42 protein-coding genes and 1 tRNA gene (1 of these 43 running past the window's edge) are annotated in these 46,501 nt (G+C 59.3%); 11 read left to right on the top strand and 32 right to left on the bottom strand.

Annotation, left to right across the window (positions count from 1 at the left end; genetic code table 11):
* Positions 1-419: 419 nt before the first annotated feature.
* The 25 genes from tyrS to uvrA form a co-directional block, all read right to left on the bottom strand.
* Positions 420-1,679: a tyrosine--tRNA ligase gene (gene tyrS / locus HMPREF2912_RS05130; RefSeq protein ID WP_070523122.1), complete on the bottom strand. Its 1,260-nt coding sequence runs from the start codon at positions 1,677-1,679 to the stop codon at positions 420-422.
* Positions 1,680-1,754: 75 nt separating this feature from the next.
* Positions 1,755-1,943 carry a Trm112 family protein gene (locus tag HMPREF2912_RS05125; protein ID WP_070523125.1) on the bottom strand — a complete coding sequence of 63 codons (189 nt, stop codon included), beginning with the start codon at positions 1,941-1,943 and terminating at the stop codon, positions 1,755-1,757.
* A gap of 11 nt (positions 1,944-1,954) precedes the next feature.
* Positions 1,955-2,554, bottom strand: a complete 600-nt coding sequence (locus HMPREF2912_RS05120) for a hypothetical protein (RefSeq protein WP_070683474.1) — start codon at positions 2,552-2,554, stop codon at positions 1,955-1,957.
* A 35-nt stretch (positions 2,555-2,589) separates the two neighbouring features.
* Positions 2,590-4,158: a vWA domain-containing protein gene (locus HMPREF2912_RS05115; RefSeq protein ID WP_070523133.1), complete on the bottom strand. Its 1,569-nt coding sequence runs from the start codon at positions 4,156-4,158 to the stop codon at positions 2,590-2,592.
* Positions 4,159-5,313: a hypothetical protein gene (locus HMPREF2912_RS05110; RefSeq protein WP_070523136.1), complete on the bottom strand. Its 1,155-nt coding sequence runs from the start codon at positions 5,311-5,313 to the stop codon at positions 4,159-4,161. It lies immediately after the preceding gene.
* Positions 5,314-5,486: 173 nt separating this feature from the next.
* Positions 5,487-6,524, bottom strand: a complete 1,038-nt coding sequence (locus HMPREF2912_RS05105; RefSeq protein WP_070683472.1) for an ornithine cyclodeaminase — start codon at positions 6,522-6,524, stop codon at positions 5,487-5,489.
* A gap of 26 nt (positions 6,525-6,550) precedes the next feature.
* Positions 6,551-8,068 (bottom strand): amino acid permease, encoded by a 1,518-nt coding sequence (locus HMPREF2912_RS05100; protein WP_070683470.1) that lies wholly within the window; start codon positions 8,066-8,068, stop codon positions 6,551-6,553.
* Positions 8,069-8,281: 213 nt separating this feature from the next.
* Positions 8,282-9,706 carry an argininosuccinate lyase gene (gene argH / locus HMPREF2912_RS05095; RefSeq protein WP_010190047.1) on the bottom strand — a complete coding sequence of 475 codons (1,425 nt, stop codon included), beginning with the start codon at positions 9,704-9,706 and terminating at the stop codon, positions 8,282-8,284.
* Positions 9,707-9,738: 32 nt separating this feature from the next.
* Positions 9,739-10,953 (bottom strand): argininosuccinate synthase, encoded by a 1,215-nt coding sequence (locus HMPREF2912_RS05090; RefSeq protein ID WP_010190050.1) that lies wholly within the window; start codon positions 10,951-10,953, stop codon positions 9,739-9,741.
* 75 nt (positions 10,954-11,028) lie between these two features.
* Complete coding sequence (locus HMPREF2912_RS05085; protein ID WP_010190051.1) at positions 11,029-11,514, bottom strand: arginine repressor; 486 nt, start codon at positions 11,512-11,514, stop codon at positions 11,029-11,031.
* Positions 11,515-11,518: 4 nt separating this feature from the next.
* Positions 11,519-12,436, bottom strand: coding sequence for an ornithine carbamoyltransferase (argF, locus tag HMPREF2912_RS05080; protein ID WP_070523151.1), 918 nt, complete (start codon positions 12,434-12,436; stop codon positions 11,519-11,521).
* Positions 12,433-13,611 (bottom strand): acetylornithine transaminase, encoded by a 1,179-nt coding sequence (locus HMPREF2912_RS05075; RefSeq protein WP_070523154.1) that lies wholly within the window; start codon positions 13,609-13,611, stop codon positions 12,433-12,435. The genes argF and HMPREF2912_RS05075 overlap by 4 nt, the downstream gene beginning before the upstream one ends.
* Positions 13,608-14,543 carry an acetylglutamate kinase gene (gene argB, locus HMPREF2912_RS05070; RefSeq protein ID WP_070523157.1) on the bottom strand — a complete coding sequence of 312 codons (936 nt, stop codon included), beginning with the start codon at positions 14,541-14,543 and terminating at the stop codon, positions 13,608-13,610. Before argB ends, HMPREF2912_RS05075 begins: the two co-directional genes overlap by 4 nt.
* Before the next feature lie 18 nt (positions 14,544-14,561).
* The gene (gene argJ / locus HMPREF2912_RS05065; protein ID WP_070523160.1) at positions 14,562-15,719 is read right to left on the bottom strand and encodes a bifunctional glutamate N-acetyltransferase/amino-acid acetyltransferase ArgJ; all 1,158 of its coding nucleotides are present in this window, start codon (positions 15,717-15,719) and stop codon (positions 14,562-14,564) included.
* 84 nt (positions 15,720-15,803) lie between these two features.
* Positions 15,804-16,847 carry an N-acetyl-gamma-glutamyl-phosphate reductase gene (argC, locus tag HMPREF2912_RS05060; RefSeq protein WP_070523164.1) on the bottom strand — a complete coding sequence of 348 codons (1,044 nt, stop codon included), beginning with the start codon at positions 16,845-16,847 and terminating at the stop codon, positions 15,804-15,806.
* Between the two features lie 196 nt (positions 16,848-17,043).
* The gene (locus HMPREF2912_RS05055) at positions 17,044-17,496 is read right to left on the bottom strand and encodes a hypothetical protein (RefSeq protein ID WP_070523167.1); all 453 of its coding nucleotides are present in this window, start codon (positions 17,494-17,496) and stop codon (positions 17,044-17,046) included.
* A gap of 174 nt (positions 17,497-17,670) precedes the next feature.
* The gene (gene pheT / locus HMPREF2912_RS05050) at positions 17,671-20,187 is read right to left on the bottom strand and encodes a phenylalanine--tRNA ligase subunit beta (protein ID WP_070523170.1); all 2,517 of its coding nucleotides are present in this window, start codon (positions 20,185-20,187) and stop codon (positions 17,671-17,673) included.
* Between the two features lie 29 nt (positions 20,188-20,216).
* Complete coding sequence (pheS, locus tag HMPREF2912_RS05045; RefSeq protein ID WP_070523173.1) at positions 20,217-21,263, bottom strand: phenylalanine--tRNA ligase subunit alpha; 1,047 nt, start codon at positions 21,261-21,263, stop codon at positions 20,217-20,219.
* A 97-nt stretch (positions 21,264-21,360) separates the two neighbouring features.
* Positions 21,361-22,161, bottom strand: coding sequence for a TrmH family RNA methyltransferase (locus HMPREF2912_RS05040; RefSeq protein ID WP_070563113.1), 801 nt, complete (start codon positions 22,159-22,161; stop codon positions 21,361-21,363).
* Between the two features lie 104 nt (positions 22,162-22,265).
* Positions 22,266-22,742 carry a TM2 domain-containing protein gene (locus HMPREF2912_RS05035; RefSeq protein ID WP_070683468.1) on the bottom strand — a complete coding sequence of 159 codons (477 nt, stop codon included), beginning with the start codon at positions 22,740-22,742 and terminating at the stop codon, positions 22,266-22,268.
* Positions 22,743-22,947: 205 nt separating this feature from the next.
* Complete coding sequence (gene rplT / locus HMPREF2912_RS05030) at positions 22,948-23,331, bottom strand: 50S ribosomal protein L20 (protein WP_005323264.1); 384 nt, start codon at positions 23,329-23,331, stop codon at positions 22,948-22,950.
* 56 nt (positions 23,332-23,387) lie between these two features.
* Positions 23,388-23,582 (bottom strand): 50S ribosomal protein L35, encoded by a 195-nt coding sequence (rpmI, locus tag HMPREF2912_RS05025; protein ID WP_010190075.1) that lies wholly within the window; start codon positions 23,580-23,582, stop codon positions 23,388-23,390.
* A 36-nt stretch (positions 23,583-23,618) separates the two neighbouring features.
* Positions 23,619-24,188: a translation initiation factor IF-3 gene (gene infC, locus HMPREF2912_RS05020; protein WP_083299163.1), complete on the bottom strand. Its 570-nt coding sequence runs from the start codon at positions 24,186-24,188 to the stop codon at positions 23,619-23,621.
* 206 nt (positions 24,189-24,394) lie between these two features.
* Entirely contained in the window at positions 24,395-25,360 is a 966-nt protein-coding gene (locus HMPREF2912_RS05015; protein ID WP_246816459.1) for a serine hydrolase, read from the bottom strand.
* On the bottom strand, positions 25,360-28,197 hold the full coding sequence (gene uvrA / locus HMPREF2912_RS05010; RefSeq protein WP_070683464.1) for an excinuclease ABC subunit UvrA: 2,838 nt from the start codon (positions 28,195-28,197) through the stop codon (positions 25,360-25,362). Before uvrA ends, HMPREF2912_RS05015 begins: the two co-directional genes overlap by 1 nt.
* A gap of 76 nt (positions 28,198-28,273) precedes the next feature.
* Here uvrA and HMPREF2912_RS05005 point away from each other — a divergent pair, with 76 nt between their 5' ends.
* From HMPREF2912_RS05005 to HMPREF2912_RS04990, 4 genes are all read left to right on the top strand, one after another.
* Entirely contained in the window at positions 28,274-28,876 is a 603-nt protein-coding gene (locus HMPREF2912_RS05005; protein ID WP_070683462.1) for an MBL fold metallo-hydrolase, read from the top strand.
* A gap of 95 nt (positions 28,877-28,971) precedes the next feature.
* Positions 28,972-29,895 (top strand): DoxX family protein, encoded by a 924-nt coding sequence (locus tag HMPREF2912_RS05000; protein ID WP_070523195.1) that lies wholly within the window; start codon positions 28,972-28,974, stop codon positions 29,893-29,895.
* A gap of 141 nt (positions 29,896-30,036) precedes the next feature.
* Positions 30,037-32,277, top strand: a complete 2,241-nt coding sequence (locus HMPREF2912_RS04995) for a HelD family protein (RefSeq protein WP_070523198.1) — start codon at positions 30,037-30,039, stop codon at positions 32,275-32,277.
* A 10-nt stretch (positions 32,278-32,287) separates the two neighbouring features.
* Positions 32,288-33,304 (top strand): App1 family protein, encoded by a 1,017-nt coding sequence (locus HMPREF2912_RS04990; RefSeq protein ID WP_070596734.1) that lies wholly within the window; start codon positions 32,288-32,290, stop codon positions 33,302-33,304.
* 85 nt (positions 33,305-33,389) lie between these two features.
* Here the strand turns inward: HMPREF2912_RS04990 and HMPREF2912_RS04985 are convergent, their stop codons facing one another.
* The 4 genes from HMPREF2912_RS04985 to HMPREF2912_RS04970 form a co-directional block, all read right to left on the bottom strand.
* On the bottom strand, positions 33,390-33,830 hold the full coding sequence (locus tag HMPREF2912_RS04985) for a universal stress protein (protein WP_010190091.1): 441 nt from the start codon (positions 33,828-33,830) through the stop codon (positions 33,390-33,392).
* A 143-nt stretch (positions 33,831-33,973) separates the two neighbouring features.
* Entirely contained in the window at positions 33,974-34,420 is a 447-nt protein-coding gene (locus tag HMPREF2912_RS04980; protein WP_070523204.1) for a universal stress protein, read from the bottom strand.
* A 114-nt stretch (positions 34,421-34,534) separates the two neighbouring features.
* A complete protein-coding gene (gene uvrB, locus HMPREF2912_RS04975) occupies positions 34,535-36,628 on the bottom strand; it encodes an excinuclease ABC subunit UvrB (protein ID WP_070683460.1) in 2,094 nt (697 codons plus the stop codon).
* 88 nt (positions 36,629-36,716) lie between these two features.
* Entirely contained in the window at positions 36,717-37,079 is a 363-nt protein-coding gene (locus HMPREF2912_RS04970) for a DUF4259 domain-containing protein (RefSeq protein ID WP_198530966.1), read from the bottom strand.
* A gap of 104 nt (positions 37,080-37,183) precedes the next feature.
* Here HMPREF2912_RS04970 and HMPREF2912_RS04965 point away from each other — a divergent pair, with 104 nt between their 5' ends.
* Complete coding sequence (locus HMPREF2912_RS04965; protein ID WP_070523213.1) at positions 37,184-38,560, top strand: DUF4185 domain-containing protein; 1,377 nt, start codon at positions 37,184-37,186, stop codon at positions 38,558-38,560.
* Positions 38,561-38,599: 39 nt separating this feature from the next.
* Here the strand turns inward: HMPREF2912_RS04965 and coaE are convergent, their stop codons facing one another.
* A complete protein-coding gene (gene coaE / locus HMPREF2912_RS04960) occupies positions 38,600-39,202 on the bottom strand; it encodes a dephospho-CoA kinase (RefSeq protein ID WP_070523216.1) in 603 nt (200 codons plus the stop codon).
* A gap of 115 nt (positions 39,203-39,317) precedes the next feature.
* Entirely contained in the window at positions 39,318-40,778 is a 1,461-nt protein-coding gene (gene rpsA, locus HMPREF2912_RS04955; RefSeq protein WP_010190105.1) for a 30S ribosomal protein S1, read from the bottom strand.
* Between the two features lie 241 nt (positions 40,779-41,019).
* Here rpsA and HMPREF2912_RS04950 point away from each other — a divergent pair, with 241 nt between their 5' ends.
* The gene (locus tag HMPREF2912_RS04950; RefSeq protein ID WP_070523219.1) at positions 41,020-41,760 is read left to right on the top strand and encodes a class I SAM-dependent methyltransferase; all 741 of its coding nucleotides are present in this window, start codon (positions 41,020-41,022) and stop codon (positions 41,758-41,760) included.
* Positions 41,761-41,821: 61 nt separating this feature from the next.
* Positions 41,822-42,292 (top strand): RDD family protein, encoded by a 471-nt coding sequence (locus HMPREF2912_RS04945; RefSeq protein ID WP_070523222.1) that lies wholly within the window; start codon positions 41,822-41,824, stop codon positions 42,290-42,292.
* Between the two features lie 4 nt (positions 42,293-42,296).
* Here HMPREF2912_RS04945 and polA read toward each other — a convergent pair whose 3' ends face one another.
* Positions 42,297-44,948 carry a DNA polymerase I gene (polA, locus tag HMPREF2912_RS04940; protein WP_070523225.1) on the bottom strand — a complete coding sequence of 884 codons (2,652 nt, stop codon included), beginning with the start codon at positions 44,946-44,948 and terminating at the stop codon, positions 42,297-42,299.
* 91 nt (positions 44,949-45,039) lie between these two features.
* Between polA and HMPREF2912_RS04935 the strand changes: the two genes are divergently transcribed.
* The 4 genes from HMPREF2912_RS04935 to HMPREF2912_RS04920 all read left to right on the top strand — a co-directional run.
* Positions 45,040-45,113 (top strand) — tRNA-Leu (locus tag HMPREF2912_RS04935).
* 67 nt (positions 45,114-45,180) lie between these two features.
* On the top strand, positions 45,181-45,456 hold the full coding sequence (locus tag HMPREF2912_RS04930) for a hypothetical protein (protein ID WP_070529889.1): 276 nt from the start codon (positions 45,181-45,183) through the stop codon (positions 45,454-45,456).
* Positions 45,457-45,592: 136 nt separating this feature from the next.
* Positions 45,593-46,408, top strand: a complete 816-nt coding sequence (locus tag HMPREF2912_RS04925; RefSeq protein WP_070563069.1) for a DUF368 domain-containing protein — start codon at positions 45,593-45,595, stop codon at positions 46,406-46,408.
* A 3-nt stretch (positions 46,409-46,411) separates the two neighbouring features.
* Positions 46,412-46,501, top strand: the 5' end (the start) of a protein-coding gene (locus HMPREF2912_RS04920; protein WP_070683458.1) for an ABC transporter substrate-binding protein. It continues 792 nt past the right edge of the window; 90 of the gene's 882 nt are visible here — the first part of the coding sequence; it begins with the start codon at positions 46,412-46,414; its stop codon lies off the right edge, out of view.

Here is a 46,501-nt window from a genome sequence, read left to right as displayed (position 1 = left end):
CTAAAGGAAAAGCGCCATCCGGCATACACCAACCACAACACACATACAATGCATCACGGCCAGCATGAATAAAATCAACCAACACAAAAGTACATTGGCACACTATTGAGTTCTCAAACATCGTTCGCACACTCAGCGCAATGAATCTTTATCATTCACCGTCTTGAGCGGCTGGAGTTCACACTCTAGTAAACAAGTTTAAACCTTGTCAACTGGGAGTTAATCTCCGTGTCACCAGCGTCTCGCGGCGACTCGGATAAATATACGCACACCCCCAACAAACAACAAATCCCCAGGTATTCATGCTTTTTCGAGCAGTTCTTATCCCGGTTGTGAATCGCAGGTCTAGAAAAACGACGAATCCCGCCGCACAAGGCGGCGGGATAGGCATGGTCTGCTCCGACTAAGAAGACCGGTTGTTAGCTGAGCTTGGCACCGGCGAAGTTCTTCTTTCCTCGTCGCAGAACAAGCCACGAACCGTGAAGCAGATCCGTAGCGTCCGGCTCCCACTCATCAGACTCAATGCGCTTGTTGTTGACGTACGCGCCACCTTCCTTGATGGTGCGTCGGGCAGCGCCCTTCGAATCGGCCAAGCCAGCGGCAACCAACAAATCAACAATGGTTCGCGGCTCCCCTGCGGAAATCTCTGCCACAGTGGTCTCAGACAAGGCACCAGCCAGGGTATTTTCGTCCAAATCAGTGAGCTCAGCTTTGCCGAACAGTGCCTGCGCTGCTAGCTCCACAGCCTTCGTAGCCTCTTCACCGTGCACCAATGTGGTCATCTCCTGGGCCAACCTGCGCTGCGCTTCACGACGGAATGGTTCGTCCGCGACCTTCTGTTCGTAGGAAGCAATCTCTTCCTGATCAAGGAAGGTGAACCAACGCAGGTAGTCGATGACCACAGAGTCGCCAGCGTTTAGGAAGTACTGGTACCACGCGTACGGGGACGTCTTCTCCGGATCCAACCACAGCTTTCCGCCACCGGTGGATTTACCGAACTTCTGCCCCTGGGCGTCCGTAACCAACGGAACGGTAAGGCCGTGAACCTTCGCACCGTTGACACGTCGGTTGAGATCCACGCCGGATACGATGTTGCCCCACTGGTCGCCACCGCCGATCTGCAGGACACAATTCAGCTCGTTATGCAGGTGCACGTAGTCGTTGGACTGAAGCAGCATGTAGGAGAACTCAGTGTACGAGATTCCGTCGGACTCCAAGCGACGCTTGACCGTGTCACGGTCCAGCATCGTATTCAAAGAAAAGTTCTTTCCCACGTCGCGCAGGAAGTCAATGACAGACATCTGAGAAGTCCAGTCCGCGTTGTTGACCATGGTCGCCGCGTTCTCACCCTCGAAGTCAATGAACTGGCGCAGCTGCTTCTTGATAGCCACCATATTCTCATTGATGGTCTCCTGCGAAAGCATGGAGCGCTCCCCCACATCCCGCGGGTCGCCGATTTGCCCCGTAGCGCCACCAGCGAGGGCGATTGGGTGATGCCCGGCCTTTTGAAAACGGCGCAGCATAATCATCGGCACCAAGTGGCCCGCGTGCAAGGAGTCACCCGTGGGGTCGAAACCGCAATATAGAGTGATGGGTTCCTCGCAAGCCGCGCGGAGGGCGTCGAGATCTGTGGACTGGTTAATGAGGCCGCGCCACTGCAGCTCATCAATGATGTTCATGGAGGCTCCTTTTACTTCGATTCCGGCTGGACGGGATAAGTGTTCGCAAAGACCACTAAATTCGCGGGATGCGTCTTAGGCATCGTCGTCAGTTGGCGGCCACGGTGTTGCGTGATCGGCCAGCATGACGGGAATACCGTTTTCAATGGGATAGGCCACCCCTAGCCGGTCATTGACCAGTACCTGTTCTTCTTCCAGGTAGTTCAGCGGGCCTTTGTCCTGCGGACACACCAAAATGTCGAGCAGCTTCGGATCAAGACTCATACCCGCCAACCCTACACCTCCTTGGAATCTGCAGAAGGAGTGGTCCCACCAAATTGCAGCTTCAGCGCCATGGAGTGATCCTGCAGGCCACGGACCGAGTTCTGGGCAATGGCGTCACGAATCTCCGTCATCTCTCGATTGAGTATCCCCAGCGCCTCAGTTACCTCTTTGACCGCTGCGGGCTCGTTGAGTTCCGTTACTTCTAAATAGGACTTCACCAAACTGCTCGAGTGCTCCTCAATCATGTCGCGGACAAGGGACTGCTGACTTGGGGCATCATCGAGCCTGTCCCAGTTGTTGAGCACCCACGTTGCCGAGGCGTCGAACTCCGTCCACGCGCGATCTACGGGCGCCGGAGTGTCTCGGTGGTGCAGGCTGTAGCGAGTGCTCTTCAGGCTTGTGGTCAGCCGGTCCGCCTCAGACACCGGAGGGGCCGGAAGCTCCTTGCCCTGCCTCTCCGGCGGGATGAGAAATCCGGCTGCCGCGCCGCAGCTGGCCGCCACGATTGGCCAAAGGAATCCCAGGCCGCCGCCAGTGAGGAAGTGCAAGGCAGCGACGAGCACCGTCACTACAACTGCGGCAATTACCTTGCGAGGGGTTACGTCGTCCATGGATGCCTGCCTTCCTTGACAATGGAGAGGGTGATTTACTGATAAGCGCGAATTTCTTCGAAGGCCCCGGCCAGATCACCGTCGATGGCGTTGAAGGTTTTGCCGCCGGTGAGTTGGGCTAGCTCCTCCATCTCTTGAACATTGGCTTCACCGTACAAGATGACGAACACCGGGATATCCTTCTTGTCCGGTGGGAGCTGTTCATACGCCTCCTTAAACTGAGCAAAGGTTCGGCCGCGAGTGACCTCACCGTCGGTCATGAGCACCACGGTGCCAATATCGCCGTCGCCAGTGCTCAGCTCATCAAAGGCTTTAAGCACTGAGTCGAACGTGGCGGTTTCTCCGTCGGCCTGCAAATCCTCTACTCGATCCGCCAGTTCTTTGACCGAGCCCATGTTTTCGGTATCCATCACCGCGCGGGTCACTGGCTGAGGTTCGGACGAGTACGGCATGAGCTTGATTTGCTCGCGGTTACGGAAGGCAACCTGGCCTTGTTCTGCGGTATTGCCGTCCGCAGAGCCGTCGATAAGCGGGCGCAAGCTGCTCTTGAGAAGCTCGATACGCTCACCTTCCATAGAACCCGAGGTATCCAGCACAAGAGACGTGTTGCCGGGTTTGCGCAGCTCGTGGGCGAATGCGGCCTCCAGCGCCTGTGCAGTCTTCTCGTTAGCGGGATAAGGAAGCTCGAACATGGTGCCCGGCAGATCGGAATTGTCCACACGCAGGTGGTAGCTCTTCAGCAGCTGGGAAGAATCACGCAACCAATCAGCCAACGCCTGCACCTTAGCTTCTGCGTCATCGTCTGGGGAGCTATGAAGGGCCGTGAGTGGATAATCCGCGGAAATGACACCATCGGAAGGAATGACCACTTGTAGGTCTGCGCCTTCGTCCTGGAGCTGATAGAGCACGGATTCGTAGTTAATAATCGCGTCCGCTTGCTCCGGATGCTCGCGGAAGCGATCCGCCAACCACCCCGAGGAGCCAGAGGTGAGCGTCTGATTACCAAACAGGTCTTGGACCTTGTCCGAAGCCTTGTAGATATCCTCCTCCGTTAGCGCTCGGCCAGTGTCCGCGAAAGCGGTGGTGGCCGCAGACAAGGCGGAGAAACCCGAGTTCGACGTTGATGGGTCGGTCATCCCAAAGGTGATACCTGAATCTGAAATCTCCTGCCAGGTCGGCTGCGTGGTGTCCCATCCGTGCTTGCGTGCGATATCCTTATGCACGCCCAACGCCACAGGTGAGCGCGCGACGCTGAATTCCTTTCCCAACTTGCTATCGGCACCAATGATGCGGGCGTAGCGGTTGGTGGCGAACCACGTGGCGTCATAGTGACGGTCAAAGGTTCCTTGTTGCAGCGAACGGGAGTTCTCCAACGTGCCTGACTCCGTGGTCATGGTGATATCAAAGCCGAGCTCCTCGGAGGCCTGTTCCAGGACCGGCTCCAGCGGTGCAAGCTCCGTTGCGGCGACAATCTTCAGGTCACCGTCTTGCTCTTGCTCGCTTGAGGTTGAGTCGTCGAGCCAACTGTTTCCACTGACAGCGGAACAAGCAGCAAGAGTCATCATGCACGACACGGCGACGAATGCCTTCAGGGATCGCAACATTCACATCATCCTTTCCGGGAGTTCGTTTCCCGTGATTAATCCCAGCTCTTGCTGAATGGCTTCAAAGTCTTGCCAAGACGTGGGAGGTTGTTGAGTTGGCAGAGGGAGAGGGCTGTACTCCACGTCGGCGACCAGCTTGTCGAAGATGCTGGTCGGCTCCGTGCGGTATCCCTGCATCGCGGCAACACCTTGAATTGAACGGTCACTCACGGCGGCGGCGAAAGCCTCACCTTCCTCCGTTTGCGGGACGACGGTGGAGGTCAGCATTGCACCTGGGACGAGAGCTAAGGGAGTGTAGTCCTTGAGCTTCGTACTGCCCTCAGAATCTGATTGCTTTATAAGTTCGGCTACGTACTCGGCTTCGGTGGCCAACACCATGGGCATCTCGCCCTTCCCAAGACGCAGGTAGGTATCAAAAATTCCCTGCGTGCTAGCCTCTCCGTGTCCTTGACCGACGAGTAGTCGCTGCATGGCATCATCACCGCCTGCTCCTCCCCCGACGGAACGAATCAGGGCGGCATACTGCAGAGCTGCATTGGATTCGCGGAGGCTGGGAACCGCAACATCGACAACGCGAGGAGATCCAAAAGACGGGCTAATATCGCGCCAGCGTGTGCCTTCCTTTGACATCTCGTTCAATTTTGCAAGATCGAGGGACTTGTTACCGCCGTTGTCAACCACCAAGCCTTGAGATTCCATATCACCCACCAAATCCGTATAGACCAGTGCGATGAGTGGCGTAGAGAATGCAACCACCGAGCCGGGGTCGGCCCCAGTGATGGTCGTGAATTTATCTTTCGTCTCAGCAACACGTGCCGCGCCATCCACGACGGGCATGACGAAGTCATAGTCAGGGTCGGGCCTGCTAGCAATCTCTACCAAGTCCTGGGGCGAGAAAACGTCATACGCCACCGAGATGCCAACCTCTGCAAATACTTGTTGCTGCTCCGCGGCTTTAAAAAACTCCTCATCTTCCGGACTGATGGCACCCTTCACGTGGAGGAGGTCGCGATGCGAGGAGGGCGAACTGGGAAAGCTAAAGCTGGGCATCGAAATCCAGCCACGCCCCACGACCACGGAGACGATAGCGACAACCAGGAAGGCGAGGGCTACGATAACTGACTTCTTTCGTCCACCCGGCTGTGCGCTACTCATGACCTAAATCATAAAAGGCACTCCGCCATGGTGCTCGACTTACCGATCGCGCACCCCCGATGCAGTCCCCCGCTGCTGCTATCCGAAAGCGGTTGCCTTAATAAGAACTGCAGAGATCAATGCGGCCACAGCGGGACAGAGAAAAGGGCGGCGACTCTGTCCCGACCATTGGGCTAAAGAAGCGAAGGCACGTTCGCGACCAATGAGAAGAGATCCTTAGGATCCTCCGGGTTGGCAATGATATCGATCTCTGACTCCAAGTCAGTGCCTCTTACAGAATCACGAAGGTAGCGAAGGGCAGAAAAGTCATTGATGGCGAATCCGACATCGTCGAAAAGCGTGATCTGGTCATCGCTTTCGCGGCCCGTCGCCTGCCCAGTAAGTACCTGGTAGAACTCGACCACTGGAAAGTCTGCCGGCTTCTGTTGAATCTCGCCCTCGATGCGCGTCTGTTCTGGGAACTCAACAAAGACCTTGGACTTGTCCAAGATTGAGCTCTCTAGCTCGGTCTTGCCCGGGCAGTCACCGCCGACCGCATTGAGGTGCACGCCAGGTGTGACGTGATGCTCGGCCAGGATTTGGTTCTGGGCTTTATCGGCCGTGCAGGTGGTGATGATGTCGGCGCCCTGTACGGCTTCATCAACACTTGAGCAAGCTGTGATGTTGAATCCCAATGGCTCCAAGTTTCGCTGGAACTTTTCTACTGCCTTCGGGTCAATGTCATAAATAGCGATGTCATCGATCCCCATTACACCGCGGAATGCAAGGGCCTGGAACTCTGACTGCGAGCCAGCCCCCACCATGGCCATACGCTTGGAGTCTTTTCTGGCTAGGTGCTTTGCCACCATGGCGGAGGTGGCCGCCGTGCGCAGTGCCGTAAGCAAAGTCATTTCGGCCTCGAACGTGGGGTAACCGTTGTCGACGTCAGCAAGCACGCCAAAAGCAGTTACCGTCTGAAAGCCACGTGCGGGGTTCGAAGGATGACCATTGACGTACTTGAAGGAGTACTCCTTGCCATTGGAGGTAGGCATGAGTTCGATGACGCCGAACGGGGTGTGAGAAGCCACGCGTGCGATTTTGTCGGATCGCTCCCATTCGCGGTAGTCCGCCTCAAGGTAGTCCACCATTCCGATAATGATGTTTTCTACTCCCTCACGCTGTATCCAGCGCGCCATATTCTCTGCATCTACGAACTTGACAGCATGGTTCATTGCAATCTCCGATCTTGATTCTTGTATTAGTTCTTCGGGTGAAGGTCCGTCTGCGGCGCGGCTGGGAAGCGTGAGGTGGGAAGGTGCTTGGCCTTCCTCTCCGCCGCGATGGTGTAGATACGCTCACGCCAGGCAAACCACATGGCAGCGAACACCGGAATGAGAAGCAGCGTAGAGGCCAGAGCGAAGGTTCCGATTGGGTAGTCAAAAGCCATAAGGATAATGACCACCGCGATGAAGGCAAGCACAGACCAATCACCTGCTTGGCCGAAGGGCGAGCGATAATTTGGACGGGTATAGCGCCCCTTCTTTGCCAGGTGCACAAATTTGATGTGCGACATGGCCACGGCGGCCCACGACGCCAACGTGCCCAGCGCGGCCAGATTCAACACGATCTCGAAAGCCATCTCGGGCACCACATAGTTAAGAAACACACCAGCGAGACCGACGAAGGCGGCCATCACGATGCCTCCATAAGGAACGCCAGATTTGGACATGCGGGCACCGAATTTGGGCCCGGAGCCAGCAGTAGACATGTTGTACATGATGCGGCCCGTCGAATACAGACCGGCATTCAATGAGGAAATCGCAGCGGTGATTACCACCAGCTGGAAGATAGGCGCAGCATAACCTGCGCCAAGTGACTCAAAAAAGGTCACGAATGGCGATACTTCTGTGACGTAGGTGGTGCAGGGCAAAACCAGGGTCAGCAGCAGCACGCTGCCGAAATAAAAGACCACGATACGGAATAGAACACTATTCACCGCACGCGGAATATGCTTTTCGACGTCCTTTGTCTCACCCGACGTGGTACCTACCAACTCGATGCCTGCATAGGCAAAGACAACGCCCTGGATGACAATTACTGCAGGCAACAGGCCATTAGGAAGCCAACCACCGGCATCAGTAATAAGGCTGAACCCGGTTGGATCACCGTTGGGGTGGCCTAGTATGACCACACCGATCGCCACGACCATGAAGATGATCAGCGCAATGATCTTGATCATGGAGAACCAATACTCCAGTTCGCCAAAGATCTTCACCGAGAGCATGTTGAACAAAAGGATGCTACATACGACGCCGAGGGCGAGCAGCCACTGCGGAACCGCGTCCAACCACGAGGTATATTGCCCAAACCATTTGATGTAGATAGCCACCGCGGTACCATCCGCCACCAAGGTGGCTGCCCAATTTCCCCAGTAAAGCCAGCCCGTCACGAAGGCAGTCTTTTCACCGTAGAACTCACGCGCATAAGAGACGAAGGAACCCGAACTCGGGCGATACACGATGAGTTCGCCGAGCGAGCGCAGAATGATGTAGCCGAAGAATCCACACACCAAGTACAAGACGGCGAGGAACGGTCCCGCCGTTTGTAGGCGCCCGCCGGTGCCGAGCAGCAACCCGGTGCCGATGGCAGAGCCAATGGCAATCATCTGCAGCTGACGGTTGCTCATCCCCTTCTGGAGACCGTGGTCTTCCGAAGCATAGACCGCTTTCTCTTTCTCATGAGACTCCGTGTTGGGCGGCCGAAGTGTTTCAGTCATAAGGAAAATAGTCCTTTCCGAATCCGGAACGCGATGGAGCTTCGCATTCCCTAAGGAAACGTTATAGGAACCTTATGAGACACACCTCACGTGTACCCCCGTTTTGTGGTGCACGACAACTATGTGCAGTGGAAAAGAGCGCTCTGCGTCACCCCCACATAAGAAAAGAACCGCATGGTCATAAGGACCATGCGGTTTAAGAAGCTGGCGGGTTTAGCGCAGCGGAATCTGCGCCCATTCGCGCGCGCCACGAGCACGCTCGCGAACCTTTTCGCGCTGTTCCACCACGCGGATACCGGCGGTGCCGCCCTTAGTGGAGCGCGACGCCACTGCCCCATCAATGGTCAGCACCTCGCGAACCTCTGGGAGCAGGCGCTTGTCGACGCCCGCCAATTCCTCATCAGTGAGATCCACCAGGTCAACGCCGCGGGACTCTGCAATCTGCACGCACGCACCGGAGGCCTCATGAGCCTCGCGGAAAGGAACGCCTTGGCGCACCATCCACTCAGCCAGATCAGTGGCCAAAGTGAAACCGCGCGGTGCGAGCTCGCGCATGCGATCTTCGTGGAAGGTCAGGGTTTCGACCAATCCGGTCATCGCCGGCAGCAAGAGGTTCAACTGCGCCACCGAGTCGACGATGGGCTCCTTATCCTCCTGCAGATCACGGTTGTAGGCCAAGGGCTGCGCCTTAAGCGTTGCCAGCAGCCCGGTAAGGTTGCCGATGAGCCGGCCGGTCTTGCCGCGGGTCAACTCCGGTACGTCCGGGTTCTTCTTCTGCGGCATGATCGACGAGCCCGTGGACCAGGCATCATCCAAGGTGACGTAGCCATACTCTGGAGTACACCAGTAGATGATCTCCTCGGATAGGCGCGACATGTCCACGGCAATCTGGGTAAGGACGAAGGCCGTTTCGGAAGCAAAGTCCCGTGCTGCCGTGCCATCCAGAGAGTTCTCTGCGGAGGAGTCGAAACCGAGCTCCTCGGCGATAGCCTCCGGGTCCAAGTGCAGCGAGGAACCAGCGAGTGCACCCGAGCCATAAGGAGACACGGCTAAGCGCTTGTCCAGATCCTGGAGGCGCTCAATATCACGCAGCAACGGCTGGGCGTGTGCGAGCAGCTCGTGCGCTAGCAGAACTGGCTGCGCTGCTTGGGAGTGGGTCTTGCCCGGCATGATGGCATCCGGGTGAGCCTCGGCCTGATCAGCCAGGGCTTCCACTAAGTCGGTGACTTGGAGCGCGATATCGCGGATGGCGTCACGAATCCACATCCGGAACAGGGTGGCTACCTGGTCGTTGCGGGAACGTCCAGCGCGCAGGCGTCCACCAACCTCGGGGCCAACAATGTCGATGAGCCCGCGCTCCATCGCGCCGTGGACGTCCTCGTCTGTCGGCAGCGGGGTGAATTCACCAGAAGCAACCTTCTCCCCTAATTCGCTCAGGCCGTTGAGCATGGTGTCCAGGTCGGCGTCGGACAGCAGTCCAGCCTTGTGCAGGACCTTAGCGTGGGCCTTGGAGGCCAGCACATCATAGGGGGCGAGGACCCAGTCGAAGTGGGTGGATACGGACAGGGCAAACATCGCCTCGGAAGGGCCGCCCGAAAAGCGGCCTCCCCACAACGCGCCCTCGTTAGTCTTGTGCATCGTTTCCTTATCTTGACCTTGGCTGTGCTGGTTTACTTGCCTGTGGGGAAACCGCCGTCGCGGTCACGCTGGTTGGAGATCTGCGTCGACAGACCGTGCAGCTGGACAAAGCCCTTGGCCGCAGTCTGATCGAAGGTATCACCGGTGTCATAGGTGGCCAGGTCGAAGGAGTACAACGACTGGCCAGAGCGACGGCCATTGACGGTGGCGGTGCCGGCATGCAGAACCATGCGAATATCGCCGGTGACGTTCTCTTGGGTGGACTCGGTGAAAGCATCCAGGGAGCGCTTCAGCGGCGAGAACCAGAGACCATCGTAGACCTCCTCGGACCAGCGGGCGTCCGTGAGGCGCTTGTAGCGGGCCAGCTCACGCTCCACGGTGACATCTTCCAGCGCCTCGTGGGCCTTGATGAGCACCATGGCGCCAGGAGCTTCGTAGACCTCGCGGGACTTGATGCCCACCAGGCGGTCCTCCACCATGTCGAGACGGCCAATGCCCTGTGCACCAGCGCGGCGGTTGAGCTCCTCGATGGCCTGAAGGACGGTCACCGGCTTGCCGTCGATCGCAGTAGGAACACCCTTATCAAAGGTGATGGTCACCTCGTCCGGGGCATTGCCCAAGTCCGGCTGCTCGGTATAAGCGTAGAGGTCCTTTGTCGGCGGGTTCCACAGATCTTCCAGGAAGCCGGTCTCGACCGCACGGCCCCACACGTTCTGGTCAATCGAAAACGGGGACGCAGCGGACTGCTCGATCGGAAGGTTGATTTCCTCAGCGAAGGCAATGGCCTTATCGCGGGTCCAGGCGTAGTCACGCGCCGGCGCAATGATTTCCAGTGCCGGATCCAATGCGCGGAAGGAGACCTCGAAACGCACCTGATCGTTACCCTTGCCCGTGCAGCCGTGCGAAACATGGGTACCACCGTGGGCCTGAGCGGCCTCTACAAGGTGCTTGACGATGAGCGGGCGCGAGATAGCAGACACCAGCGGGTACTGCTTCATGTACATGCCGTTCGCCTTGATGGTGGGCAAGCAGTACTCTTCTGCGAACTCATCTTTTGCGTCGACAACGATGGACTCGACAGCACCGCAGTCGAGAGCACGCTGGCGCACAGATTCCATATCCTCGCCGCCCTGACCAAGGTCAAGGGACACAGCGATAACCTCGCCGCCGGTCATCTTGGCCAAGTAGGGAATGGCGACGGAAGTATCCAGACCGCCAGAGTAGGCAAGCACAACGCGTGCAGTCATAGTAGTTTGCTCCTTTAAGACAGACAGGTGCTAAAAATTGAACTGATTTATATTATACAGACTTACGTATAAATGTTAAATGCCGCGGCTGGTGAGCTTTTCTGCAAGCTCACGGCCTCCTAGTCCTTCACGCGCTAGGACAAAGATGGTGTCATCGCCTGCAATACAACCCACCACATCTGGCAGGCCCACACGATCAATGAAGGATGCTAGGTACTGGGCAGCGCCCGCGGGCGTGCGGAGCATCGCGATATTGCCGGAGAAATCGTGGGAGACCACGAGTTCATCGAGCATGCGGCGCAGCTTCTCGCGCGGACCGTTGAGCTGGTCTTCGAATTGCTCCAACTCGCCGCCCACCACGTAGAAGGACCGGCCACCATCGCGTTTTACTTTCTTGGCGCCCAGCTCATCGAGGTCACGCGACAAGGTGGCTTGCGTGATGTCGATTCCCTCATCGAGCAAGAGCTCGGAGAGCTGGACTTGGCTCGTGACCCGTGTGCGGTCAAGAATCTCCAAGATCTTTGCTTGGCGGGCATTGCGCGTCGTTGGGGTTGTCGTCATTCGCTTAGTTCTCCTCCTGAGCTGCAAGAAGCCACACGAGCAGCGCCTTCTGTGCATGGAGACGGTTCTCCGCCTCGTCAAAGACACGGGACTGTGGTCCGTCAATCACCTCAGCAGTCACTTCGTTGCCGCGGTAGGCCGGTAAGCAGTGCAGGAAGATCGCTTCTTCCTTGGCACGGGACATAACCTCTGGGGTGACCTGGTAAGGCAGGAACGGGGTGCGACGGTCCTTGCCGTCATCTTCCTGCCCCATGGAAACCCACGTGTCGGTGATAACAACGTCGGCGCCGTCGACGGCCTCGAGAGAATCAGTCACGGTCACCGTGCCGCGCTTCCGGGCACGTTCCACAAACTCCGGCTGCGGCTGGAAACCTTCCGGCGCAATGATCGTCATCTCCATGCCCGCGGTGGCAAAGCCCAACATATAGGAGTTGGCCATGTTGTTGTTGCCATCACCCAGGTAGACGGCCTTGCGGCCAGCCAGGTCACCGAAATTCTCGCGGCAGGTCACCAAATCCGCCAGGATCTGGCACGGGTGCAGGTCATCGGACAGAGCGTTGACGATGGGTACCGTCGCGGTTTCAGCCATCTCTAGCAGGTTTTGGTGCGCGTAGGTGCGCCAGACAATTGCCTCGACAAACCGGGAGAGAACAGCAGCGGTGTCCTGGTACGTCTCGCCTTTGCCCATCTGCGTGGACTTTGTCTCCGTGACGATGGCGTGCCCGCCCAGGTGAGCAATTCCCGCCTCGAAGGAGAATCGCGTGCGCGTCGACGTCTTGTCAAAAAGAACCGCGACCGACTTCGGGCCCTCCAGCGGACGCTCGGAGAAGGGGTCCCTCTTCAGCTTCAAGGCAAGGTCCAAGACCTCTGCCTGTTCCTCCGCTGTGAGGTCGTCATCTGCCAAGAAATGGCGCACGCTCATCCTATTTCCTCCAGTACCTTATGCAGGCGATCGATTGCTTGCGTGAGTTCTTCATCGGTGATCACTAGCGGCGGGGTCAAGCGCATGACCTCGCTGCTTGGGGCGTTGAGGATGAGACCGTGGTCCAAGCCTGCAGCCACAACGTCCTTAGCCACCGATTTATTTAATACAACTCCTAGCATAAGCCCTCGGCCACGCACAGACTGCACAGCCGGAGATTTAGCTAGCTCGGCGCGTAGCCACTCCCCCTTACGGGCGACGTCGGCGAGGAAGGGGGCGTCGACAAGCTCCAGCACCGTCGCTGCCGCCGCACAGGAAACGGGATTGCCGCCGAAGGTCGTGCCGTGGGAACCCGGGGTGAAGAGATCCTTTGCCTGACCACGGGCAATGGTGGCGCCGATCGGCATACCCGCGCCCAAGCCCTTAGCCATGGTGATGACGTCAGGAAGAACGCCCTCATGCTGGAAAGCGAAGAAATCACCGGTGCGCCCCACACCAGTTTGCACCTCATCGACAATCATGAGGATCCCGTGCTTGGTACAGAGCTCCCGCACGGCGCGCAGGAATCCATCGGGCGCGGGTATCACACCAGTCTCCCCCTGAATGGGCTCCAAGATGATGGCGGCGGTATCCTCCGGGTTCTGTTCCACCAAGGTGGTCAAGTAGTCAATGTCGCCGTAGGTATAGAACTCCACTCCGCCTGGGAAAGGTTCGAAGGCCTTGCGCTTGGCAGGTTGCCCGGTCATAGCGAGAGAGCCCATCGTCCTGCCATGGAAACCGTAGTGCGCGGCGAGGATGCGGCGGCGGCCGGTCAAGCGCGCCAGCTTAAAGGCAGCCTCATTGGCTTCCGCTCCGGAGTTGGAGAAGAAGACACGGGCGTCGCTATCCCCCACCTTCTCCAGGAGTTTGCCCGCAGCCTCGACGACGGGTTTGCTGGCAAAGAGGTTGGAGACATGCCCAACGGTCGCCACCTGAGCGCTGACCGCCTCGACGATGGCCGGGTGGGCATAGCCCAGCGAGTTCACAGCAATGCCGGCGAGCATATCGATGTATTCTTTACCGTCTTCATCGGTCACCGTGGCGCCCTTGCCGGACACGATGGCCACGGGTGGGGTGCCGTAGGTGTTGCTTAACACCTCTCCCCACCGTTGCGTCAGTGTGGTCTGCGCGGTCATTTCTTATCGTCCTTCCTAAAGATCGTGCCTTCTGGGTAGTCCTCACGGTTGTAATCATTGGGCAGCACCATCGTGCCGATGCCGCCCGTAGTGAGCAGCTCTAGTAGCACGGCGTGGGCGATACGCCCGTCGATGACGTGGGCGGCGCTCACATCTCCCTCGACAGCCATAAGGCAGGACTCCATCTTCGGAATCATGCCCGAATCCAGGCCTGGGAGCAGGGCTTTGAGTTTGTCGACCTCAATTTTCGACACCAGTGAATCGCGATTGGGCCAGTCGGTGTACAGGCCCTCCACATTGGTGAGGATGACAAGGCGCTCAGCACCCAGTGCTCGTGCCAATGCACCGGCTGCGATATCCGCGTTGATGTTGTAGACCTCGCCGTCATTTCCGGGAGCGATAGTCGAGACCACTGGAATGCGTCCAGCCTCGATGATGTCCATGACGGCGGAGGGATCGACGCTGACGATGTCTCCCACCATGCCGATATCGGTGGGCTCGCCGTCGACGTCGACAAACCGCTTGCGGGCTTTAAACAGACCCGCGTCCTCACCGGAGGTTCCCACGGCGTAGGGACCGTGGGAGTTGATGAGATTCACCAGACCGCGACCCACCTGGCCGAAAAGAACCATGCGAACCACATCCATGATTTCCGGGGTGGTCACGCGGAAACCGCCCTTGAATTCTCCTTCAATGCCCAGCTTGCCCAGCATCTCATTGATCTGCGGGCCCCCGCCGTGCACCACCACGGGCTTAGCGCCCACGGTGCGCAGGAAAACCATGTCGGCGGCGAAGGCGGCCTTGAGCGAGTCATCCACCATCGCGTTGCCACCGTACTTCACGACGACGATCTTGTCGCGGTAGTGCTGCAGCCACGGCAAGGCTTCCGCGAGCACAGTAGCGCGGTCTACATTGCTGAGTCCCTGAATCATCTTTCCTCCCTGTTTCTCTTAGGAGCTGTACGCGGAGTTGATTTCCACGTAGTCGTGGGACAAGTCGGTGGTGCGCACGAAAGCGGTACCGCTTCCACCAGTACCTAGGTCAACGCGTACGTCAATGTCAGCCCCGGAAAGGTCAACATCACGCGCGCCGGGCGCGCCGGTGGACCCAACGCACACAGCCTGGTTATTGAAGAACACCGAGATGTTCTCCGGATCCATATCAGCCTCTGCCATGCCAACTGCGGCGAGCACGCGACCCCAGTTGGGATCCGAGCCGAACATCGCACACTTGAAAAGGTTGTCGCGCCCCAAGGTGCGCGCGGCGTTCAGCGCCTGTTCATCGGTGGAGGTTCCTTCGACCGTGATCTTCACGCGCTTGGTCACACCCTCGGCATCTGCCTGGAGCTGATCCGCGATATCGGAACACACCGCCAGAACAGCAGCATCCAGCTCTTCCTGGCTAGGCTCAACATCGGAAGCGCCAGAGGACAGGATGATGACCGTGTCATTGGTGGAGGTCGAGCCGTCAACGTCAAGCGTGTTGAAGGTCTGATCACTAGCGGTCTGCAGGGCGGAGTGCAGGGCTTGTGGAGAGGCCACGGCATCCGTCGTCACGCATACCAACATGGTGGCCAGAGAGGGAGCCATCATGCCCACACCCTTGCCCATGGCGCCCATGCTCCAGCCCTCGGCCTTAAAGAGCGATTCTTTGACCACGGTATCGGTGGTCATGATTGCCTCCGCGGCGGCCTGACCGTGCGATTCATCAGAACCGAGATCCCCGGCAACCGCTTCAATACCGGCCAATGCCTTCTCCATGGGAAGCAGCTCTCCGATAAGACCCGTCGAGCACGCCGCGATGTTGGCTGCGGGGATATCTGTGTGCTCGGAGACAGCGGCTACCATCGCCGCCGCATCCTTGTCCCCTTGCACGCCGTTGCAGGCATTCGCGTTGCCTGAGTTATAAATGACGGCTTGGATGGCACCGTCCGCTACTGCTGCACGGGAAAGCTTCACGGGAGCGGCCACCACGCGGTTACGGGTAAACACTGCGGCTGCATCAAAGTTGGGACCTTGATTGACCACAAGGGCCATATCCGGCTTTCCGGAGGGCTTAATCCCAGCCGTCGTGGCGCCAGCGAGGAAGCCGGCGGGTGCAGTAATCATTTCTAGTTTCTCCTTGTCTTAGCGGAACTACAGTTCCAGCGGGATTGGGTGGCGCGAGGAACGCGCGGGCGAGTATTTGGCTATCTAGGGGGCGACGGCTGCCTGCGGCAGGCCCAGAGTTTCCTCCCAGCCCAAGGTGAGGTTCATGCACTGAACGGCCGCGCCGGCGGTGCCCTTGCATAGGTTGTCTAAAGCCGCAGTGATGACAAGACGGTTAGCGCGCTCATCCACGTGTGCCTGAATATGAACCATGTTGCTGCCCACCACGTTCTGGGTTTGCGGTTGCTGGCCTTCCGGAAGCACAAGGCAAAATGGCTCGTCGGCGTAGAACTCACGGAAAGCCTGGGCAACACGGCGCTTGTCGACGCCCCCCTTCAGCGGCGCCGTAATCGTGGCCAAAATGCCGCGCGGCAGAGGGGCAAGCACTGGAGTAAAACTCACGGACACCGGCTCCTGAGTAAAGGGGTGCAGGTTCTGCAGTACTTCCGGGGTGTGGCGGTGGGTGCCACCCGGCTTGTAGGCCTTGAGGTTGCCCATTGTCTCCGCGCCCAACTGAGCTACGGAGGCCTTCTTACCGGCTCCGGATACACCGGTAATCGCGATGACGGACAGGTCCGGCTCAATTAGCCCTTGCGCCACGGCAGGAAGGGCCCCCAGGGTAATCGTGGTGGGAAAACACCCTGGAACAGCGACGCGGTTGCTGCCCTGGAGCTTCTCGCGGTTGCCGGGAACTTCCGGGATCCCGTAGGGCCACGCGCCGGCATACTCACCGCCATAGAATGCATCCCAATCTTCTTTGTTGCGGAGGCGGAAATCGGCGGCACAATCGATGACGGTGACGGACTCCCCCAGCTGACGGCCAATCTCCGCCGAATGCCCGTGCGGCAAACCGAGGAATACGATGTCATGGCCGGCGAGGACTTCTGGGGTGGTGTCCTCGATGACACGGTCTGCCAACTGCGGCAGATGCGGCATGAGTTCGGAGACTCGCCCGCCAGCATTAGAGTGTCCCGTGAGCGCGCCAATGCGCAGATCACCTGAAAGGTACGCTGGGTGCGACAGCACGAGGCGTAGAATTTCGCTCCCTGCATAACCTGTGGCTCCGGCGATTGCTACTGAAATACTCATGCAGCCACCCTAGCAAATAATGCAGTCCGCCGTATGTTATTCAAGAAAAACAGCCGCCGTATTTCTTCATTCCATAAACGGCAAAGCTCGGATTCTCGCGGTACAGTGCGAGAATCCGAGCTTTGGAATAGGAAATAGGAGTGACGCGGGGCCGGCTAACTCCGGGCCCTTTTATGAAACGAGGGCTGCATTTGGACTACATGACACGGGAAGAGACGTCCCCCAGTCCTTCCGAACCAGATACGGCCTTCTTTCCTGCGTAGCCTAGGTAGCCCTGTGGGCCAACGAAGTGGATGCCGCCCTGCGCATCGGCGATAGCGGTGACTTCATTGAATTGGTGAACTTGGCCTGGCTGCAGACGCTTGAAATTCGTGGTCGTAAGCCCTTGGTTGAAGCAATCAGCTTTAGAGCGGCCTGCATGGTAAATAAAACGCGGTGCCAGTTGGCCCGGCGGGTTGCACTGCGGGCTGGTAGCTCGTGCGCCTTCGGACAAACATGCTACGTAGGTTCCTTCGATATTCGCGCTTTCACAGTTGACGGTGCCATCGGCATTGGAGAAGCCTTGAGACAGGTCGGCGGAGGCATGCGGGGCAATTGTGAGTGCACCGGCAACGGCGGCGGTGGCGGTAAGACGGGACAACAGACGCATGGTGTAGACAATCCTTTCGGGGGTTGGAAACGCTGCACCTCTGAGGCTATGAGCCAAGCCACACACCTACCAGTGCTGGGGGATCTTTCCCCACGCCTTCGCACGCTTGCGCAAAGGGAAACCCGGCCCACCTGCAGGGTGAACCGGGTTGATGAATTAATAGATGCCGATACGCTAAGCCCGCATCTGTGCGCCGAGACGCTGCTTTGCCAGCTCCGCAGCGGCGAGACGATGCTGGTTCGCTTCCTCATCGGTCAGCGTGCGGTCATCCGCACGGAAAAGAAGCTGGAAAGCAAGGGATTTCTTGCCCTCACCAAGCTGCTCGCCCCGGAAGACGTCGAAAAGCTCCACGGACTCCAGCAGCTCACCGGCGCCCTCCTCAACGACCTTACGAACCTCTTCAGCCGGGGTGGCATCATCGACGACCAACGCGATGTCTTGGTGCAGGGCCGGGAAGGAGGACAGCACAGGTGCCGGGAACTTTTCCTCCAACGGCAGTGCTGAGACATCGAGCTCCATGGCACACGTGCGTGCAGGAAGCTCCAAAGCCTCAAGAACCTGCGGGTGCAGCTCACCCGCATAACCCACGACCTGCTCTTCATCATCGGCGAGGACAATTGCGGCACAGCGACCCGGGTGCCACGGAAGCTGTTCGGCTGCCTTAACTGCAACGTCAACACCAGCGGAACGAGCCACCTGGCGCGCAGACTCGATCGCATCTGCATAGCTATACGCGCGGCCGGTCCCCCACGGACCTTCGTGCTCAATGTTGCCGGTAGCTACCGTAGCCACGTGCAGCGGCTGCAGAGGCAGGGACTCCAAAAGCTCAGCCACGACGGACTCCTCCGGGCGGGACTCCACCGAAGGCATCGGCGACACATCAGCGCGCTTGAATGCCACCTGCTGGAGGCCGAAAAGGGCAAGGTCGCTTCGGCCACGGGCCACGTTGCGGGCGATGGCCTCAAGAAGGTTCGGGAGCAACGTCGTGGACAGAATGGCCTTGTCGGACTCGAGAGGATTCTGCACGGCCACCGTCTTACGTCGCGGATCCTCCTTGTCCAAGCCCCATGTATCAAAGGTGTCGTTCGGGATAAACGGCGCCGGCAAGACCTCGGCATAACCGGCATAGGCCAAAGCGTGGCCAATAGCGCGGCGGCGCTTCTGGGCCGGCGTCAGACCGCGACCGCCTGCCGGGGTCGGCAGCACAGTGGGAATGTCCTCTAGCCCTTCTAGGCGCAGGACTTCCTCAATGAGGTCGACGTCCATGGAGATATCCGTGCGCCACGTCGCCGGGGTAACTTGCAGCTCATCACCGTTGTCGGTGACGTCGCAGCCCACCTCGCGCAGGCGCTGGATAATGGTGTCGCGGGAGTACTGCACGCCGGCGTATTCGCTGGGCTTGGCGGTGCGCAGGGTGATGGGCTCGCGCTTGGCGACGTCTCCCACGAGCGTCCTGCCAGCCTCGATGGTGCCGCCAGCAATCTGCTGCAGTAGCGCGCAGGCAACGTCGAGGGCGACCTCGACGATGGCCGGGTCGACGCCGCGCTCGAAGCGGCGGGACGCCTCAGAGGAAAGCTTGTGACGGCGAGAGGTCCGGGCCACGGTGATCGGATCCCAGATGGCGGACTCGAAGTAGACATCCGTGGTCTCATCGGAAATCTCTGAGGTCGTACCGCCCATGACACCGGCGAGGGACTGAATGCCGTTGTCATCACAGATGACCACGTCACCAGCCGACAGCTCACGCTTGACGTGATCTAGGGTCTCGAACTTCTCCCCTTCTGCGGCATTGCGCACCACGAGGTTGCCGCTGATCACATTGGCATCGAAGGCGTGCATCGGGGCACCCAGCAACAGCATGACGTAGTTCGTGACGTCGGTGGCCACGTTGACGCTGCGCTGGCCGGACAACATGAGCTCGCGCTCCATCCAAAATGGGGTTCGGGCAGCGGGGTCGATGCCGCTGACCTTGCGCAGACCAAAGCGCTGGGCTTTGGTTTCCTCGCGCAGGTCAACGTCGATAAGCGCGCCCTGTGCCTGAGGAACAGCAGAGATATCTACACCGGCCGCGCTCGGGTCCTGGGCCACGTCCGGGAAGGTGAGGTCAAACGCCGAAGCCACCTCGCGGGTCAAACCGCGCGCGGAGAGGGCGTAGCCGCGATCCGGGGTGATGTTGACGTCGAAGGCAGTATCAGCCAGACCGATGATGGGGCGGGCGTCCTCGCCGACCTTGTCCGCCACCTCGTCCCCTAGAACGATAATGCCGTTGGCCTTGTCGCCGAACCCGAGCTCAGCGGCGGAGCACATCATGCCGTTGGAGATGTGGTCATAAGTCTCGCGAGCAGCAATCTTGAAGCCGCCGGGCAGCTCAGCACCTGGGAGAGAGACCACGACATAGTCATTGAGACGGAAATTGCGGGCGCCACAGATGATGCCCTGCAGCTCGCCGGTGCCATTTGCGTGGCCAACGTTGACCTGGCAATAACGGATTGGCTTCTTGAACTGCGTGAGCTCTTCAATCTCGACGACCTGGCCAATGACCAGCGGGCCGGTCGTCTCTGGGAGGGCCTCAAATCCCTCGGTTTCAAAACCAACGCGAACAAAGCCGGAGTCCAACTCTTCGGAAGGTACGCTCCAGCCGGAATTCGCGGTGCCCAGGATGCGGGTAACCCAGTCTTGGGAAATAAGCATTGTTTTCTCTCTATCCTTTCTCTGGGTTCCTATGCCTGCACGCCGAAGGGCAGGGTGAAGCGAACATCGCCTTCAACCATGTCACGCATATCGGTCAGACCATTGCGGAACTGCAAGGTGCGCTCAAGGCCCATGCCGAAGGCGAAACCTGTGTACTCCTCGGGGTCGATGCCCACGGCACGCAGAACGTTGGGGTTGACCATGCCGCAGCCGCCCCACTCGATCCAGCCGGCGCCGCCCTTCTTATTCGGGAACCACACATCGACCTCGGCCGAGGGCTCGGTGAACGGGAAGTAGTTCACGCGCATGCGGGTGGTGGTCTCGGGGCCAAAAAGAACCTTGGCTAGGTGCTCCAGGGTGCCGCGAAGGTGGGCCATGGTCAGCCCCTTGTCCACTGCTAGGCCCTCCACCTGGTGGAAGACCGGAGTATGGGTGGCATCGAGTTCGTCGGTGCGGAAAACGCGACCCGGGCAAGCGATGTACAGCGGTACGTCTCGCTCAAGCATCGTGCGTACCTGCACCGGCGAGGTATGCGTACGCAAGACCTGCTTGGAGCCTTCCTTGCCCACATGGAAAGTGTCCTGCAACGTACGCGCAGGGTGATCGGGCTTGAAGTTCAGCGCATCAAAGTTAAAGTACTCGGCCTCAACCTCCGGGCCGTCGGCAATCTCCCAGCCCATGCCCACGAAGATGTCGGCGATGCGCTCCGACAACGCGGTAATAGGGTGCAAAGCACCAGTCTGCGCCCGCGTGGTGGGGACGGTAACGTCGACTTTCTCCGCCTTCAGCTGAGCGGCGCGAGCCTCCTGCTCCAGCACTTCACGAATCTGTGCAAAGCGCTTTTCCACCTTGCCGCGGGCCATGTTTACGGCACGACCGGCGTCCTTGCGCTGATCCTTGGGCAACTGGCCCAGCGACTGGCGGGCCTGCGGAATATAGCCACCGTCACCAAGGTGTTCGCGGCGGGCGGAGGTGAGCTCGTCGAGGTCGGATGCAGCCTCGAAGGCGGCAATGGCCTTCTCCGCGGCGGCCCCCAGGGCCTCTTCGGTCAATTCGATCTGAGGTGTATCGGACACGTGCCTTGATTACCTTCTTCTCGCACAAAAACTAACGCGAGCTATCTTACCGTGCTTAACGACTACTGTGGCCACCAGCCCTAGTCACAGAGCAGAGCTAGCTGTTCTGTTGCTTGGCTGATTCATAAAGACAAATGCTGGCGGCCGTAGCCAGGTTGAGTGACTCTGCACGCCCAAGAATCGGAATGCGCACACGCATGTCAGCTTCATCCAAGAGCTCGCCCAGTCCATGTGCTTCGTTACCGAATAACCAGGCGGTGGGTTGGCTCAGATCTGCCTCAGCTAGATCTACTTCACCATCAGCAGCCGTGGCTAGCACCTGCATCCCGGAAGAGCGCAGCTTGCCCAGGACGTCCTTGATGTTGGGATCGCGAGCAACGGGTACATGAAACAGCGACCCCGCCGACGCGCGCGCGACCTTGCAGCCCAAAGGGTCGACCGCCTCACCGGCGAAGATGACACCGTCCGCCCCCATGGCGTCCGAAGTCCTAATCAGGGTACCTGCGTTGCCAGGCTCAGACGTCAGCACTGGGACTGAGACCAGCTGTGGTTTGCCCGCCAGAATCTTGCCGGCGCTCCACAGGACGGGGCGGCACACGGCGAAGAGCCCGGTGCTCGTCGCGGTATCAGACAGGTGCTTGGCCGCCTTATCCGTGATGGGGTGGACATAGACGTCCATATATCCGCAGGCTTGCACGATGTGGGCGAAGCGCTCGGCGGCTCTTTCCGTCACGAAGACGTCGGTCGCCGCTCCCGTGGACACCGCCGCGTCCACAGCGTTTTCGCCCTCGATGATGAAGCGCTCCGCCTTACGACGGTTGGCCGCGCGGTGCAGCTTGGCCGCATTGACTACGCGCGGCGTGCGTTCGGTAAAAGCAGAGGAGAAATCCAGATCCATGTATGTGACGGTACCGACCGAGCTTCACATTGAAAAGTCCCGCTTGCCCACCACGTTCGGGCGGGCAAGCGGGATAAGAGTTCTCCGCGATTCTCTGCAGACGGTTACTTCTTCAGCGGTACGCCGTTTGCGTCCTTATCGTAATTGGAGAAACCACCGGCGATGAACACGAGCTCAACCCACTTCCAGATCACCAATCCAGCGACGAGGAAAATACCAATGATGATAAAGGAAGTAATAAGGCCGACGACGGCAAGAGCCAGCTGCCACATACCGCGCTTCGTGCGGCCGAGGTAGAAGTTATGAACTCCCAATTCACCCAAGAAGAAGCACAAGAGCAGTGCTACTACCCATGACTTTTGCTCTCCTCCAGCCTGTGGCTGCTGGCCGTAGTGTGACTGGTAAGCGTCCTGCTGCGCTGGAACATTCTGAGCCGGCTGCGAACCACCATACGGGGCCGCGCTATAACCGTACTGGTCGTTCGAAGACCCGAAGGGGTTTGCCTGTTGCGGCTGTCCTCCGTTAGAGGCGCCGTCAAAAGCGTCACCATTGGGCTGATAAGCGTTGTTCGGGTTGGTCATTTCTCTTCTCTCCTTCACACCATGTATCTCTGGCCAGCCCCAAGGACTAAGCGCAGGCGGCTTTCATGACAGTACTGTGCAATGTAACACAATCCCTCGGGAGAAGCAGCGCTTAAGAGTTCTTGCGGGCATTACTCCCGCAACGACAAAACCCACCGTCCCTTCATCAGGGGCGGTGGGTTCATCTGGCGTCTACGCGCGGTGCTTAGGCAGCCTTCGGAGCGTTGACATCCTCCGGAAGTGCAGCCTTAGCAGCCTCGCACAGTGCAGAGAAAGCCTCGAAGTCATTAACTGCAAGCTCGGCGAGGATCTTGCGGTCAACCTCGATCTCAGCCAGGCGCAGGCCGTGGATGAGGCGGTTGTAGGTGATGTCGTTCATACGAGCAGCAGCGTTGATGCGCTGGATCCACAGCTTGCGGAACTCGGACTTACGGGCGCGACGATCGCGGTAAGCGTAAGTCATGGAGTGCAGCCACTGCTCCTTGGCCTTGCGGTAAAGGCGGGAGCGCTGGCCGCGGTAGCCCTTAGCGGACTTCAGGATTGCGCGACGCTTCTTCTTGGCGTTAACTGAGCGCTTTACTCGTGCCACAGTAATACTTCCTTATCTTGATTGTGAGTGTGTGGGGATGGGAGTTTCGGCGCTGACTATGCGCGGCCGAGAAGGCGCTTGACGCGCTTGGTGTCTGCCTTGGCGACGTCCTCGGTGCCCTTCAGACGACGGGTGCGCTTGGACGGCTTGCCCTCCAGGAGGTGGCGGCGGTTAGCCTGCTCGCGGCGCAGCTTGCCGGAGCCAGTCACCTTGATGCGCTTGGCGGTGCCCTTGTGAGTCTTCTGCTTCATGAGAATTAAATCCTTAAATCCTAAGTGGAGCGTGGTCTACTTCTTGCCTTTGCGGACGGGTCCAAGAACCATGGTCATGTTGCGACCATCCTGCTTGGGACGCGACTCCACAACGCCGACCTCTGCGACGTCGTCAGCCAAACGCTCCAACAGGCGGAAACCCAGCTCCGGACGCGACTGCTCGCGGCCACGGAACATGATGGTCACCTTTACCTTGGAACCCTTCTCCAGGAAGCGCACCACGTTGCCCTTTTTCGTCTCGTAATCGTGATCATCAATCTTCGGACGGAACTTTTGTTCCTTCACCACAGTTTGCTGCTGATTCTTACGGGACTCGCGGGCCTTCTGGGCCTGCTCGTACTTAAACTTGCCGTAATCCATGATCTTGGCTACGGGCGGCTTCGCGTTCGGTGCAACCTCGACCAAGTCAAGATCCGCTTCGTACGCGAGCTTGCGAGCATCGTCAGTACGGACGATGCCCACCTGTTCACCACCGGGGCCAACAAGACGGACCTCGGGTACTCGGATGCGCTCATTAATGCGAGCTTCAGCGCTGATTGTGGTTCTCCTCGATTGTGGGGCTAGTAGTGTGCCTACCGAGGCCACAAACGAATAAATCCCGGTGCCAGTGGCATCCGGGAGTTTCTTTTTCAAGCACGCACCACCATGTGGCGCCTACTCTTAACCTTTATCCTGCGTTGGAATGGTGATTCCTACGCGGCCTCAGGTGGGAGAAACTCCGCTTGCGGCCCAAGTACCTCCTGGAGGAGGCGCTACGGGCGGTAGTGCGCACTACTTTAACACCACATGCATCAATCACCAAATCGGCGTGCAGGTGAGTTAGTTGTTGCTTTGGCCGACGCACCTTGTCTCTTCGACGCTGCGCTTGCCGACGCCTCCGCACTAGGCGACGCACAACCAACCAAGGGCTTTAGCGCGCCCTCCCCCAGCGCCTCGGTGACAACACGGTCTACGCCTGCAGCAAGCAAGTTAAGAGCGGGGATAGCCTCCTCGGCGTAGTCGCCGGGCATGGTGACCTCAATGGCCAATCCCACCGCGCCATCGGCATCCTTACCGGCCCCCTCGGTTTCCCGCACCCCAATCTGGCGATGGGTATACCCATTGTCCTCCTCGGAAAGCCCCCAGCCGCCTTTGGCCCGGGTATGCGGGAGGCGGTCGAGTCCATTGTCTTGCCATTCCACGATGTCATCCATCGCGTCATAAACCTGCGCGGCTTCGGGGATACACGGCAGGTGTGCGCCAAACTTGGCCTGCTCTTCGAGCAACCACGTGGAATATCCAAATGGTTCCTCAAATTCGCCGGATGAGTCATATTCCTTCAAGAGAGCCTTGACTGCGCTTCCCGCTTCCCCCTCGGTCCAACGAACGTGGGACCACAGTGCGTAGGCGGCATCGTTGTCCGATTCCCTAATGGCGAGGTCCACAAGCTCAGGGCTAGCCTCGTCGCGCAAAGCCGCGATGGCGATCGGCACCTTTACGGTTGACCATGCAGGCTCTTCGCCCCTTAGTCCAGCGTTGAATGTTCCCTGTCGATCCGCCACTGACACTCCAGCTTGAACGTCATACTCACTTTCGACGTCTGCGACGACGGAGCGCAGCTCCGCATCGAGGTCGTAGCTGTCCTTAACCCCCTCACTAGATGTTTCTGGAGCTTCCTGCACTGCGTCCCTATCCGGGGCAGAACAGCCCGCCGCAGTTGTAGCCACGGCAAGACCGAGAGCCAGCGCAGCCGTTTGCGTGAGCTTCTGCCCTACCATCACACCATCTCCTTGAGGAACCCTCCTGTATAGGAGCCTTCCACTTGTGCCACATCTTCTGGCGTGCCCTGAGCCACAACGGTTCCGCCGCCGGAGCCACCCTCGGGGCCCATGTCAACGATCCAATCCGCGGCCTTAATGACGTCCAGGTTGTGTTCGATGATGATAACGGAGTTGCCCTTATCCACCAGACCCTGAATGACGAGCATGAGCTTGCGGATGTCCTCAAAGTGCAGGCCCGTCGTCGGCTCATCCAAGATGTAGACCGTGCGCCCATTCGTGCGCTTTTGTAGCTCAGATGCCAGCTTCACGCGCTGTGCTTCACCGCCGGAAAGTGTTGTAGCGGCTTGACCCAGGCGGACGTATCCAAGGCCCACCTCCACCAAGGTATTGAGGTAGCGGTGAATGGAGGTGATGGGCTCAAAGAACTCTGCAGCCTCTGAAATCGGCATGTTGAGGACCTCAGCAATGTTCTTGCCCTTGTAAAGAACCTCCAGGGTCTCGCGGTTATAGCGTGCGCCCTCGCATACTTCACAGGGCACGTAGACATCGGGCAGGAAGTTCATCTCAATCTTGATGGTGCCGTCACCTTGGCACGCTTCGCAGCGTCCGCCCTTGACGTTGAAGGAGAAGCGGCCCGGCTTGTAGCCGCGGACCTTGGCCTCCTGGGTTTCCGCGAAGAGGTTGCGGATCTTGTCGAAGACCCCTGTGTACGTCGCTGGGTTTGAGCGCGGGGTGCGCCCGATAGGGCTCTGGTCCACCTGCACGAGTTTGTCTAGGTGCTCCACGCCCTCGACTCGCTTAGCCCGTCCCGGCACCTGACGGGCGCGGTTGAGCTTGTTGGCCAAGGTCTTGGCCAAAATCTGGTTGACCACGGTGGACTTTCCGGAACCGGACACGCCTGTTACACAGACGAGGACGCCCAGCGGGATCTCCACGTCAATGCCCTTGAGGTTATTCTCACGAGCGCCGACCACCTTGAGCATGCGCTCAGGATCGATCGCACGGCGACTGTCCGGGACTGCAAGCTTCTTCTTGCCCGAGAGGTATTGCCCTGTGAGCGATTCCTCCACGGCTTCAATACCGGCGGGTTCACCCTGGTAAACCACGGTGCCACCGAATTCGCCGGCGCGCGGTCCTACGTCGACAAGCCAGTCCGCCTCCCGAATGGTGTCTTCATCGTGCTCCACCACGATCAAGGTGTTTCCGATATCGCGCAAGCGCTTCAACGTGGCGATGAGGCGCTGGTTATCGCGTTGGTGTAGGCCGATGGAGGGCTCATCGAGCACGTAGAGAACTCCCGCCAAGCCGGAACCGATCTGGGTGGCGAGGCGGATGCGCTGCGCTTCACCACCGGACAACGTGGAGGCGCCACGGTCGAGGGTGAGGTAGTTCAGACCGACGTCGAGAAGAAAGCGCAAGCGCGCCTGGATTTCCTTTAGTACAGCACCAGCGATGATCTCCTCGCGGTGGCCCAGAACAAGCGAGTCGAGGAATTCTGCTGCCTCCTCGATGGACAGTGCCGTCAGGCCCGCGATGGACTGCTCACCGTGTGCGGTCGAGGCCAAGCGCACCGCCAGGATTTCGGGCTTGAGGCGCGTGCCGTTGCAGGCATTACAAGGAACGCGACGGGTGTACTGAAGCAGGCGGTCCTTCTGCGATTCGGAATCAGCCTGATCAAGCTTGCGCTCCAGGAATCCGATGGCACCTTCAAAAGGCGCGGACCAATTGCGTTGGCGGCCATAGCGGTTCTTGTAGCGCACGCTGACTTCCACGTCAGTGCCATAAATCAAGGCGTGGCGCTGCTCATCAGTCAACTCAGAAACCGGAGTGCGGGGCTCGAAGTCCAGGGCCTTCGCTAAGCCTTCGACAAGCTTGACGAAGTACCTCGCATTGGGACTCGACGTCCACGGTTGGATGGCCTCCACAGCCGGAGCATCCGGGTCTGGGATCAGCAGATCAACGTCGACCTCAAGGCGGGTGCCCAAACCGTCACACACCGGGCAGGAACCGAAAGGTGCGTTGAAGGAGAAGGCGCGCGGCTCATATTCCTCAATGGTCAGCGTGTGGCCGTTGGGGCAGGCGGCCTTCTCCGAGTAGGTGTGAGTGAGCTCTTCCCGGTCGACGAAATCCAGGGTTACCAGGCCATCAGCCAAGCGCAGAGCAGTCTCCACGGAATCCGTCAGCCTCTGCTTTTGGGAAGCCTTGACCTGCAAGCGATCCACGACGACGTCGATGTCATGCTTAATCTGCTTCTTCAGCTTGGGCGGATCACTGAGTTGGTAGAGCTCACCATCCACCCGGACGCGGGAATATCCCTGCGCCGCGAGGTCCGCGAAGAGGTCAACGAACTCGCCTTTACGGCGGCGCACAACCGGTGCGAGGACCTGAAACTTAAGCTTCTCCTCGTGGCTTAAAACCTCATCCACGATTTGCTGTGGGGTTTGACGCTCAATGACGGCATCGCACTGAGGGCAGTGCGCCGTGCCCGCGCGGGAGAAGAGCAGACGCAGGTAATCATAGATCTCGGTGATGGTTCCCACTGTTGAGCGCGGGTTGTGGTTGGTGGACTTTTGGTCAATGGACACCGCCGGAGAAAGCCCATCAATGAACTCAACGTCCGGCTTATCCATCTGGCCAAGGAACATGCGCGCATAGGAGCTCAAGGACTCAACGTAGCGCCGCTGGCCCTCGGCAAAGATGGTGTCGAAAGCAAGCGAGGACTTGCCCGAGCCAGATAGGCCGGTAAACACCACCAATTTGTCGCGCGGAATATCGATATCCACGCCCTTGAGGTTGTGCTCACGCGCACCTCGTACGACCAAACGATCAGCCACTAGTTGCTGCCTTCCTACACAAATGTATGTGTGTTCAGAGAGTTCTCAATCAGAATGTACCCGTATGGTTGGACTTATGAACAACGCGCTTGAGCTTCATAAAATTTCCGTGTCCGACATGGACAACAATTGCTACCTACTGTGTGCGGGCGAAGAAGCGCTGCTTATCGACGCCTCCGCTGACGCCCCCGCGCTGCTTTCTCTAGCCGCCGATAACGGAGTAAAGATCACCTCCGTGCTTACCACCCACCGCCACTGGGACCACGTGCGTGCGCTGAAAGAAGTCTTGGGCACAACCGGCGCCGTGCACTATGCCTCTTTCCTCGACTCCCCTGCCCTGCCCGCGTCCGTCGACGTGGAGTTGGAGCATGGCGATACCCTGCCTTTTGCTGGCGTCGACCTACCCGTCATCATTTTGCGCGGACACACTCCAGGCGGTGCAGCGGTTGCAGCCGAGATTGACGGTGTCACCAACCTCTTCGTCGGCGATTCCCTCTTCCCCGGCGGCGTGGGGAAAACCACCTCGGAAGGTGACTTCGTGCGCCTGTACAAGGATGTCACGCAACGCCTCTTTGACGTTTACCCTGACGAAGCGATCGTCCGCCCTGGGCACGGAGCACCCACAACGCTCGGCACAGAGCGCCCGCATCTGGACGAGTGGTGGGAGCGGCGTTGGTAACGACGTGTTAACTGCTGCCCTCACGGCAGCAGTTGTTTAACCCGCGTACTATGGTGTGACGAACGTCTTTACAGATCTATCGAATGGAGCACGTCATGATTCGTAAGTTTGCCCGTCCTATGCTGGCCTCCGTGTTCATCTGGGATGGTGTGGATACGCTCCGCAACACCTCGGAGCACGTCGCGGACACCGAGTCCGTGCTCAAGCGCCTGCGCAAGGTGCTGCCGCGCGAGTATGCAGGCTACATCCCTAACGACCCCGAGCTGGTTACCCGCGCGCTCGGCGGCGCAAAGACCGCCGCGGGCACCAGCTTGGCGCTGGGCAAGGCACCGCGCACCTCCGCTGCTGTGCTGGCGCTGACTCACGTCCCCAACTTGGTTGGAAATGCTTTCTGGACCGCAGATTCCAAGGAAGAAAAGGAAGCACAGCGCAACGGCTTCATTACCAACACCGCTCTGCTCGGCGCCCTGGCCATCGTCACCCAGGACACCGAAGGTAAGCCATCTGTGCGTTGGCGCGCTGCCAAGGCTTCCGAGCGCGCGAACAAGAAGATCCAGCAGGCGCTGCCGGGCAAGTCCGAGCAGCAGAAGTTTGCGGATGACTTCTCCACCCGCGCCAATGAGATTTCTTCTGATGTCACGGCCAAGGCCAATGACTGGTTCGAGACCGCCAAGGACTACGTCGAGGACAACCGCGATGACTGGGAGTCCACCGGACGCGATTTCCTCGAGTCCGCACGCACCTTCGTGGAAGACACCGCCGAGACCGCGCGCGAGTTCATTGAGGACAACAAGGATGACTGGCTCGACGCTGCCCGTGATAACTCCGCTACCGCTCGCAAGGGCCTCGTCAAGGCGGCCGGCAAGGCTCAGGACCGCGCTGACGCGGCCCTGGCCAAGGCCGATTCGCTTGATAGCAAGCGCGCCCAGAAGAAGGCTCGCAAGCGCGCGGAAAAGCTGCAGAAGGAAGCATCCAAGAAGCTCGATAAGGCATTCAAGAAGTTCGGTGACCGCCTCTAAGCACGTCGCCTAAAGTTGCGGATAGCCCCGCAACGCACCGCGATACATGGAAGCGGTGGAGACAACAACGGCTCAGCTAGTATGCTGGGCCGTTGTTCTTTTCCACCCAGGAGAAGCCTTCAAACGCGCCCAAGGAGCCTTGTGTCTGAATCTTCATCCGTGCCTCGCACCGCAAACCCTAGTGCTCAAGCAAACGATCCGCACACCGAGATTGCCAGTGAGCAAGCCTACGTCGATGGCCTTTTTGCGCGTCTCGATAACGAGGTTCACGCCGCAAATGAGCGCCTCAATGAGGTACAGGCTGCCGTCGATCCGCATACCCCGGATGCCGATGCGCTGGTGCGCCGCGAAACCGAGTACCACGGGTTGCAGGCCAAGCTGGACCGTCTAAACATCGCCCAACTCGGACTGGTTTTTGGGCGCATCGACATTGATGCGCCCGGTGATAACCCCACCCCGGAGGGACTAGACCGCCGCTATATCGGCCGCATGGGGCTCGATGCCCGCGAGGAGGATTACCGCACGCTCCTTCTGGATTGGCGCGCCCCGATGGCGCGACCTTTCTACCTTGCCACCACCGCGCACCCCGAGGGAGTCCACGTCCGCCGGCACATCAGGACTACTGGGCGCACGGTAACCGGAATCAGCGACGAAGTTCTCGAAGGCGAGTCACACACCGACAGCAGCGACGTTGCCAGTGAGTCCGCCCTCCACCACGTCATGCAACAGGCCCGCACTGGGCACATGCCTTCCATTGTGGAAACCATTCAGAGGGAGCAGGACGAAATCATCCGTGACAGCACGCGCGGCGTCATGGTGGTCGAAGGCGGGCCAGGAACCGGCAAGACGGCGGTGGCACTGCACCGTGTGGCCTATTTGCTCTACACCTACCGCGAACAGCTAGCCGCCACGGGTGTGCTCATCGTAGGTCCCAACTCCACCTTCCTGGAGTACATCTCCCGGGTGCTTCCGGAGCTTGGTGAAACCGGCGTTGTGCTTTCTACCATCTCTTCCCTCTTCCCCGGCATTGAAGCTACTCACCCTGAGTCCCTGCTCGCGCGCGAAATCAAGGGTTCCGCGGCCATGGTGGAGATCCTCGGCAACGCGGTGAAGGACTATCAGCGCCTGCCGGAACAATCGCGCACGCTCGAAATCGATCGGCTCGAGCTCACCGTGGACCCACAGATGGTCAAGGCAGCACGGACGCGTGCACGGCGCTCGCGCAAACCACACAACGATGCCCAGGCAGCGTTTGCGGAACACCTCACCGAGTCACTGGCCCAGCAGATGGCTGAACGCATTGGCGCTGACCCTCTCGGCGGCAACAACCTGCTCTCCCGCGCGGATGTGGATCAGCTCCACGACGACCTCGCGGAAGAACCCCAGGTGCTGGAGCTCATCGACGAGTTCTGGCCCCACCTGACACCCACCGATGTCCTCGCCGATCTCCTCAGCAGCACCGAACGCATCGATTCGGCGGCCGGCGACTATGATGATGAAACCCGCAGTGCGCTCTACCGTGAGGACGGCCGAGCTTGGGCGCCTTCCGACGCCGCGCTTCTCGACGAACTTGCGGTTCTCATCGGCATGCCCGACCCCGAAGCAGAACGTGTCGCCGAAGAAAAAGAATGGCGCGAGCAGGTCGCAGAGGCAGAAGACGCACTCGATATCCTGAGCTCTTCCGATTCCACCGACAACGATGACGACATGTTCGAAGCAGAGATTCTCTCTGCCCACGACGTCATCGACGCCGAGCACCTCGCTCGACGCCACGAGGTTCGGGACTCCCGCACCACCGCCCAGCGCGCGCGTGAGGACTACACGTGGGCCTACGGGCACGTCATCGTCGACGAGGCCCAAGAACTCACCCCGATGGAATGGCGCATGATTTTTCGCCGTAGCCCCTCGCGATGGATGACTCTCGTGGGCGACACATCCCAGACCGGTGCCCCTGCCGGCGTCGATGATTGGGCGGACACGCTCGAGCCGTTCGTCGGCCAGCGCTTTCGGCTTCACGGGTTAAGCGTCAACTACCGCACCCCGCGCCCAATTACCGAATTGGCCAATCAACTCTTGGAATCCATCAACCCCGAAGCGACGCCAGGTATCGCTGTCCGCGACGGCGTGGACGTCATCTGGCGCGATGATACGGACGACCTTGAGCCAGCTACCTTCCAGGATGATGAAGGGCGCCTGCGGGCTGTGATCACGGCGGCCAACGTTGAGCACACCAAGGGACTAGAGTTTGACCACGTCACCGTAGTCAACCCGGATGACATCGTGGCAGCATCACCGCAAGGTTTGCACAACCTCTACGTGGCCCTCACGCGCGCGACGCAGTCCTTGACCATCGCCGGCCGTTACGCGGAGGTTTTCGGTTAGTCTGGTGCGCATGGCACTTTCCGATATCGCCCGCAAAGTCGAATCCACCGCGAATGCATTCTCACTTAAGCACTCCGCACGCAAAGGCTGGCAACCCAGCATTACTGGCTATGCCGGCTACGGCAACGAGGACTTTGTCCATGTGCTTGGCCGCGTGCTCATGCACGATCCCAAGGCTGAGGAACGCGATACGTGGACCCAACGCGGATACCGCCAATTCTTCACCATCCAGGTCACGCACCACGAGGTCGAAGTAACAGTTGGTGGTAAGACGGTGCCGGGCACCACGAACGACAACGGCTATATCGATGTCCTCGTCCATGATCACGGGCTAGAACCTGGCTGGCACGACGTCACCATTCGCGCCAAAGGCGCAGACGAGGTGCGCGCGGAAGTCCTCATCGTGGACAAAGACACGACATTCGGTGTGGTCAGCGATATCGATGACACCATCATGGTGACCTGGCTGCCGCGAGCCATGATTGCAGCGTGGAATTCCTGGGTAAAGCGCACCAATACGCGAACCCCCGTCGAAGGCATGGCCAGTTTCTACCGGGAGATCTCTCAGCAGCACCCAGAGGTTCCCTTCGTCTACCTCTCCACCGGTGCGTGGAATACCTATGACACCTTGGTCAATTTCATGGGGGAGAACGGCTTCCCACGTGGCCCACTGTTGCTCACCGACTGGGGCCCAACGCCCACCGGTCTTTTCCGCAATGGCCAAGAACACAAGCGCGTCCAACTGCGCAATTTGTTCATTGCTTTCCCCAAATTGCGCTGGCTTCTCATCGGTGATGATGGGCAGCACGATCCTCTGACTTATGCCGACGCCGCGGCGGAGCATCCCGACCGTGTGGCAGCGGTAGCAATACGCAACCTCACGCCACAAGAGCAGCTGCTCTCCCATGGCTCGCTTGCTCCCTTGGTCAAGGTCAACAAAGAGTCTTCTTTCGATATCCCGCTCATTCAAGGCGCCGACGGTAACGCCCTCGCCCGCGCCTATCGCAAGCTTCGGTTCGGCTCTTAGAAAAGCACCACAACGCGCAAACACGCCCCAGAGACTTCCGACGAAGAAGTTTCTGGGGCGTGTGCGCGCCGTAGCCCGAGAAGGCTTAGTTCACGGTGTGGACGATCATGACGTCACAATCAGACTGACGCGCGACATCCGCCGGAACCGAACCGAGCAGACGGCCGGTCAAAGAATTAATTCCGCGGTTACCAACGATGAGCAGGTCAGCCTTGTTGTCGTTGACGATCGACATCAGGGCTTGAACCGGGGTGCCCGGACGCACAGCGGTCTCCACCTTCGTCACGCCGAACTTCTCTGCGTGTTCCTTACCGGAGGCGAGGTTGGCCTGAGCCTTCTCATCGCCGAGAATCGTCACTGAATCCTGGCGCAGTGTCTTGGAGGCTTGCTCCTGGTTCTCGTAGTAGGCGCAACCGATGATGAGGGTGGCATCGAAGGCTGCGGCGATCTTGGCGGCGCGCTCCACTGCGAGCAGGGAGGACTTGGAACCGTCGGTACCGACCACGATCTTGTTGTAATCGCTCATGATGACCTTTCTTCGCTGGGCCCCAACCTTGAGGCCACCGCTAAACAAAATTCTAAAAGCTTTTGCGCACCCGCTAGTCTAACAACGCTGGCGTGTTCGCGTCGATCAGCGCGTGTGCTGTGCACCCGACTGGGTCCCGGCGCTTACTCAGTGGTGTTGACCACCACAACATCCGCGTGGGCCTTACGGGTTAGCTCCGTCGCAACGGAACCGAATACCCGGCCGCGAACTGAATGGATTCCCTTGTTACCCACCACGAACAAGTCGACGTCATAGTCCTTGCCCACCTCGATGAGTGAGTTCACAGGGTCGCCAGACTTAGCGATGATCTCGATGCGCTTCGCACCCTCGCCGTGCGCGATCTCCGCGGCATTGTTGAGGAAATTCTCCGACATTTCCTCGCTGACGACGGGCACGCGGGCGTCCTCCGCGTTCGGTGCGCCGAGCATCGAACCGGAGTGATTGTAAAAAGCAGACACGATGATCAACGTCGCATCATAAGCACGCGCCATAGATGCGGCAGAACGGACGGCACGCAGGGATGTCGGTGATCCATCGGTTCCCACGGCGATGACGTTGTAGCTCAGCATGATTCTCCTTATAACTAGTGGTTAATCCCTAACAGTATGGCACGGCTACCCGCACTGAGTGTGGTGTTACCCGCCCAGTGCACTAACGAGGTTTCAGTACGCCGGCCCAGACTGTTAAATCCCGGCCTCTTTGAGTCCACGTTGCTCCTTCTTCAGGTCCGCGATCTCATCGCGCAAGCGCCCCGCCAGCTCGAATTTAAGCTCTCGGGCGGCTTCGCGCATTTGGGTCGTCAGGTCGTCGATAAGCGCCTGCACCTCGTCGGCAGCCATGGAAGACACATCGGGCTTCTCGACGATTGCCGTGGGGTCCGCCCCCTGCTCCTGTTCATCGGCGTTGTCGTAGACCTGGTCCAAAATGTCAGCGATCTTCTTGCGCAATGGCTGCGGGTCGATGCCGTGTTCCTTGTTATAGGCAATCTGCTTTTCACGGCGGCGCTCAGTCTCCTCGATGGCTTCCTGCATCGAGTCCGTAATCTTGTCTGCGTACATGATGACCTCACCGGACACGTTTCGGGCGGCGCGGCCAATTGTCTGGATGAGCGAAGTGGTGGAACGCAGGAAGCCTTCCTTGTCTGCGTCCAAAATAGCGACGAGTGAGACTTCGGGAAGGTCGAGGCCCTCGCGCAGCAGGTTAATACCAACGAGCACATCGAATTCACCCAAGCGCAGCTGCCGCAGCAGCTCCACGCGCTGCAGCGTATCGATATCCGAGTGGAGGTAGCGCACCTTGATGCCATGCTCCAGAAGGTAATCAGTGAGGTCTTCTGCCATGCGCTTAGTCAAGGTGGTGACCAATACACGCTCCTGCTTAGCGGTGCGGGAGCGGACCTCATCGATAAGGTCATCGATCTGGCCCTTGGTGGGTTTGACCGTCACCTTGGGATCCACCAGGCCGGTGGGGCGAATGACCTGTTCCACGAACTCGCCGCCGGAGGCCGTCATCTCGAAATCACCAGGCGTGGCCGACATGTAGACCGTTTGCCCCACGCGCTCTTCGAACTCATCAAAGGTGAGCGGACGGTTATCCACAGCAGACGGCAAACGGAAGCCAAACTCCACGAGGTTGCGCTTGCGGGCCATATCACCCTCAAACATGCCGCCGATCTGCGGGACGGTCACGTGGGACTCATCGATGATGGTGAGGAAGTCCTCTGGGAAGTAATCCAAGAGCGTCGCCGGCGCCGAACCGGCGGGGCGCCCGTCAACGTGGCGCGAATAGTTCTCAATGCCGGAGCAAAAGCCCACCTGCTCGATCATCTCGAGGTCGTATTCGGTGCGCATTCGCAGGCGCTGTGCTTCGAGCAACTTGCCGCGGTTCTCCAGCTCGGCGAGGCGTTCCGCAAGTTCTTCCTTGATGTCCTCGATGGCCCGCGCCATGCGCTCTGGACCCGCCACGTAATGCGTCGCGGGGAAGATTCGCACCTCGTCGACTCGCTCGAGAACATCGCCCGTCAACGGGTGGATGTAGTAGAGCTCGTCCACGTCATCGCCGAAGAATTCGATGCGCACCGCGCGCTCCTCATAGGCGGGGATGATATCCACGGTATCGCCCTTGACGCGGAAGGTTCCGCGGGGAAAACCCACGTCATTGCGCTCGTACTGGATATCCACGAGCAGGCGCAGGAAGCGATCGCGGTCAATCTCCTCCCCTTCCTCCAACACGACAGAGCGGTCGAGGTAGGACTGCGGCGTGCCCAAGCCATAGATACAGGACACAGAGGACACCACGACAACGTCGCGGCGGGAAAGAAGCGCCGAGGTGGCGGAGTGGCGCAGGCGTTCCACGTCCTCATTAATGGAGGAATCCTTCTCAATGTAGGTATCCGTCTGCGCGATATAGGCTTCCGGTTGGTAGTAATCGTAGTAAGAAACGAAGTATTCAACAGCGTTGTGCGGGAGGAGCTGGCGCAGCTCATTTGCCAACTGGGCCGCCAGCGTCTTATTCGGCGCCATCACGAGTGTCGGGCGCTGCTGTTTTTCGATGAGCCACGCCGCAGTAGCGGACTTACCAGTACCCGTGGCACCCATGAGCACAACGTCGCGCTCGCCGCGACTCAGCCGCTCATCCAGTTCCGCGATGGCGGCAGGTTGGTCGCCGGCGGGCTGGTACTCTGATTCAACACGAAAATCGGCCGAGCGCCGTTCGATTTCACCGACAGGACGGTGTTCCGAGACCGGCAGGATAGGGTGTTCAGCAGCAAAAGCCATGCCGACCAGTCTAACGCGCCGAAGCCTAAACCTGCTAGGTCCCGGCAGCTCAACACCCCAGCCACTGTGTGAGGCAAGAGAGAACGGTTTAGGGCAATACAGCACGCGTCGTGCGCAGCCACAGATCTAACTCACCCGTGGTTTCCCACAGTGCATAGATCGGGGAATTATTGGGCTCCATCGCAGTGTTAATTTTCTTGCGCAGCCAGGCCCGAGTCTGCGGTGTGCGCAGTGCTTTAACGGATTCGACACTGACTCCAGCGGGAAGTTTGTCCGCCGGGGACGTCGCCAGTGCGCCTAAGGCGATGACGACCTCGGCGTCGTCAACATCGATGGGAGAATCCACGCAGCTCTTCTTAAACGTGTCGAGGTCGAAGGAGCCATCACGAATTTCCGCGAGCGCTTCGCACGCGGCGTGATTATCAAAAGGCCCAACGTCCCAGGTTCCCATGGAGGGGCAGATTAAGCACTCAAGATGAACGGGGCACGAGCACAAGGTAAATTTTAGCCACCATATGCTTTAAAAGTTGCCGCTCTCCTTTAGAATCGGCTGGCATGAAGTTTCGTTCCCTCGCCAGCGCAGTGACCATCGCCGGTCTCGTGCCCGTCGCTATCGTGTCCCACACGCCCACCGCCCAAGCTTCTCCGTGTACGGCCTATTCGAAGTCCGGTAGCTTCACGTCGAAGCCCGAGGCCTCCGGGCCGGGAGGTGGCTCTTCGCTAGGAGGGCTCGACGCGCTGCTGGGTAGCTCCTCTCGTTCGAGCAGTTCAGGTGACTCCGCAGCACCACAGCGCAGCAACTATAACCAGCGCCAAATCACCGGCGGACCGACCCAAATCATGCAGCTCATCACCGGTTCCGGTTCCCCGAACCGCACCGACCAAAAATTCGACATTTCCGGAACCGACCTCGGCATTGCCTACTCTGACAACGCGGGCCGCTCCTACTACGTCTTCGGCGATTCCATGGATTGTTCGAGCGACGGTGATGGGTGGCGTTCCAACCTCCTCTTGCGCACGAGCGACCACGACTATGGTGATGGCCTGCGTCTGGAGGAGGCGCTGACTAATTCCGGATGGTCCGCCAATGGCCGTGCAAAGGAGTTCATCCCCTCCCAGAAGGTGGGAGATCAAGATACCAACGGCGAGCGCACCACCATCCCCACGGCGGGCATCGTGGTCGACGGCGTGCACTACATCGACTACATGTCCGTGCGCTCTTGGCACGACCCGAAAACCGGCTGGTCAACCAACTTTGGTGGGACCGTGAAGTCGACCGACGGCGGAGTCACGTGGCGCGCGGTACCGGAGGCCACACGCACTAACGCTAGCCACGGGACGAACGCTCCCATTCCCGGCGGCGCAAACTACCGCCCAGGGTTCGAAAAGCTGCAGCAATCGGCCTTCATCGAGCACGACGACTATATCTACCGTTACTCCACGGGAAACGGCCGCCGTGGCCCGGCATATTTGTCCCGCGCGTTGAAGTCTGAATTCCCCAACGAAGATGCCTTCAGCTACTACTCAGATGGCTCATGGGTGAAGGATCCCGCGCGGGCCACCGAGGTGCTCGATGGCAAGGTCTCCGAGCTTTCCGTGGCCTACAACCACTACTTGGGCAAGTACGTCACCATGTATGGAGTGGAGGGAGAGGGCATCGTCATGCGCACCGCAGATAGCCCCGAAGGACCGTGGTCACCGCGCCGCATGCTTGTGGGCGCGAAGACCACCGAGGTTGTCAGCGGCGAGCCACTCAACGACACGTACGCGCCCTTCGTGCTGCCAGACCAGGATGACCAGCACCTGTATTACACGCTGACATCGTGGCACGATTACAACACCATGCTGATGCGCACTGACCTTGATTTCGTGGGCGAGGACATGGAAAACAACGACCACATCGCAGTCTCTGACGTCATAGCAACGCGCTAGGAGCTTCTGCCAGGAAGTTGCTGCTAGGAAGCTGCGTGCCTAACCTAGGCGGGCGCGCAGCTTCTCGGCGACCCCCTCGACCTGCTCATCCAGTGCTTCGAGGGGGCCGTTGTTGTCAATGATGAAATCAGCGACAACACGCCGCACGTCGTCCGGAATCTGCGCCGCAATCCTGCGGCGCGCGTCCTCCTCATCCAGCCCGCGGTATGCCACCAGGCGGCGCACACGCTCCTCTGCGTCAACGTCAACAACAATGGTGGCGTCCATATCCTTGTGGAGTCCTTTGTCCACGAGGAGCGGCATATCGTAGACCACGAAATCGGCACCAGCCTGCCGCGCTGCGTCGAAGCGGGCTTGGGTTTCCTCGTTAATGCGCGGGTGCGTAATCGAGTTGAGCACAGCGGTCTTCTCGCGACTAGAGAAGGCACGGGAAGCTAGTAACCCCCGGTCCAGGCTCCCATCTTCTTGGAGAATGTCTTCCCCGAAAGCCTGCGCCAGTTCTGTAAGCGCTGGTTGACCCGGTTCAACAATGTCCCGGGCTATCTGATCGGCATCCACTAGTTCCCAGCCGTGGCGCACGAGAAGCTGCGCCACAGTCGATTTTCCGCTGCCGATTCCGCCGGTGAGTCCAATGAGTTTCATACCGGCTTAGGATACGCGAAAGGCCGCCCCTCCCACAGCGGGGAGAAGCGGCCTTTCTGCAAGAACTAGATCGTCTCGGACTAATCGGCGGAGCCTATCCGAGAGGACTTAGCTTTTAGTTGCCAGCGAGCTTGTCGCGCAGAGCAGCAAGCTGCTCGTCGGAAGCGAGGGAGCCGCCAACCTCTGCCTGAGAATCGGATGCCGGAGCTGCATCCTGAGACTCGGAAGAGTAGTTGGAGTTGGCAGCGGACTCGGCGGCCTCAGCGGCTGCAGCACGGTTGCGCTCGATCTGAGCGGTGTGCAGGTTGAAGCGACGCTCGGACTCTGCGTAGCGAGCCTCCCAAGCCTGGCGCTGCTCGTCGTAGCCCTCGAGCCACTCGTTGGTCTCCGGGTCGAAGCCCTCCGGGAACACGTAGTTGCCCTGCTCGTCGTAGGAGTCAGCCATGCCGTACTTGGACGGATCGAACTCGTCGGTGTAGTCCTCGTCTGCCTGCTTAACGGACAGGGAGATGCGGCGACGCTCGAGGTCGATGTCGATGACCTTGACCATGACTTCCTGGCCAACGTTGACAACCTGGTCCGGAACCTCCACGTGGCGCTGAGCCAGCTCGGAGATGTGGACGAGGCCCTCGATGCCCTCCTCGACGCGAACGAAGGCGCCGAACGGAACGAGCTTGGTGACCTTGCCCGGGACGATCTGGCCCACAGCGTGGGTGCGGGCGAAGACGCGCCACGGATCCTCCTGGGTTGCCTTCAGGGACAGGGACACGCGCTCGCGGTCCAGGTCGACGTCGAGAACCTCGACGGTGACCTCGTCGCCCACAGTGACAACCTCGGACGGGTGGTCGATGTGCTTCCAGGACAGCTCGGAAACGTGAACCAGGCCGTCGACACCGCCGAGATCGACGAAGGCGCCGAAGTTGACGATGGAGGAGACAACGCCCTTGCGGACCTGGCCCTTCTGCAGCTGGTGCAGGAACTCGGAGCGGACCTCGGACTGGGTCTGCTCGAGGTATGCACGGCGGGACAGGACAACGTTGTTGCGCTGCTTGTCCAGCTCGATGATCTTGGCCTCGAGCTCCTGGCCGATGTACGGCTCCAGGTCGCGGACGCGGCGCATCTCAACGAGGGAAGCCGGGAGGAAGCCGCGGAGGCCGATGTCCAGGATGAGACCACCCTTGACAACCTCGATGACGGTACCGGTGACCGGCTCTTCCTTGGCGTGCAGCTCTTCGACGGCGCCCCAAGCACGCTCGTACTGTGCGCGCTTCTTGGACAGGATCAGACGGCCTTCCTTGTCCTCCTTGGTGAGAACAAGTGCGTCGATCTCGTCGCCGACCTCGACAACCTCATCCGGGTTGACGTCGTGCTTGATGGAGAGCTCGCGGGACGGGATGACGCCCTCGGTCTTGTAACCGATGTCGAGCAGGACCTCGTCGTGGTCAACCTTGACCACGGTGCCCTCGACGATGTCACCATCGTTGAAGTACTTGATGGTGGCGTCGACAGCTGCGAGGAAGTCCTCTGCGGTTCCGATGTCGTTGATCGCAACCTGAGGGGTGTTAGAAGTTGGCATGTAGTTATGCTCCGAATAAACGTAGGAGATCGTAATTGGACAGTTACGCGTCTCTTGAAAAGCGTCATTAAGCAGCGCGAATGCGCAAGGCTTAAGATGGATTTCAATCCCGACTCGCAGCCGTGCCGAGCTCTCCTACAGTAGCCCAGCGCGTCCCGAGTCATAGACACGCCCGTATAACCCTACATCCTCGCAGCTAAAACGGCAAATGCGCCATGGAAAAAGAATTGGGAAAGGAAGAATGTCTGCAGCAGCGTTTTCGGCATCCTCTGCCAACCGAGATTTTTGGGATCGTGACGCCGATTCCTACCACGCGGAGCATCCCGAGTACCTATCCTCTTTCTACTGGTGCCCGGAAATGCTGCATGAGGCTGAGGCGCAGCTGCTTGGTGACGTCTCCTCCGCCACCGTTCTCGAGCTGGGTTGCGGCTCTGCGCCGTGCACGCAATGGCTGCAAGGACGCACGCACTTTGCGACGGGTTTTGATCTCTCGTCGGGAATGCTCTCCCATGCCGCGCCCGAGCTACCACTAGTCCAAGCTGATGCCCTAGCGCTTCCCTATCGAGACGAATCCTTTGACGTCGTCTTCTCCGCCTTCGGCGCCTTGCCCTTCGTAGCAGACCTGGACGCGGCGCTGCGCGAGGTCCACCGTGTCCTGCGTCCACGTGGACGCTTCGTCTTTTCTGTGACGCACCCAATGCGCTGGGTCTTCCCCGACGATCCCCAGAACCTCACAGCAGAGCTGTCCTATTTTGAGCGCGCCTACCTCGAGCAGGATGCCAACGGTGAGCTTAGCTATGCCGAGTTTCACCGCACGATGGGTGATTGGGTGCGAGCACTACAGGTTCGCGGTTCCTTCGAGATTTGCAACCTCATCGAACCCGAGTGGCCAGAGGGCCTCGACATCACGTGGGGCCAGTGGTCTCCAGAACGAGGTGAAATTTTCCCTGGCACCGCCATCTTCGTGTGCGAAGCACGATAGCCCGGACGCCTGCCCACCCTGGTGCGGAGTGTGCCGCCCGCAGCGAACTAAGCTGGCAGCCATGCTTTTAGAACGCCTCGGGATTTTCCTACGCCGCACGGTGGCCTGGTGGATTGACGCCTTCCTCGCCGCCGCTGTCATCGTGGTAATCAAATGGGCAATCAACCTCAGCACCGACGGAGTATTGAACGGCAGAGCAGGAGCTATCTACGACATCATCGCGCTCGCCCTCGTCTTCTACGTCTACCGGGTGTGGGCGGAGTCAATTAAGCACACTTCTCTGGGCAAGTGGTCACTGAAGCTAGAAGTCATCGCTGAGCATCCCGGAATCGCCAGCGCAGCAATTCGCAACAGCTGGCTACTCCTTACTCTTGTTGCACTGACAGGGCTCCCCTATGTTGAGGCAACCATCTTGGCCATCCTTGGCCTCAGCGTCCTTGTGCTGGGCCAAACCCCCTTCGACCTACTCGCCGGGTGTTTAGTCGAGCGCCGCACGCCCACCGAGGACGAGCGCGCGGTGGGCTTGACCTAAGCCCCTAGTGCGCTGCGGCATCCCAGTTCTTGCCCACGCCAACGGACACCTCGAGTGGCACAGTCAACTCGATAGCCTTGTCCATTTCGCGCTCAAGGATGCGCTGCACGTCTTCTGCCTCCCCGGGAGCCACCTCCACGACAAGCTCATCGTGAACCTGAAGCAGCACGCGCGAGGCCATGCCTTCAAGGGCCTTATCCACGCGGATCATGGCAACCTTGATGATGTCCGCAGCAGTTCCCTGGATGGGCGCGTTCAAGGCAGCGCGCTCAGCGTTCTCACGGGCCACGCGGTTATCGGAGTTTAGCTCCGGCAGGTAGCGGCGGCGCCCAAAGACCGTGGAGGTATAACCATCCTTTCGGGCCTGCACCACCACCTCGTCGAGGTAGCGCTTCACGCCGCCGAAACGCTCAAAGTAGCTCTCCATAATCTCCTTAGCCTCACGCGCTGGGATACCCAACTGCTGCGATAGGCCAAAAGCGGAAAGTCCATAGACCAAGCCATAGGACATAGCCTTGACTCGGCGGCGCAGCTCCGGGGTGACCTCATCGACAGGCACGTCGAAGACCTTGGAGCCAACGTAGTTGTGCAGGTCTTCGCCCTCACGATAGGCCTCAATAAGCCCGGGGTCTGCGGAGAGATGCGCCATGACGCGCATCTCAATCTGGGAGTAGTCGGCCGTGATCAAGGTCTCAAAGCCTTCGCCGACCACAAAAGCCGAACGGATCTGGCGTCCTGCCTCAGTGCGCACCGGAATATTCTGCAGGTTCGGTTCCGTCGAAGACAGACGGCCCGTCGAAGTCACCGTTTGGTTAAACGTGGTGTGGATGCGGCCATCCGGCTGAATGGTCTTAATGAGACCTTCCAGCGTTGTCTTCATCTTCTGATACTCGCGGTGGGCCAGCAGGTGATCCAAGAAGGGGTGCGGATGCGTTGCAGCAAGCTGCTCAATTTCCTTAGCGGCAGTCGAATAGCCGGTCTTGGTCTTCTTCGTCTTCGGCATATCGAAGGTGCCGAAGAGCACCGACTGCAGCTGCTTCGGGGAATTCAGGTTGAGAGAATCATCACCGGCCAGCTCGCGGGCGGCGCGTTCCTGTTCATTGACCTGCTCAATGAAAGCATCGCGCTGAGTTTCTAAGACATCCCTGTCGACTGCAATACCGGCGGCCTCCATGCGGGCAAGGATGTTGACCAGCGGCAACTCCAGGTCGGTATAGAGCTCGAAGGAGTCAATCTCCTGGAGTTGACGCGTTAGTTCTGCCGCTAATTCCATAATGGCAGCGGCCTGATCCACCAGAGGGTTCTCATCAAGGATGGAGAGCTGCTCCGTGGCCGCTCCAAGGGACTTCTGTAGGTGGCGCTGGTACACGTCCGTCAACGCATACGTGCGCTGCCCCGGACGCAAGAGGTAGGCGGCAAGGGCGGTGTCGTGGGCAATTCCGCACAGTTCAATCCCCCGGCCGGCCAGCATGTGCCAGGCGGCCTTTGCCTCGTGTAGGTATTTCGGCGCGTCTGATGACAGCCACGCGGCCAGCGCGGCGTCATCCTTAGCATCGAGATCTGCCAACTCAATCTGGCGGCCCTCAAAGGAGGAATCGACCAGTGCCAGTGCCGCAGCATCACCCGCGCCCGGGGTCCCATCACCTTGTACGAAGACTGCTACGTCTTCCTTACCCTCGAGCCACTCAGCCAGCGGTGTGTCCACCACGGTAACCGTGACGTCCGGGGCTTCCTCAGCCGCAGCAGCTTCCGCGGCGGCGTCGTGCGGGACGGCGTTGAGGACCCGCTCGCGCAGGTTGGTGCCGAATTCCAGCTCGTCGAAGCGAGCCGCGACCTCGCTAGCGACCGCTCCCTTAAACTCCAGATCCGCAGGGCCCACCTCCAGGTCCATATCCGTCACCATTTGAGTGAGCTGTCGGTTGAGCTTGACCTGTTCGATGCGGTCGCGGAAGTTCTGGCCCGCCACTCCCTTGATCTCCTCGGCATGCTCGATAAGGCTATCGAGGGAGCCATACTGGGTAATCCATTTCGTGGCGGTCTTCTCCCCCACCTTTGGCACGGAGGGCAAGTTATCGGAGGGGTCACCACGCAGGGCCGCGAAGTCTGGGTACTGCTGCGGGCTCAGACCGTACTTCTCCTCCACTGCCTCTGGAGTAAAGCGATGCAGCTTGGACACCCCGCGCATGGGATAGAGGACGGTCGTGGAGTCGTCGACAAGCTGCAAATAGTCGCGGTCACCGGTGACCAGGAAGGTCTCATAGTCCGCGCCCGCCTGCGTGGACAACGTAGCCACGATGTCATCGGCCTCGAAGTTCTCGCGCGACAGCGTAGTGATTCCCAGCGTCTCCAAAACCTCACGGATGAGCTCAACCTGCCCCCGGAACTCTTCCGGGGCGGCTTCGCGCTGTGCCTTGTAGTCGGGGAACATCTCCGTGCGGAAGGTCTTGCGGCCCACGTCGAAGGCTACCGCGACGAAGTCCGGCTTCTCCTCCGCCAAGATATTCGCCAGCATGGAAAGGAATCCGTAGACCGCATTCGTATGCTGCCCGCCCGAGGTAGAAAAGTTCTCCGCGGGCAGTGCATAAAATGCGCGGAAGGCCATGGAGTGGCCGTCGATGAGCAAGAGTCGGGGCTGAGAAGTAGTCACCCGGCCCATCCTAACGTGTTGCGCCAATCAGCACCGACGCTGCCCTTAGGCAGGCAATTAGGTTCCCATTGGTCAGCTGCGCTAGTATCGTTGCTTGTGCGCCCCTGTAGCCCAATTGGCAGAGGCAACGGATTCAAAACCCGTGTAGTGTGAGTTCGAGTCTCACCAGGGGCACAATTCCACCCCGCAACAGAGAATGTTGTGGGGTATTAGTGTTTTCAACCGAAAGGAACCCGTCATCATGCGTCGCACGATCATTGCCTTGAGCACCGCAGCCGCCCTTACTCTGGGCGGTACCACTGTTGCTACCGCTGCGGAATCCAGCACCGACAAGGAAGTTTCTTCCAAGGTGGAAGGCTCCTCTTATTACCAGGAGCTGCGCAAGTCCGCAGCCTCCTCCGATGACCCGCAGTTGAATACCTTCTACACCGTGCTTCTCGACGGTCTCGTAGGACTCGCCGCCTTCGCCATCTTGGGCTCAATCTATGGCGAAGTAGCAAAGCGCTTGCCGATGTAGTCAACGTATAACCTTCTATGGTCTGAATAGTTTGCATAAGCACGTCGCACAATGAGAGAATAAGGAGTCATCTGCTCATTCCTCTCCCTCGGCACGGCATCCCCACCGAGGAGACTGTCAACGTTACTTTCGGTTTATGCACTATATTCTTAACGCCATTCGCGGCGCCCTCATTGGCATGGCCGAGCTGGTCCCCGGAATTTCCGGAGGCACCGTCGCGCTCATCGTAGGCATCTATGAACGCGCTTTGCACAACGCCAATGATCTCATTTCCGGCCGTTTCAAAAAGGTTGAATGGGGCTTCCTCGTCTCAGTCGCCGCCGGCATGTTCCTTGCCGTCTTCGGTTTTTCCACGTTGCTCCACAACTTTGTGGAAGGGCAAGTGTCCTTGTCCCGCGCATTGTTCCTCGGCATGGTCGCCGTGTCCATCATCGTTCCAATTAGCATGATGTCGCGGTTTACCCCCGCGTCCATCGCTGCATTCATCATCGCTACCGTCGCGATCTTCTTCGTTACCGGCTTTACTTCAACTCCCGTCGAAGACCCCAGCCTGATTGTGGTGTTCTTGGCGGCCATGGTGGCCGTCTGCGCGCTCGTTCTCCCAGGCGTTTCGGGCTCACTCATCTTGCTGACAATGGGCCTCTACCAGCCGGTCATCGGCGCGGTCTCTGACCGGAACATGACCGTCGTAGGCGTCTTCGCCCTCGGCGCGGTGTGCGGCCTTGCCGCGTTCGTCAAGATTTTGAATTACCTACTCGATACCCACCGCGATCCGACCCTCGCCGCCATGGCCGGCTTTATGCTGGGCTCACTTCGCGCATTGTGGCCGTGGGGCGCGGACCAGGATGCTTCCACACCGCTTATCCTGCTCATGTTCGCGCTCGGCGGCATTATCGTCGCCATTTTCATCGTCGTGGATAGGCGCAAAGCCGCAAGTTATCAAGAGAGTTAAAGCATGAATAAGAAGAAGGCCGTCGTGGGCGCCGTCGGAGCGCTGGCCTCTGTTGCCCTCTCCGGTTGCGTCACCAACGAGGAGCCGGCGCTG

The sequence above is a fragment of the Corynebacterium sp. HMSC056E09 genome (assembly GCF_001813425.1).
GTDB classification, from domain to species: Bacteria; Actinomycetota; Actinomycetes; order Mycobacteriales; family Mycobacteriaceae; genus Corynebacterium; species Corynebacterium hesseae.
This window is presented reverse-complemented; position numbering and strand designations above follow the sequence as displayed.

Excerpts from the sequence above, each read along its gene's own strand:
- HMPREF2912_RS05120 (WP_070683474.1), bottom strand. The coding sequence starts at position 2,554 with ATGGACGACGTAACCCCTCGCAAGGTAATTGCCGCAGTTGTAGTGACG.
- HMPREF2912_RS05115 (WP_070523133.1), bottom strand. The coding sequence starts at position 4,158 with ATGTTGCGATCCCTGAAGGCATTCGTCGCCGTGTCGTGCATGATGACT.
- argJ (WP_070523160.1), bottom strand. The coding sequence starts at position 15,719 with ATGATTACTGCACCCGCCGGCTTCCTCGCTGGCGCCACGACGGCTGGG.
- coaE (WP_070523216.1), bottom strand. The coding sequence starts at position 39,202 with ATGAAACTCATTGGACTCACCGGCGGAATCGGCAGCGGAAAATCGACT.
- HMPREF2912_RS05085 (WP_010190051.1), bottom strand. The coding sequence starts at position 11,514 with ATGACGACAACCCCAACGACGCGCAATGCCCGCCAAGCAAAGATCTTG.
- HMPREF2912_RS04990 (WP_070596734.1), top strand. The coding sequence starts at position 32,288 with ATGGCACTTTCCGATATCGCCCGCAAAGTCGAATCCACCGCGAATGCA.
- HMPREF2912_RS05075 (WP_070523154.1), bottom strand. The coding sequence starts at position 13,611 with ATGACCGCGCAGACCACACTGACGCAACGGTGGGGAGAGGTGTTAAGC.
- HMPREF2912_RS05015 (WP_246816459.1), bottom strand. The coding sequence starts at position 25,360 with ATGGTAGGGCAGAAGCTCACGCAAACGGCTGCGCTGGCTCTCGGTCTT.
- HMPREF2912_RS04950 (WP_070523219.1), top strand. The coding sequence starts at position 41,020 with ATGTCTGCAGCAGCGTTTTCGGCATCCTCTGCCAACCGAGATTTTTGG.
- HMPREF2912_RS05040 (WP_070563113.1), bottom strand. The coding sequence starts at position 22,161 with ATGGATCTGGATTTCTCCTCTGCTTTTACCGAACGCACGCCGCGCGTA.
- argH (WP_010190047.1), bottom strand. The coding sequence starts at position 9,706 with ATGCACAAGACTAACGAGGGCGCGTTGTGGGGAGGCCGCTTTTCGGGC.
- polA (WP_070523225.1), bottom strand. The coding sequence starts at position 44,948 with ATGGGCCGGGTGACTACTTCTCAGCCCCGACTCTTGCTCATCGACGGC.
- HMPREF2912_RS04985 (WP_010190091.1), bottom strand. The coding sequence starts at position 33,830 with ATGAGCGATTACAACAAGATCGTGGTCGGTACCGACGGTTCCAAGTCC.
- HMPREF2912_RS05055 (WP_070523167.1), bottom strand. The coding sequence starts at position 17,496 with ATGCGTCTGTTGTCCCGTCTTACCGCCACCGCCGCCGTTGCCGGTGCA.
- HMPREF2912_RS05125 (WP_070523125.1), bottom strand. The coding sequence starts at position 1,943 with ATGAGTCTTGATCCGAAGCTGCTCGACATTTTGGTGTGTCCGCAGGAC.
- HMPREF2912_RS05090 (WP_010190050.1), bottom strand. The coding sequence starts at position 10,953 with ATGACTGCACGCGTTGTGCTTGCCTACTCTGGCGGTCTGGATACTTCC.
- pheT (WP_070523170.1), bottom strand. The coding sequence starts at position 20,187 with ATGCTTATTTCCCAAGACTGGGTTACCCGCATCCTGGGCACCGCGAAT.
- HMPREF2912_RS05035 (WP_070683468.1), bottom strand. The coding sequence starts at position 22,742 with ATGACCAACCCGAACAACGCTTATCAGCCCAATGGTGACGCTTTTGAC.
- HMPREF2912_RS05000 (WP_070523195.1), top strand. The coding sequence starts at position 28,972 with ATGATTCGTAAGTTTGCCCGTCCTATGCTGGCCTCCGTGTTCATCTGG.
- HMPREF2912_RS05105 (WP_070683472.1), bottom strand. The coding sequence starts at position 6,524 with ATGAACCATGCTGTCAAGTTCGTAGATGCAGAGAATATGGCGCGCTGG.
- HMPREF2912_RS04925 (WP_070563069.1), top strand. The coding sequence starts at position 45,593 with ATGCACTATATTCTTAACGCCATTCGCGGCGCCCTCATTGGCATGGCC.
- rpsA (WP_010190105.1), bottom strand. The coding sequence starts at position 40,778 with ATGCCAACTTCTAACACCCCTCAGGTTGCGATCAACGACATCGGAACC.
- HMPREF2912_RS04930 (WP_070529889.1), top strand. The coding sequence starts at position 45,181 with ATGCGTCGCACGATCATTGCCTTGAGCACCGCAGCCGCCCTTACTCTG.
- argC (WP_070523164.1), bottom strand. The coding sequence starts at position 16,847 with ATGAGTATTTCAGTAGCAATCGCCGGAGCCACAGGTTATGCAGGGAGC.
- uvrB (WP_070683460.1), bottom strand. The coding sequence starts at position 36,628 with ATGGCTTTTGCTGCTGAACACCCTATCCTGCCGGTCTCGGAACACCGT.
- HMPREF2912_RS04980 (WP_070523204.1), bottom strand. The coding sequence starts at position 34,420 with ATGCTGAGCTACAACGTCATCGCCGTGGGAACCGATGGATCACCGACA.
- tyrS (WP_070523122.1), bottom strand. The coding sequence starts at position 1,679 with ATGAACATCATTGATGAGCTGCAGTGGCGCGGCCTCATTAACCAGTCC.
- HMPREF2912_RS04965 (WP_070523213.1), top strand. The coding sequence starts at position 37,184 with ATGAAGTTTCGTTCCCTCGCCAGCGCAGTGACCATCGCCGGTCTCGTG.
- HMPREF2912_RS05110 (WP_070523136.1), bottom strand. The coding sequence starts at position 5,313 with ATGAGTAGCGCACAGCCGGGTGGACGAAAGAAGTCAGTTATCGTAGCC.
- argF (WP_070523151.1), bottom strand. The coding sequence starts at position 12,436 with ATGAGCGTGCGCCATTTCTTGGCAGATGACGACCTCACAGCGGAGGAA.
- HMPREF2912_RS05005 (WP_070683462.1), top strand. The coding sequence starts at position 28,274 with ATGAACAACGCGCTTGAGCTTCATAAAATTTCCGTGTCCGACATGGAC.
- rpmI (WP_010190075.1), bottom strand. The coding sequence starts at position 23,582 with ATGAAGCAGAAGACTCACAAGGGCACCGCCAAGCGCATCAAGGTGACT.
- HMPREF2912_RS04945 (WP_070523222.1), top strand. The coding sequence starts at position 41,822 with ATGCTTTTAGAACGCCTCGGGATTTTCCTACGCCGCACGGTGGCCTGG.
- HMPREF2912_RS04970 (WP_198530966.1), bottom strand. The coding sequence starts at position 37,079 with ATGGGAACCTGGGACGTTGGGCCTTTTGATAATCACGCCGCGTGCGAA.
- argB (WP_070523157.1), bottom strand. The coding sequence starts at position 14,543 with ATGATTCAGGGACTCAGCAATGTAGACCGCGCTACTGTGCTCGCGGAA.
- HMPREF2912_RS05100 (WP_070683470.1), bottom strand. The coding sequence starts at position 8,068 with ATGACTGAAACACTTCGGCCGCCCAACACGGAGTCTCATGAGAAAGAG.